Source organism: Sphingobacterium faecium (assembly GCF_003054045.1).
GTDB lineage: Bacteria > Bacteroidota > Bacteroidia > Sphingobacteriales > Sphingobacteriaceae > Sphingobacterium > Sphingobacterium faecium.
The window spans coordinates 749,728-807,398 of record NZ_QBKH01000003.1 but is presented as its reverse complement, the minus strand read 5'-3'; the positions used below and the strand labels follow the sequence as shown (position 1 = coordinate 807,398).

Here is a 57,671-nt window from a genome sequence, read left to right as displayed (position 1 = left end):
TTTCTTCCGTATTCCACTCGCCTACTGGTTTTAAGAATCCTTTTTTAGCCGTTGCAACACCGTATACCGAACCATGGTATTGGTAAGGTTTCAAGTCTTTATAGATATCAGCAGTGTTATCCAATACTTGGATTTCCATACCGGCATAAGCTGCATCACCCTCTAATGGAGCTCTGACACCTACACCATTGTTGGCACCTTCAGTCAATTTGAAATCAAAACGATAGATAAAATCGCCATACTCTTCTTTTGTATAAAGATTACCACCAAATTTAGCATCCGGCACTACCCTAAGATATCCTTCATCACTGATGACATAACCATCATTCTTCGTCCACTTATCTAAGTTTGTACCATCAAACAGCACCTCAAAACCTTCTTTCTTTTCAGCTGCACTCAATTGAAATACATTTTTTCTAGCCAGCTCTTTAACGTAGATATCTCTATACGACACTACCGTACCATGAGCCTGCAACTCAATCTGCTCGGTCGGGAAAATGGATTGATTGCGATCCCAATAATTTTCTAAAGGCACATTATCTGTAACCAATTTACCATTTAAGTAAACTGTAACCTTGTCGTCAACCATCTTAATTTTGAAGGTATTCCATTCTCCTAATGGATTGTCCGCCACCAATAATGGTTTCGATTCTGCTTTTTGGTTATTGTACAGACCTCCAGAACCCACCTGAGCTCCTTCGTGTACTCTGGATATATCCCAAATTTGCACTTGTGGAGTACCGCGAAGATAAATTCCAGCATCACCTTCTTTACCATTTTTATCCAACTTCCAATCCACTAACATCTCAAAATCACCATATTGTTTGATTGTCGCGATATTGTCTCCTTTTCCGGTGAATATCAATTCTCCATTTTTAGCCACCCATCCTTGACGCATGTGCTCATCCGCTTTTACTTGAGCTGAAGCCAATTCTTTTTCTGTCATCTGACTTCTTTTGATGGGATTGGCTACTAAACCTTTCCAGCCTGTCAGATCCTGTCCATTAAACAGACTCACAAAACCTTCAGATTTTGGCATTTCAGCAAGATGCTTAATAACAGCTTCTTTTAAATAAGAGCTTTCGCTTCCACTTAAATTGCCAATAACTTCATTCAGTATCGTGCGGATTTCTGTACCTACAAAAGACTTATTATCCAAAGCAATGTTCATCGCTGTATTTACAGCCGCACCTTTTAACTCTGGGTCTTTCATGTATTTACTCGCAAATACCAATGCTTGGTACGTACCTGTTGCTTGTAAAGAAGCCAAGACCGTTCTTTTTTGATTGCTATTTTGAGCAACTGCAAAGGCATCTTTCAATAAAAGTGTCTTCTGGTCATTTGTTTCACTGGATTTATTAATATTCTTAACCAGTCCTGCGAATACTTTTCCATTTAAATCAGCCGATAGATCGGTTCTGGAAAGTTGAATCAGTTCATTCAATGCTAATGGTGTAGACCAGTCAGCAATAGCAGCAATAGCAGCATTTCGAAGTGCAGGATTGTCCGATTTCAAGTAATTGACAACTGCATTTAATGACTCTTGATCGCCTAATCTTGCAAAAACTGGAAAATATTTGGTTGCACTAGGTGCAGCAGATCTCGAAATATTAGCCGCTAATTTCTGAATATGCTGGTCTCTATTGGGACTTGATTGGATCACATTGGCAATTGCAACTTCCAAGTTCTTACTAGAAGCATCATCCGATTTTGCCAATAAATTGACCAGTACATCTAGGTCCTTTTCCTGTGCCACATTTGGTAAAGCCTTATTAATTGCGGCATTGACATCAGCATTTGCACTATTTAGACCTAATACTGCCTGCGAAGAATTAGCATTAGCTCTTGTGCTCAAAATATCCAATAATTCAATTTTCTTTGCATCATCGACAGTTGCTAATGAATTGTTGATGACGTCCATTGTCTGCTCATTTTTTGAACTTAACAAAAGCGCTTTGATCGATTCATTCAGTTGCGCATCATTAGACAAATTGTCAATTAACGCTTTCGAATCAGCACCTTTAGACAGGAGGTTGATCGCCGATAGACCAGCTAATTTAGCATGCGCATCTGTAGACTTGTCAACTATTTTTTCGATTGCTTTTAATTGGCTTATTGAACCGTTTTGAGCAATATAGTTCAACAACGATTCTTGAACAGCAGGACTTGATTTCGCTGCTAATGCCAACAGTTTTTTAGTGTCATTGGCATCTCCGTATTTGTGCAATAAACTTAAAGCAACATGACGGTAAACATTATTTTCATTTTTTGCCGCTAATAACAATTTTTTCTTTTGTTTCTTAGCATCCAATTGCGTTAATAAGGTTAAAGAGCCTACCTGCCCATTGATTGCTTTTAATTTAGAAGCTTGCGCAAATAAGGTATTTAAGTAGGCAACAGCTTCGGCATTTTTCTTATTTTCAATTAAAGACTCTGCATAATCCAAGCCCAGACCGATGCTATTCAAATTATCATAGCTATAATTTGCGGCCTTAAGTTCCTTTTCAAAGATCGGCAATGCTGCTGTTCCACCGATTTTACTCAATGCGATCAATCCTGTTCGCTTAAAAGTCTCGGATTTAAACTTATCCAATAAAGCGATAATTGGTGTTTCTGTAGATTGATTTTTAACGTCGCCAAGTGCTGTAACGATAGCAATTGCAGATTTTTCATCGCTTACTTTGGCTAATCCCTGTGCAAGTGCATCGCTGGATTCTTTCGTATTGATGGAAACCAAAGTGCGTGCAGCGGCATCAGCCAAATATGGGGTATTTAAATAAGTAGCAACTTTACTAACAGCAGTATTTGTTGCACACTGACGTAAAAGACGCAATACAAAGGCTTTGTTGGTATCCTCTTTTACCGTCCCCAATGCATCTAATAGACCTTGAACGAATACTTCTTTCTGTTTTTCCTTACCTGGTTGATTGACAAAAAAAGAATAGCTATTTGTCGCATACTCCACTTCGGCATTATTTTGTCCTTGTGGCTTTAATTGGTTCAACATGGCCGCAAATTCATTGGATGTAAAGTTTTCCAACTCATTCATCGCGTATAGAAACTTGACCTTTTCATTGGCCGGTTGTTGTCCCAACACATCAGCTATTTTAGTCGCCGTTGTTCTATTTTGGGGCTGTTGTGCATATGCTGCCACTTGAAGTATTAATAAGGCAGATATCGTATTAAAAACTTTTTTCATTTTAGATAGATTAGAAAATTACATGGACCAAGGGCCGCGCATGGGTTGATAAACTAAACGGTTTGCTGCATCGTCATTGATAAACTCGTCTTTGGTAGAGTCAAATTTCAATGATCGATTTAAACGTAAGGCAATTAAACCCATGTTCACCAACGTACAGGAGCGATATCCGTTTTCTTCATTTAATGCAAATTTCTCACGTGTACGTACCGATTCTAAGAAATCTGTAATTTGCGGAGCTGGCTCTGGAAATTGTGATAATTTTCTTTCCATATCTGGGATATCCGAAACAAAGCCTTTATATAGTTTTCCTTTTGGCCCTTCTATATAAGCCATACCTTCATCTTTACCCTCTCCATCTAAAATAATTTGGCAGCCATCCGCATAGGTGTAGGTAATTCTTCTCCAAGTACCAACAGCATCACTATGCTGCTGAGGAGCATCCACTTCTACCGATACTGGGCTTTCGCCATCTTTCCCTAAGAAATATTGAACAGGATCTAAGTAATGTTGTCCCATGTCTCCTAATCCTCCCCCATCGTAATCCCAATAACCTCTAAAAGTCGTATGCACCCGGTGTGTGCTATAAGGCTTGAATGGTGCCGGTCCTAACCACAATTCATAGTCCAACTCGGCTGGCACAGGTTCAACAGGAAGATTTTCTTTTCCCACCCAATAAAATTTCCAATCAAAACCTGTATGCTTGCTGATCGTGACTTTTAATGGCCAGCCTAACATCCCTGTATCTACTAATTTTTTGATCTTTTTTACCGGAACATTCATTCCATAAAAATTATCACTAAAACGAAACCAAGTGTTTAGTCTAAACATATTACCATGCTGTGCAATGGCTTCTTTAACTTTTTTACCTTCACCTATAGTACGTGTCATTGGCTTTTCACACCAGATATCTTTTCCTGCACGAGCTGCTTCTAAAGACATCAGACCATGCCAGTGAGGTGGGGTTGCAATATGTACTATATCTACTTCAGGATTTTTGATTAAATCACGAAAATCATGATGTTCTTTGACTCCTCCGCCTAAAGCTTGTTGAGCAATTGCCAAATGACGGGTGTCCACATCACATATCGCCACTGTCTTGGTTCCTGCGTACCCAAAATGACCACGACCCATTGAACCTACACCAATAATCCCTTTTGTTAAATGGTCACTTGGTGCCAAGTATCCCTGTCCTCCTAATACGAAGCGAGGGACAATAGTAAATGCCGCTGCTCCTGTGACGGATTTCTTTAAGAAATCTCTTCTGGAGCTGTTTTTTTCTTTCATACTGATTTAATAAATGATAGTTTGGTTGTGTTAGATTTAATAATCTGTTAAAATACAACTTTTTAATAAAATGCAAACCAAAAAAAAACCTTGTCGGGTAACAAAGCTCTTACAATTATCAGGATATAAAATTTTAGCAGCTACAGCGTAGGACGCTCGTATAATGTTCTGGTAGCAATTGATCTTCCCAGAGTCAATTCATCGACATATTCCAGTTCTCCTCCAAAAGCAATACCTCGTGCAATGGTGGTGACCTGAACATTAAATTCTTTTAATTTTCGATACAGATAAAATATGGTTGTATCTCCTTCCATCGTGGCACTCAGAGCCAGTATGACTTCTTTGATATCTTGCTTTCGCATTCGTTCTACCAATCCATCAATCTTCAGGTCAGATGGACCTACCCCATCCATTGGAGAAATGAGCCCTCCCAATACATGATAACTTCCTTGATAAGAATTGGTGTTTTCAATAGCCATCACATCGCGAGTATCTTCTACCACACAGATAATGGAATGATCCCGTTTTGATGAGGTGCAGATTTCGCATTCTTGAAAATCTGAAATATTAAAGCAAATACGGCAATATTGAATCTCTTCCTTCAGATGATTTATCGCCGATGTAAATCGTAAAACCTCTGCGTCAGATTGCTTCAACAAATGCAAAACAAGTCGTAATGCAGTTTTTTGACCCACTCCAGGAAGACGTCCAAACTCTGATACAGCGTTTTCTAATAATTTAGAAGAAAAATTCATGCGCAAATTTAATAATATATTAGCTAAAGAAACTGCTCAAATTAAAAATATTCCTTATCTTGTATTCCCTTCAAAAAAATGGGAATAATATTTTTACACTAACATTAGAGCATGGATATCACTAAAGACGATAAAATCGACAAAATAAGGAGTGCCTTTGAAAACAAAACGTGGCAAGAGATAAAAGTAAAAGATTCGTGGCAAATATTTAAGATCATGTCCGAATTTGTGGATGGTTTTGAGAAATTAGCAAAAATTGGACCTTGTGTATCCATATTTGGATCTGCACGGACGCCCCAAGACCATAAATACTATCAAATGGCTGTTGATGTAGCCAGTTTACTAACCGCCCGCGGATATGGTATCATATCTGGAGGGGGACCCGGAATCATGGAGGCTGCCAATAAGGGGGCTTATGAATCAGGAGGTAAATCGGTAGGATTAAACATTGAATTACCGTTTGAACAATTTCACAATAGATATATTGACCGTGATAAACTACTGGAATTTAACTATTTCTTCGTTAGGAAGGTGATGTTTATGAAATATTCTCAGGGCTATATCGTCATGCCTGGAGGATTTGGAACAATGGATGAACTATTTGAAGCTATTACCTTAATCCAAACAGGTAAAATCGCCCGTTTTCCAATCGTGTTGGTAGGTTCGGAATATTGGGGAGGACTGTTTAATTGGATTCAAAATACGATGTTAGGAGATCGTTATATTAGTGAAGAGGATCTAAAACTATATCGAATCGTTGATACAGCTGAAGAAGCTGCGGATCATATTTTCAGGTTCTATGACAAGTATTTATTAAAACCAAACTTTTAGTAGTACAACCTGCAAGCATCAAGTCTACCATACGATCGTATGGTGGACTTTATTTTTTTATAAGGCGCAGCATCAGGAAATTGCTATAAATAAAAAAAGGCCAATCTTTGTGAGATTGACCTGTTGAGCCTCCTATCGGAATCGAACCAATGACCTACTGATTACAAGTCAGTTGCTCTACCAGCTGAGCTAAGGAGGCATCATGTGTGAAAGTTTAAAAAGAGCCTCTTATCGGAATCGAACCAATGACCTACTGATTACAAGTCAGTTGCTCTACCAGCTGAGCTAAAGAGGCTTTTTTAAATAACCCTTTCGAATTATGATGGTGCAAATATCGAAACCTTTGACAACAAAATCAAGCTTTATTGTATTTTTTTTTAATTATTTTAATAATTTTCTGAAAATCAAGCCCTTTATTTTCATTTCAAATTCGATCTGTAGACATGGGATCATGTAAACCTGAAATTTTGTCATTTAACAATAAAAATAAGAGACATTTTTTCCGAAAAAAGAATAAAAACAGATATGGCATTTTGATTGTTACCCATGTATAGAACTAAAAGGAAATATTATGAATTTCAATAACTATACGATTAAAGCGCAAGAGGCGATTCAAAAGGCTTCTGAGATTGCTACTGGCAATCAACAGCAAGCTATTGAGACCGCACATATATTAAAAGCATTACTAACAGTTGATGAACATGTGATCAGTCACCTGTTAAAAAAATTAAATGTCAATATCTCCTACTTAGGTGGCGAGTTGGATAAACAGATCCAAGCATTTCCAAAAGTAAGTGGCACAAATGTTTATTTGAGCAATGCTTCCAATACTGCCTTGCAGAAAGCACAAAGCTACCTGAAGGAATTTAATGATGAATTTGTATCTGTAGAACATCTTCTTCTTGGTATATTAAATGCTGGAGACAAGACCTCCTCCTTATTAAAAGATCAAGGTGTCAATGAGAAAGATCTCAAATTGGCCATTAAAGAATTGCGCGGCAATAGCAGGGTTACGGATCAAAATGCTGAAGCGACTTATAATGCTTTAGGAAAATATGCCCGTAACTTAAATGAGTTTGTAGAATCGGGAAAATTAGACCCAGTGATCGGTCGTGATGAGGAGATCCGGCGCGTGATGCAAATTCTATCCCGTAGAACAAAGAATAATCCGATTTTAGTGGGTGAACCTGGTGTTGGAAAAACGGCAATTGCTGAAGGTATTGCACACCGCATCATCAATGGTGATGTACCCGAAAATTTAAAGTCAAAGATTGTATTCTCGTTGGATATGGGTGCGCTGATAGCTGGAGCTAAATACAAAGGCGAATTCGAAGAAAGATTAAAAGCTGTGGTCAAAGAAGTAGCCGATAGCAATGGTGAAATCATCCTGTTCATCGATGAGATCCATACGCTAGTGGGTGCTGGTGGTGGTGAAGGCGCGATGGATGCCGCCAACATCTTAAAACCGGCTCTAGCACGTGGTGAACTCCGCGCAATAGGTGCAACTACGCTAAACGAGTATCAAAAATATTTTGAAAAGGATAAGGCATTAGAGCGTCGTTTCCAAAAAGTAATGGTTGATGAACCTACTACGCAAGATGCGATCTCCATTTTAAGGGGATTAAAAGAAAGATATGAAACTCACCATAAAGTGCGTATTCTTGATGAAGCGATTATCGCTGCAGTTGAATTATCGACACGGTATATTTCAGATCGCTTTTTACCGGATAAAGCTATCGATTTGATGGACGAAGCAGCATCAAAATTACGTCTTGAAATGGACTCTGTGCCTGAAGCTGTTGATGAGTTGAATCGTCGTATTATGCAGTTAGAGATCGAGCGGGAAGCCATCAAGCGTGAACATGATGACAAGAAGGTGAGTGAACTTTCTGAAACTATTGCAAATTTATCTGCTGAACGGGACTCTTTGCGTGCTTCTTGGCAATCCGAGAAAACATTGGTCGACAGTGTCAACCAAGAAATTGAAAATATTGAACATTACAAACAAGAAGCTGATCAGGCTGAACGCGCTGGAGATTACGGTAAAGTAGCCGAGATACGCTATGGCCGTATCAAAGAGGCACAAGATAAGGTTGAGAAACTTAAGGCTGAACTGGCTGAAAAACAAGATAGCAAACGCATGTTGAAAGAGGAAGTAACTGCTGAAGACATTGCCGATGTAGTATCAAAATGGACAGGGATCCCGGTCAATAAAATGATTCAGTCTGAACGTGAAAAACTACTTTCACTCGAAGAAGAGTTACATAAAAGAGTGGCTGGTCAAGAAGAAGCTATTGAAGCGATATCAGATGCGATTCGTCGATCAAGGGCTGGTCTTAGCGATGCGAAACGCCCAATTGGTTCTTTTATTTTCTTGGGAACAACCGGTGTGGGTAAAACAGAATTAGCGAAAGCATTGGCTGAATTTTTATTTGACGACGAACATGCGTTGGTCAGAATTGATATGTCAGAGTATCAAGAACGCCATGCCGTATCTCGACTGATCGGAGCGCCTCCAGGATACGTGGGTTATGAAGAAGGTGGTCAATTGACGGAGGCCGTACGTAGACGCCCATACTCTGTTGTCCTTTTGGATGAGATTGAGAAAGCACATCCTGATGTATTCAACATATTGCTTCAAGTATTGGATGATGGACATTTGACGGACAATAAAGGTCGAACAGTGAATTTCAAAAACACGATTATCATCATGACTTCAAATACAGGTTCGCATATTATCCAAGAGAACTTCTCGCATTTGAATGACCTAAACAGAGATGAGGTCATTGCCAAAACAAGAGGTGAAGTGTTCGAACTGTTACAAAAATCAATTCGTCCAGAGTTCTTGAATCGTATTGATGAAATCATTATGTTCACACCATTAAGCAGAACAGAAATTGGAAGTATAGTAAGGATGCAATTTAGCAACATCCAAAAACAACTGGCCGAGCAGGATATTATGATCACAGCTTCTGATGAAGCCATGGATTGGTTGGCACAATTGGGCTATGATCCGACCTACGGTGCCAGACCTTTGAAACGCGTGATTCAAAAACGAATTTTGAATGAACTTTCCAAGGAGATTCTAGCAGGAAAGGTCAATAAAGATGCAGTTATTCAATTGGATGTATTCGACGGTCAATTTGTCTTCTTAAATAAAAAGGAGATCGAATAAAATAAAACATCCCTTAACATAAAAATGCGGTTGACAGCAGTCAACCGCATTTTTATGTTAATATATATCCTATATGCTTATTAGTAAAGGCTAACTGCAAAATCACCAATGCTAGAGATGGCATAGATGTCGTTATTAATTATTTCTTCCAGACGATCCTTGTTGTATTTGAGCTTTTATAGATCGTATAAGTAAGATAACCAAATCCTGCAACTAACGCAATTGCCAATACGGCGGATCCAACGACTCCCAATTGACCTGCTATAGATGCCAAAACACTTTTAAAACCAGATCTTCGACCACTCAGATCGAGTGCTTCACCTGCCTCCATTTCTCTGGCCATCATCACCAATGAAAAGCCGAAAAAAGCTGCTGCAAGGGTATATAGCAAATTACGCATCCAACTTTTATTTTTAATAATTTCAACAGTTTCTTGAAGTCCTGAATGCTTTTCAATCTCTTGAATAGCTTCTTTCAATTGGGCTTTATTTTCAAAATCTGCCACTAATGATTGATAATTGTTCGGGTCAATGACATCAATATCAAGCAAGGGAGGTTGATTTTCATAAAGTGGTGCTGCCTGCTTAATCTGACTGAAAGGTATAAAAATGATCTGTTCTTCCGGATCTTCTGATGTATTCAGATAGTGCTCTAATGATGGATCTGGCAATTCTTTCTCTGAAAAATAAAACCCTTCTGTGGTGATCCATCGTGTTTTAAAAACAAGTTCGTTATTCTGATAATGCTGATACATAATGATAAGATGTGAGTGATATGCTAAAATAACAGTTAAATGTTAGACATGGTTATTATTTTTTTATTCATTTATGGGGATGCTAATGATTCAAGTCCCATTCCCAAACGCTATGATAGCTTTCAATAGATTCTACATACTTCATAAAGGCATCATAAAATTCGTGCTTGCCTACTGTAGCACTATCACCGATGACGATGAGTTTCTTTCTAGCTCTAGTCATGGCCACATTCATCCTGCGGACGTCCGATAAAAAGCCAATGGCTTGTTGATCATTGCTTCGGGTTAAGCTTATATAAATAATATCTTTCTCCTGTCCTTGAAAACTATCGATGGTATTGATCTGTATGTTTTTACGATAAGTAGCCATCCGTTCATCATGCAATAGGACCTCATGCAATAAGGTTGCCTGTTTTCGATAAGGAGTAATGACAGCGATACTTGGAAAATTATCTTCAGCATAAGATGTGGAGAGCTTGTTCAGCAATTCGCTCAAATGATTTTTTAAAAACCCCGCTTCTCCCTGATTAAAAGTAGCTGTTCCCTCTTGCTCTTCCTCAAATCCAGCACCTGCCGTATCAATAAATAGCACAGGCTCTTGATCGTCTTTTAGTGTCCAGTGCTGCACCTGTTCTGCTGCTATTAAATGATCACCATACAATTTCAATGAAGGAAATTTCATTATTTTTTCGTTCATCCGGTATTGGACGTTGAGTAGGGCAACATGGCTAGGATAACGACTTACTAACTTCTCAAACAACGTATCGTAGAGTCCCGTGCGCATGTGTGCATGAGACTTTACCGTTGGTGAAAGCTGGCAATGATCTCCGGCAAGGACGACTTTTTCCGCTTTCAAAATAGGAATCCAACATGCGGGTTCCAACGCTTGTGCAGCTTCATCAATAACGACCACTCCATAAGTTCTGTTTCTGATGACATATTGATTTGCTCCTACTAATGTCGCTGTCACCACCTGAGCTTTATCTAAGATGTCTGCCACAATAAAATCTTGAATATCGCCAATTTCTTTTGTTATTTTTCGAGCTTCATCAAAAAGAGCCTTGCGTTGTTCACCCTCTGAGCGACCAAAACTTCGCTTATATTTTTGAGCCATATCTGTATAAGCTCGAGCTTTTTTCTTTAATATCTTGACCTCCTTATTGGCCGGATGTTGATCTACCTGCGCATCCAATGACAATTCTTGAAGATGCTCTGAAATCTTCACCGGATTCCCAATTCTGGTCACCAAAACTCCCACAGCATCCAATCGTTCCGTCAAAACATCTACAGCAGTGTTACTTGGGGCAACAATCAGGATCTGTTTTTTTTCTTTTTTGAGTAAGGCGGCTACGGCTTTGATAAGCGTTGTCGTTTTCCCTGTACCTGGAGGACCATGAATAATTGAAATTGGACTTGAACTTAACACATGTGCAATAGCTTCATTTTGACTTTGATTTAAAGCTGCATCATCATAATACGTTTCCTTTTCATAGTCCTTTACTTGTTCTTCTCCAATTATTTCCCGAATAAGTCTTCCTTTATGTAAATCCGAACGCAAATCTTGAGCCTTTCGGAGCGCATCGTGCATCTCCTTATACGAGTTCTCATCAAACAACAGATCCACGCCCAACTTACCATTTCGACTCCAGTCTGGTAGCTCGTCTACCCGAAATGCAATCTTCATCGTATCTCGGCTGACATAAGAAATCAAACCTTCTTGCCGATCTACCTGTGGATCGTGGTTGGAAAAAAGTGCTACAGGCATGCCAAATCGAAAGCGATGCTCCTCTTCGAGATGATTTGTTTTGTTCAGGGTAATGGTTACATAATCACCTCTACCGATCTCTTCACTTTTTATTTGTATGGGAAACCAGGTTACTCCTTTCAACTTTCTTTCATTCAAGCTTGACTTCAGCAAGAGAAGTTCATATTGCTCACGGTCAAAGTTTTGTTCTATATTAAGGAGCGTTGTCAGCTCATCGAAATAATTCATATTATAAAAATTCTCTTCCACTATTTGAAGCAAAATAACCAATTTTTAATTTGATTCAGGCTGGAATATGATAAATAAAAATTAAATTGGCTTTCATAAACGATCTTGTTATTTTTAAGTTTAATAGATCATATCAAATATGGAAACAGTCATTCTAGCTGGTGGTACAGGAACAATCGGAAGAGATCTCGCAAAATTACTGGTGAGCGAAGGCTTTCATGTCCTGATATTCACTCGAAGTGCCAAGTCACATCAAGACAGCGCTCATATTGAATATTTGGATTGGGATCCCGATAAAAAAAGAATCAATAACCATGCGATTCAACGTGCTGATTATATAATCAATCTTGCGGGAGCTGGTATTGCTGATCAACGTTGGACTAAAAAGCGGCGCCAAGAACTCATTTCGAGTCGGGTGAATAGTGGCAATTTGATAGCTGAAGCCTTGCAGCAAATCCCCAATAAGGTAAAAACAGTTATTTCTACTTCGGCAGTGGGTTGGTATGGAGCGGATAAAAGTGCCAACCATATGTTTAAAGAACATGAGGAACAGGGGACTGATTTCTTGAGTTGGACTTGTAAACTATGGGAAGATAGCATTAAACCTGTTGAGCTTCTCCATAAAAGAATCGTTATCTTGAGATTAGGCGTTGTCTTCAGCAAAGATGGTGGAGCGTTGGAACAATTAATCAAATCATTTAAATACAAAGCTGCTACTTACTTAGGATCAGGGAAACAAAAAATGAGCTGGATTCATATTGATGATCTTTGCCATCTTTATTTAAAGGCCATTCGTGACAATAGCCTATCAGGAATCTTCAATGCTGTATCTTCGGAGGTACTTCCTCAAAAAACAATTATTGACCGTATGGCAAAGCAAAAAATCGGAAACTTTTACCTCCCTATTTATGTGCCTTCATTTGCATTGAAGTTGGCTTTGGGCCAGATGGGTGAAGAAGTTTTATTGACAAGCACAAGTGCCAGTAATCAAAAAATACGGGATGCTGGTTTTACTTTTAAGTATCCAACTTTAAACGAAGCGTGCATCAAAAACCTGTAATTTAAAGATAAGTATTGTGATTTAGGGCTACTTTTGATACATTTGCCCTAATATAGAGCAATTCGTGTTTTTATCATGTGATCAAATTGCTTCATATTCATAAGCCTTTCAGGACATGTTTGAAAGGTTTTTTTTGTAAGATTAGTTTTTACTATACATAAATGATAGAATTAATTAACATTTCCAAGACATTTGCAGTAAAAAATAAGTTTACGAAAGCATTAGATCAGGTCACGCTAGCTATTCCGAAAGGTCAAATATTTGGTGTCATTGGCAGTTCAGGTGCAGGAAAAAGCACGTTGATTCGCTGTGTCAATTTATTGGAAAAACCCGATGAAGGGCAAGTGTTGATCCACGGCGTTGACTTAATGCAATTATCCAATCAGGATTTGGTTCAACAACGCCGAAAAATTGGAATGATCTTTCAGCACTTCAATTTACTCTCTTCTCGCACCGTTTTTGAAAATATTGCTTTTCCATTGGAGTTGACCGGTATTTCAAAAAAAGAAATTCAACTGAAAGTCATGGAGCTTTTGGCATTGGTCGGTCTAGAAGATAAAGTCCATGACTATCCTGCTAGTCTATCGGGAGGCCAGAAACAACGTGTCGCCATCGCCAGGTCACTCGCTAGTGATCCAGAAATACTATTATGCGATGAAGCGACTAGTGCATTGGATCCGGCTACGACCAAATCTATTCTGCAATTGCTCAAGGCGATCAATAAGAAGCTAAATTTGACTATTTTATTGATTACTCATGAGATGGAAGTAATCAAAATTATCTGTGATCAGGTAGCGGTCATCGATGGGGGTAAATTAATTGAAACCGGTACGGTAGAACAAATTTTCACTTCTCCTAGAGAAGCGCTAACAAAACATTTTATTCAATCTTCTCTTCATGCCGAACTGCCGGCTATCTACCAAGAGCGTTTAAAAGAAAGTGGTAATCCTATTGTGCAGATCTATCTGGCGGAACATCATAATCAAATATCAGTCATCAAACATTTGCATGAACAATATCACATTGACGTGGCGATTATCAGTGCACAGATTGATTATGTAGGATCAATTAAATTTGGTATCCTCAATTTGGAACTAATCGGAAATCCCGATCAGATCGCCAATGGAATCAGCTACTTAACATCAAATTATTCACAAACAGAAATCATAGGATATGTCTGATACGATTATCGATTTATTGATCAAGGGTACGATAGAAACTATTGTTATGACTTTCTTATCCGGATTTTTTGGTTTTGCACTCGGGCTTCCTACGGGGATTTTTCTATTTTTAACCCGCAAAAACCAATTGCATGAAAACAAATTTATACATCAGTTACTTGCTGTATTGGTGAATGTATTCCGTTCCATCCCTTTTATTATCCTGATTGTCTGGATGATTCCATTCACCAGACAAATCGTAGGCACTTCGATTGGAGTGACAGCTGCCTTAGTACCCCTAAGCTTGGCTGCGGCGCCCTTTATTGCTAGGTTAGTAGAGAATAGTCTATTGGAAATTCCTCATGGACTGATTGAAGCTGCTCGTGCTATGGGAGCGACTACAACACAGATTATTTACAAAGTATTATTACCAGAGTCGTTACCATCACTCATTAATAATCTGACTATTACATTGATTACCTTAGTTGGTTATTCAGCTATGGGTGGTGCTGTTGGTGCTGGCGGACTTGGTCAAATTGGATATCAGTATGGCTATATTGGTTATGATACTTTTATTATGAATGCTGTATTAATTTTACTAATTTTAATTGTATTTATTCTTCAGTTCACTGGAGATTATATGTCTAAAAAAGCTAATCATCGTTAACATCTATTTTAAAAACTATGAGATTACATTCTAAACTTTGCGTGATAGCACTGACCTTAGTTGGCCTTATTGCTTGTAACGGAAAAAAAACAGATTCAAAAGTCCTTAAAGTAGGAATCGTCGCCGGTCCGGAACAAGAAATTGCTGAAACAGCGAAAAAAGTCGCTAAAGAAAAATTCAACCTTGATGTTGAATTGGTTTCTTTCAACGATTATGTAGTCCCCAATGAAGCTTTAAACCAAGGCGATATTGACGTCAACTCGTTTCAGCATTTACCCTATCTTCAAGAACAATCTCGACAACGTGGTTATAAATTAGCCGCAGTTGCCAACACTTTTGTGTTTCCCATAGTTGCTTATTCTAAAAAAATAAAATCGATCAGCGAATTGCAACCAGGTGCAACTATCGTTATTCCAAATGATCCAACAAATGGAGGAAGATCGCTGCTATTGCTTCAAAAAGAAGGATTGATAAAGCTGAAAGATAACGTTGGTCTTTTACCCAAAAAAACAGATATCATCGATAATCCTAAGAAATTAAATATTATGGAGCTTGAGGCCCCTCAGTTACCTCGTGTTTTGGACGATAAAGAAGTTGTCATTGCGATTATTAACAATACTTTTGCAGCTCAAGCAGGTTTAGATCCAGAAAAAGAGGGTCTATTTTCTGAAGATAGTGACTCCCCATATGTCAATTTAATTGTATCTAGGGAGGACAACCGGAATGATGAGCGGATCAAACAATTTATTGAGGCTTATCAATCACCAGAAGTAGAAGCTACTGCCAAAAGGGTATTTAAAGGTGGTGCCATAAAAGGTTGGTAATCCTATTATAATTAATTTGTAATAAAGGCGATATTCTGAAAGAGAATATCGCCTTTTATTTTTTTATCCCCGCTAGGTTTGCTTCCTTTGCAGCATGTTATCCAAATCTTTGCAAAAGACGGCTCTTGATTACCGTTTTCAGATTGCTAGCTATGTGATTTTAACCTTCTACGGATATTTCACGATTGGTCTTTCGCTAGCTGTTCTTCCTATTTTCATCCATGAAATATTAGGATTCAATACCATTATCGCAGGTGCAGTAATTGGTTCTCAATACATCATGACATTTTTTATGCGTGCTTATGCTGGGACGATCGTCGATAAAAAAGGTCCTAAGCCTGCTATTATCGTCAGTATGATCTGTTTTATGCTAACCGGAATCCTCCTTTGGGCTGCATTCTATACCAGTGCTTCCCCATTGCTTTCCATAAGCTTGCTGGCTGCTTCTCGATTATTAACGGGATGTGGAGAAGGTATGGTGGGTGCAAGTCCGGTCAACTGGGCTATTTTACGTGTGGGTGATCAGCACACGAGTACCGCAATTTCTTACAATGGCATATCCAATTATAGCTCTATGGCCATTGGCGCTCCTCTAGGCGTTATTTTATCGCAGCACCTAGGCAATTGGTCAATTGCAGCATTTACTATCCTAGTGGGGCTTATTGGCCTTATTTCGACCATAAATAAAAAAGCACTGTATTCGTTATCTACAGAAGTTCGAAATTCATTTTTCTCCGTTCTTAAAATCGTATCTCCATTCGGAATAGGTCTTGCATTAGCCGGTATTGGTTTTGGTACGATTTCAACTTTTATCACCCTATACTACAATTACAAGGGATGGGAGAATGCCGCCATTTGCATTACCTGCTTTAGTACCATGTTTGTTTTAGGCAGATTTTTACTTACCGGTAGTATTAATAAAATTGGAGGCGTCAAAATAGCCTTATACTCGATGATCATTGAAAGTGTGGGACTATTGATGATCTCCTTTGCACCATCACCGCTATTGACGATCATTGGAGCTTCGATTACTGGTTTAGGATTTTCCATGGTATTTCCGGCATTGGGAGTTGAGGCAGTTAAACGGGCATCTAGTGCAAACAAAGGTGCAGCATTGGGAGCTTATGGGTTATTCATTGATATTTCACTGGGTGTATCTGGTCCGCTGGTTGGCTTAGTCGCAAAACAATTTGGCATGAACTTCATATTTCCGTTCAGTCTATTTTTGGTATTATTAGGCGTTATGGTCTGTTTTATATTAATCAGGTCTAAGGCAAAATCTTGATAAAAAAAAAAGCCATCTATTTAATTTTAATATTTAAATAGATGGCGATAATAAATTGACTTACAATAATCAATAGATATCACGAACAGTTAATTGTCCATCAAAATACTGTTTTAATATCCGACCGTCACCGTGCAGCGTCCATACTTCCTGAGGCTTCACCTCTTTGATAAAAAATAGGATATCATTCCAATCCACATGATCGGAAATAAAGAGGGAAAGATCATTATGCTGCTGAAGTCTCTTCCAGCCAGAAGCAAAAGCTCGAACCACTTTAGTTGCACGAATATAACTATTGAATGTCATTGGAGGAACCATATAGACTTTATTAGGTTCTCCCACCTTCATCTCTCTTCTATTATATTGTTCATAAGTAAGCTTTTTAAGCCCCATGTCATCATAAATACGGTGGAGTGGCAATATACCATGATGCACCAACACCCTTCTATCTGGGCAATGCTTATTGATCAAATCTGTTAGTCGTTGTGCCTTTCCTAGTGAATAGGTTCCCAATAAAATATTAAACGGTTGATCGTTCAATTTTTTGATTTCATCAATGGGATCTGGATGAATAACTTCTGGATCTGCAAACGTACATTCTGTAATCAGTACATCTGCCTGAATGATCTCAATAGGTTCGCAGGTTTCGTCCTCCTGCAATTTATAATCACCTGTGTAGAGATACCGAACACCTTTATATTCCATCAAGATTTGGGCTGATCCCAATATGTGTCCGGCAGGAATAAAAGTCAATTGCACTGGACCAATCTGAAATGTATGCTGAAAATCTATTGTTCTATAGCTGGACTGCGGTTGTTGGGAATATCGGTATCGCATGATCGCGGCAGTAACGGCTGTACAATAAATCGTTGTATGCCCAGGTCTTGCATGATCACCATGCCCATGCGATACAACATCGACGGAAACGGGGAGTAATGCATCAATATAGAAGTCTCCATATTGACAATAGTAACCTTCTGGTTTTCTAACCAAAAAGTCCGATAATATATGTAACATAAAAAATTATTTCTGAAATTGACGGTGTAATGCCATCACTTGTGGAATTAATGCTTTGATTCCATCGTTAATAATCACAAAATCGGCTAATTTAGCCTTTTCTTCATCAGGCAGCTGATTGTTCATTCTGGCCAGCACCTGTTCTCTTGTGACTTGGTCTCTTTGCATGACTCGGGCTATACGTATTTCGACAGGAGCTGTCACCAAAATCGTATAATCCAGTTTTTTATATGATCCGCTTTCAAACAGTATGGAAGCCTCTTTTAATGAATAAGGAGCCGTTTGGGCATCAGCCCAATCTTCTGCAGCCTGTATCACTGCGGGATGAACAATGGCATTTAGCTTTGCTAATTGATCAGCATTATTAAATACTTGAGCAGAAAGAAATTCCCGATTCAATAGACCATCTTGATAGGCTTGATCACCAAATGCCGCTATGATTGCTTTTCGAACCTGATCACTCTTATTCATGATCAACTTTGCTTCTAGATCCGCATTATAAATTGGGATGCCTAAAACTTTAAAAACATCACATACGATTGTTTTTCCAGATCCGATACCGCCTGCTATTCCTACTTTAATTCCCATATTATTTACGAACGAAAAAATCAACATTTTGAGGTTCTATTCTTAAAATAGAACAAAAATCTGGCACCTTGGTCAAGATAACAGGTAAATATTTCACCTTAGCCCCTTCCCAGTCATTGATATCGACCACAGCTTCAAAATCTCTTGCTGTATAATTATTATAATCTTTAACAGACATGAGTACCGTAATAGCAACTTTACTTGGCATTGTTCTTACGGATTTAAAATGTGTATTATTTTCAACCTTCAAAGGTAATTCAATAATTTTTTCGGTCAATTCGCCAACAGGCATCAATACCTCGACTGAGGTTGGATAGACATTAATATTTGCCTTTTGGTTTTTATTGAGATAAGCTACTGTTCTTAGATCAGTAGCTACATCTTTACCTCTGATCGTATCGGTCTCCCAATATTCAATATTAGCAACATCTTCATAGGGACCTGATATCGTGACATATTTGGGATTGACCAGGGTTTCACCAATAAAGCCATATTGTTTTCTAAATTGAATATCTGCCATCGCTTTTACGGGAACCTTACGCTGTGTCTGCTTGGAAAAATCAAAGTATAAAGTATCAGGACTTACGGAAACGACTAGTTGTTCATGGGGGAACTGGCGATTGATAAAACCAATCTGATTGGAGAAAACTATCCAGTTTTTATTTTTCAGTCCACTGATATCCACATGGACCGTTGGTACTTCAGATTTTACTTTAGAAAACAGCACCTGCCAGCCCGTCATCTTTAACTTGATGCTTACCGTATCGGATTGCTGTGGATGAAAGGCACGTTTCTCAGGCAAGTTTACGTATTCTATCCCTGCTTTTACAGTAATCGTATATTCATTTGAAATGGAAAATAATAGCCAGGCAAATAAAGAAATAAGAACACATCGTGTAAATGTGATCAATTTCCTTTTCTGTGATTTACTGATACGAATAATACTTGCCATATACAAACTTAATCATTTTGCCTTTCATATCCTGACGAAATCAATAGCAAATTGAAGGTCCTTAAATAAGGAAGCCGATCCTATTTTAATAAGATCGGCTTCCTTTAATTTCTATTGTATTATGATTTAGCGTTCAATGCTTTTGAAGCATCTAATGCAACTGCTGACTTGTCAAAACGAATTTTAACACCAGAGCCCACATCTACTAAAAACGTTGTTTCCGAAACTTCAACAATACGACCATGAATACCCGCATTTGTTACGATTTGAGAATTAACACCTAATTCTTCAATGTATTTCTTGTGATCTTTTTGTTTCTTCATTTGAGGTCTAATCATAAAGAAATAAAAAACAACCACGATAAGAATCATCGGTAAGAAACTCATTAAACTACTTCCTGAGCCCGCTGCCTGTAAAAAAACTGTGTTCATATGTTATCTGTTTTATATTTAATTATTTAGCTGCCAACACTTCGCCTTTTAATTGAACTGTTGTCAATCCATTTGAAGCATTAGAGTGAATGGTTATAATTTTCTGCTGCTTCCCAACCTGACCTTCACTTTTAAAAGTGACTTTAATGTCAGATGTTTTGCCCGGAAGAACAGGGTTTTTCGAAAACTCAGGTTGCGTACATCCACATGAAGCTCTTACTTCTGAAATGATCAAGGGTGCATTACCTGTATTAGTCAACGTAAAAATATGCGTTACCTCTGCTCCTTCTTTGATTTGTCCAAACTCATGTACAGGTTCTGTAAACTCAATTGTTCCAATTGCGGTTGCTGCAGCCTCACGATTTGCGGCAGTATCCTCCGTAACAACAGCTTGCTCTGAAGTTGTCTTATCATTTTTAGTATTAGATCCACATGAACTCAATGTCCATATACCTAATGCTAAAAGAAGTGAATAGTTCAATTTTTTCATAAATATCTTTTTAATTATTCAATCCACGACCTTGCTTTTGAATACGGCCATCTTGATTTAAATCACTTAAAATTTTATCTAAAATACCATTAATAAAGGTATTACTCTTAAGTGTACTGAAAACTTTTGAAATTTCAATATACTCATTAATCGTAACCTTTACTGGAATAGAAGGGAAATTCACCAATTCGCAAATAGCCATGCGCATCAATAACGTATCAATTAAGGCTATACGGTCTGATTCCCAGTTTTTTGTTTTCTCGGTAATCATTTTTTGATATTCATTTGTATTTCGGATTGTTTTTGCAATCAGATTCAAGATGAAATCTTTATCATCATACCAATTTTGAGTCAGTTCCGCTAGCTTATTTTGTCTCGGTTCTTCAGAACTAAAATTTTTGAATGTTTTGGCAATCAACGCTTGCAAAACTTCTTTATCGACTGTCCAGTTGATAAATTTTTCTTCAAAAACCTGTTCTATAACCGGAGATTTCAAAATAATTTTTTTGAAAATAAATTTAATGATATCCTTTTCAACAGCTATTGAACGATCTGACGACTGCATATAGTAAGCATAGTCTTCAGAATGTTTCAACTGAGCAAATACTGTACGAACAATTTCAGGATCAAAGTTCCAAGAAACACCGTATTTCTTTACTCCTTCTGCGTACTGTGGATTTTGTCTTAAAGATTCGATAAACGTATTGCTACTTAGTTTTGTGTTATGCGATAAATCTTTTTCCGTTGGCAAAAATTTATTTGCACGACCTTCTGCATCTATCAATGCGTAATCAGCCACTTCATCCAGGAGATTCAACGTCCAAATGTACATTTCGTACACTTCATCCACATTTTGCAATAATGCCTTTTCAAAGGCTTTGATATCTTTATCTTCAGATAAACTGTACGCATAAAGCGTTTGCACTACTTTGACCCTTAGGTGTCTTCTATTTAACATAGTATTTTAAAGAACGATTTGTATATAAGAACGATTGTTTTTTGTTTTTTTCTCTATCTTTTGAGTTTTCGAATGTCAAAGATACGTTTTTCTGCGATTTGATTAGCAGCTTGGAATGAAGAAATATTTTCTTGCTTCGATTTTTGGAATACTTCGCGCGTTGCGTTGTAAATATTTTTGATGACAAACTCAGTATGATCAGCCCCATAGCCCTGTATTTCGGAATAACAGCTAACCAATGCTCCAGCATTGATTAAATAATCTGGCGCATACAAAATGCCTCTTTCATGCAGTATATTACTGGTGATCAATTCTTCTTTCAATTGGTTATTAGCCGCACCCGCAATAATTTTGCATTGCATTTTAGCTGCTGTCTCTGGATTGACAGTGCCTCCAAGTGCACAAGGTGCATATACGTCACAATCAAAATCAAAAACTTTATCAAATGCGATGGTTTCAACTTTATACTTAGCAGCAGTTTTTAACATTCGATCTTCGGTAATATCACTGACATAGACACGTGAATTTTCGTCACGCAACATCTCGATCAAACGCTCACCTACACTTCCAATGCCATGTACGATTACTTTGCGCCCAGCTAAACTATCCGAACCATACAATTCTTTTAAAGAAGCTTTGATACCATAGAGAACACCTTGAGCTGCAAAAACTGAAGTATCACCGCCGCCATTAATGGCTTTAGGAAGACCTGCGACGTGTGAAGTCTCTGCAAAGATATGCTCCAAATCACGTTGTCCAATACCAACATCGATAGAAGCAATAAAATTGCCATTAAGACCCTCAATAAATTGACCAAGACGTCTTAATAATACTTCTGATTTATCGATACGATGATTTCCCAAGATAACTGCACTTCCTCCACCCAGGTTAAGACCTGTGATTGCTGATTTGTAAGTGATCGCTTTAGAAAGACGAAGAGCATCTTCGATCGCTTCTTCGGTACTGGAATACGGCAGCATGCGGACTCCGCCTATTGCTGGACCTAATGTGGTATCATGAATCGCAACAATTGCTTTCAAACCAACTACTTCATCATTACAAAAAAACAAATTCTGGTGTCCAAATTGACCCAGTAATTCGAAAATTGGAGTTTGAGATGCTGACATAAAATTCTGCTTCAAGTTTTATTTATGGTAATTTGGAAACAAAAGTAGAAAATATATTTCACACTAAATTTTTCTTTCAAAATAAATACAAAACTTATGAATTGTTTGTGACAGTATAAGTTTGTAAAATACAAAATTTAATGCTGAATAAGTTTTACATTTGTATTATTATATGAAAGAGTTAGCTTATTTAAATAAATATTTTTACAAATACCGCTGGAAATTAGTTCCGGGTGTTATTTTCGTTATCATCTCTAATTATTTCGGTATTCTTCCTGCCAAGGTAATACGAGAGGCCTTTGATTTAGTACAAGAGAACATTTATTTATATAAACTCTACAGTGGATTTGAAAGGCAGGAGCTTATATACCAAGTTTTTGGGTCCAGTTTACTTTTCTTCGGCGGTGTGGTCTTACTCCTATCCTTATTGCGCGGGATTTTCCTCTTTATGATGCGTCAAACCATTATCTTGACTTCGAGACATATTGAATATGATTTAAAAAATGAAATCTACCGTCACTACCAGAAACTAGATTTTGCTTTTTTTAGAAGAAATAATACGGGCGACCTCATGAGTAGGGCGACAGAGGATGTCAATCAGGTACGCAATTACTTAGGGCCTGCAATTATGTACGCCATCAATACGATTGTACTGTCTATCATGGTCATCTATGCCATGTACGATGTCAATGCTCGATTAGCAACATATGCCCTCATTCCTATTCCTATTCTCTCGGTCGTGATTTTGTTTGTCAATAAAATTATTAACAAAAGAAGTGAAAAAATTCAAAAACAACTAGCTCGTCTAGCGTCGTTTGTACAAGAAAACTTTGCCGGTATTAGGGTCATCAAGACTTATAATAGAGAAAAATATAAAATGAATGCTTTTGAAGATGAGAGTACCATCTATCGCAATACAGCTCTTTCACTTGTCAAAGTACAAGCTGTTTTCTTCCCTCTGATCTTATTGCTCATTGGTTTAAGTACCATTATCACCATCTATGTTGGGGGTTTGGAAGTCGCAAAAGGCACCATCACCGCTGGAAATATTGCAGAGTTTATTATATACGTCAATCAATTGACTTTTCCTGCCATGTCTTTAGCTTGGGTCACTTCACTGGTACAACGTGCTTCAGCTTCGCAAAAGCGAATTAATGAATTTTTGAATACCAACTCGCCCATCATCAATGGAACTACTAAAAAGACACTTAGTGGAGACCTCAAAGTCGAGCATATATCATTCACCTATCCTGAAACAGGTATTCAGGCTATCGAAGACTTATCGTTCCATATCCCTGCAGGTCAAACTCTCGCCATTATCGGTAAGACTGGATCAGGTAAATCGACCTTAGCCAATCTGCTGCTCAGAATGTTTGATATCGACAAGGGCGCTATCAAATATGATGATATATCCATCACAGATTTAGATTATCAAGATCTGAGACAGCAAACAGGTTTTGTACCTCAAGAGGTATTTCTGTTTTCAGATACGATCAGCAATAATATCGCATTTGGATTGGATCATTTTACACAGCAACAGGTAGAACAAGCGGCAAAAGATGCTGCTGTTTATGATAATATAATGGGATTTGATCAGGGTTTCGAAACTTCAGTTGGAGAACGCGGTATTACCTTATCTGGTGGTCAAAAGCAACGGGTATCCATTGCACGCGCTTTAATTAAAGAACCCAAAATTTTAATATTTGACGATTGTCTATCTGCCGTAGATACCAAAACAGAAGAGCAGATATTAACATCACTAAGCCGCATCATGAAAGGCAAGACATGTGTTTTCATTGCACATCGTGTATCTACCATTAAGAATGCGGATAAAATCATCGTTTTAGATCAGGGAAGAATTGCGGAAGAAGGGTCACATGAAGAACTCATGAACCTGAAGGGTCAGTATTTTGAATTGCATGAAAAGCAACTTCTCGAAGCGATTTAGCTGCTTCAGCTCCTAGCACACTAGGGATCATAACAACGCCCTTCTATGTCATGTAGAAGGGCGTTGTTATAGGCACTATTTTGTTCTAACCTAAATTTAAAACACTTTAAAAATCAGGATTTGAAAAAATGTTGTCGTGCAGAGCTATGGCATGGACATGATGAGCATTGTTAGGTTCAGCAGTTACCATACATTAAGCGAAACTTAAGTCCTGTTTAAAAATAGTGCTTAAAGCCTTATAAAGCTCCGGATGATGGCTTTTTAGTCGATCTGGGTTTTCAAAAAAATACTCCGAAACAACAGCAAAAAATTCTGCCCGATTGGTAATACCATAAGGGTTAATATCCGATTTACCTTCTTGAATTTTGAAAATTTCCTTTCGTATCATTTCCAACCAAGCTAACGTGTAGGTATGGTCAATTAAAAATTCGGGTAACCCATCTACTTCACCATCGGTCTTATCCAATAAATGAACAAATTCATGGATAGCGGTATTTTGACCATCTTTTGTATTTAAAAAGCCTGCCTCTAATGCTGCCTTGGATAAAATCATTTGGCCATTCATGGATCCCTCTCCCACCATACCTAAAATTCTTCTGTCCTCATTTCCTTCAAACTGATAATCTTGATTAAAGGTATTTGGATAAAGCAGCACGGTCGTCAGATTGGCATACTCCCATTTTTTAAATGCAAAAACAGGTATGATCGCACTCGCTGCAACTAACATATAATCTTTTAAAGAAACTTCAACGCCAACACCTTCAACAGTTACCTGATCTAAAAAATGTAAACAGCGTTCTTCAAATTCAATTTTATCCGCATCAGGAAGATGTTGATAATATTGTACTTCTTTCCATAAAATATCTTTCCCCTCTTTACTTAAAACTCGTCTGATGGCTTTACTATTTTTTTGTGTTTTATTTAACAAATAATACACTAAATAAATAACAGCTGGGACCAAAATGATGATAAACAATTTCTCCATATATTTTTATTTTACAATTTTCCAATTCAGATCACGCTCTTGTAAATGCTTCCGGAAACCTTTATAATGCGCAGCCCCAAACATAATCAGAATTTTCTTTTGTCCAGCATCTGCAACCAATGCCGCTAAATTTTCTTCTCTTCTTTTCATAATAAAATCCCGATCAAAAATTCCTTTCAACTTACCTTTTATAGCTTTGCAACCATAAGGCTCATTTAGAGGAGTATTCCAATCACATGGCTCTAAAACAATATCTCCATAGGTATATTCAAATTCGTCGAGGAGCACGTTTTTTGGTATATCAGCTACCACCGCGGTATTATAGTCAACTTTGAAAAACGAATACTCAGGTTGTGCAATGATTCTACTACCCAAGTTTTTATAAATAGGTGCCATCAATACTTTTGTTGTATCGGAGGTCTTTTCATAGGTCTTAGTACTCCCCACGGTATGACCAACTAATTTTCGGAACTTACGATCATAAAGGTCGCGTTGCTGTGCACTATCAACTTGATAAGCAATACTTTCATAGAAAACAATAAAACCTTCCTGTTGAAGAGAATCAACTTTACGCTGGATATAATCGTAATAATTACGCTTACCTAAATGGCGCATGGGAATATAAATCATCTCCCGATCACCATTTTTCAAATGGTGTACCCGCGCTGCATTCTGTAAGACTCCGGTTGATTGCACCACTAAAGATTCGGCACAAGATGAAAAAAGAAGTAAAAAAGCAATGAAAAAAAAATAGTAACGCATACTGATAATGACAACAAATTTAAATGATGCAACTACTCGAACAATTATCATGCAGTCTTTTTTATTATTTACAAAAAAAGCAGTAACCAAGTTGATTACTGCTTCATTAACAATATGTCGGAAACTACGCTACATGGGCACGTAACATCCAAGCTAATTTTTCATGTTGCGCCAACAGACCGACCAAGAAATCCTCAGTTGCCTGATCACCAGCTTTTTCAACGGCATCCAAATTTCCTCTTATGCTCATAATAATAGACTCATGGTCTGACAACAATTCCTTAAAAAATCCTTTGCTATCTGTATGCTCATATTTCGTTTCGGTCAAATGCGTTAATTCCAGATATTTAGCATATGATCCTACAGCATAGTGCCCGATTTGACGGATACGCTCTGCGACTTCATCAATAATTTCAGCTAACTGATCGTATTGCGACTCTAAAAATAAATGCGCTGCATGAAAATCCGGTCCTTCGACATTCCAATGTGCATTTCTTGTTTTTTGATACACGATACTCTCATCAGCCAATAGATTATTCAAAATAGCGGATACTTTAGCTAAGTCTGCTTCTTTAATACCAATTTTTGCTTTCATAATGAATTATTTTACAATCTACTTTAATCATTAAAATTATCGTTATTTCTTATACAATATTAATAAAATACACGCTTAAAGGTGATTAATTAACCATTAATATTGTCATAAAAATAACATCATTTTTGTACTTTTGCCTTTATAATGACAACAACAATAATAATGGATAATTGTTTGAGCAAGGATATATACTTTCACGAATTTGAAGAAGAAATCAATCCCTTATCCTTACCTACTCATTTTACCTTCCCTTTTTGCTACGAGCCTCATGAGTTAGCAAAAAAGGCAAGTGAGTATGTTCAACACTATATTCTTACACAGCAGGAATGGATCCATAACTTTGGCTTGGAACCTAAAATGGAAGGACAAGCTATTGGAAAAATGTTTGGCGTTTTAGTGGTTCAGGATCGAAATAAAAAAATCGGCTTTTTAGCGGGATTTTCTGGCAAATTAGCCGGAAAAAATGACCATCGTTATTTTGTTCCGCCCGTATTTGATATGCTCACTGAAAACTCCTTTTTCCTGTTAGAAGAAGAACATTTAAATGACCTCAATAAGCAAATTGCGCTATTGGAAGAGCGTGAAATAGGCACCGAACTTAGACGTAAACTTGAGCAAACTAAAATCAAACTCGACCATCAATTCATACAATTTAAAGAAAATCTAAAAATTCAAAAGAAAGAAAGAAAACTGCTTAGAGATCAATCAAAATCAGTACTTTCTCCATCTTCCTACGAATTACTGGAACAAGATCTGATTAAACAGAGTTTAAGAGACAAGCACGAGCTCCGTGTCTTCCAAAAGCAGTATGAACAGGATATGGCCGCTGCGGAGCAGCCTTTAAACGATTATGTGAATACCATAGCAAATCTAAAGGAAGAACGTCGAAAACGTTCCTCCCAACTCCAGAATAAATTATTTGCACAGTATAATTTTCAAAATGCACAGGGCGAAAGTAAAAATGTCATGGACATATTTAACGACTTGAATAAGCCCCAACCCCCTGCAGGATCAGGTGAATGTGCCGCACCTAAATTACTGCAATACGCTTATTTAAATCAGTATAAGCCCATCGCCCTGGCTGAATTCTGGTGGGGCCAATCTCCTTCAGCGGAGGTACGTAGGCATTTACACTATTACCCTGCTTGTCGAAATAAATGTGAACCCATACTTGGATATATGCTACAGGGCTTGCTGGTGGATAAAAATCCAATGCTTGAAAATCCGGATGAAAATATCAAGCTTCCTATTATTTATGAAGATGAAAGTTTGGTGATCATCAACAAACCTGAAGAATTCTTATCCGTCCCAGGGATCCATGTCCAAGATTCGGTCTATACCCGAATGCTCCAGAAGTATCCAGATGCTGGACCGTTAATCGTGCATCGATTGGATATGTCCACATCGGGAATTCTTGTTTTAGCAAAAAATAAAGAGGCGCATAAAATCATTCAAAGCCAGTTTATCAACCATACGATTGTCAAACAATATATTGCCTTATTAGACGGCTTAGTCACCGAAGATTCAGGTATGATATCATTGCCAATTCGGGTAGATTTAGACGACAGACCCCGTCAGTTGGTCTGCTACGAATATGGAAAAAAGGCGATTACAAGATGGGAAAAAATTGGGGTTGTAGCGGGTAAAACAAAAGTTCGTTTCTTCCCGCTTACAGGACGTACCCATCAACTCCGTCTACATGCTGCTCACCCTGATGGTATGAACTGCCCTATCGTAGGTGATGATCTATATGGCCAAAAATCCAATCGATTGCACTTGCATGCCGCATACATCGCATTCAACCATCCCGTCACTAATGAACGCATGCATTTTTCCGTAGAACCAAATTTTTAAAATATCAAACAATTCAACTGACCTTTTTGTTACAATAGTCAATTAAAAAAGATTAATTCACGTATAAATTCATCACAGAGAAGTAAAATTACGGTCAACTTATTCTGACAATATAATACAATAATTGAATATCAGCACTTTACCAAGTTACCTCAGAAAAATAAAGCTGTTAAAAAATTGTAAATGTTTTATTAATTCTTAATTTTTTATTTCTTTTGCATACAACTTATTAGAACATTTAAGTTAAAAAGTCAGAAATTAAGATTGTGTTACAACACATATCCATAATTTGTGATATCATTAATGTAAAATTATGGAATACCAACGTAGTACCAGCGCAATTACAAAAACATTATTTTTACTTGCAACAGTTATGTTTCTGAGTATCACTGTGGCATTAGGTCAACTAAAAACTGTACAAGGTATTGTCAAGGATAGTAAAACGAAAGAACCTATTGCTTATGCCACAGTTGCCGTTGTGGGAGCACCTTCTTCTCCGGGTAGCGCGATGTCGACCCAGGAATCTGGTCGCTTTACACTAAAATTCCCAATGACTTACACAAAAATCCGTGTATCCAGCATTGGTTATGACTATAAAGATGTATTTGTGACAAACGATGAAACGCAGCAAATCGAAATATTGATGGACGCGCAAGATAACACCCTTGATGAGGTTGTGGTAAGAGCGAAAAAAAGAAAATATACGAATAAAGAAAACCCTGCAGTCGCTTTAATTCGAAAAGTAATCGAAAATAAAAGTAAAAACAGATTGACCGGGCAGCAGTTTGCACAGTATGATCAATATGAGAAAATTTCTTTAGGTCTAAGTAATTTGTCTGAAAAATTTGTAAATAAAAAAATATTTAAAAATTATCAATTCCTTTTCGAACTGGATGATTCCGCAAAAACGGCAAATAAATACTTGTTGCCGGCCTTTATGGAAGAAAAACTTTCAAAGGTTTACTACCGAAAAGATCCAAAAAAGACAAAACAATATATAGTTGGGGAACAGCGTGCTCAATTTGACCCCAAATTTATTGACAATGATGGTCTGAGTGCTTATTTCAATAAATTATATGAATCGGTAGATATTTACGATAACAATATCACGTTGGTGACCAATCAATTTTTAAGTCCTATTGCCAATTCTTCGCCGACCTTCTATAAGTTCTTTATCACGGATACGATCAAAACTCAACAGCCTTGGTTGGTCGAGCTTAGTTTTTTCCCTAGAAATAAAGCTGATATGCTTTTCAAAGGTCAGTTGTATATCACTTTAGATGGTAATTATGCTGTTCAAGGTGCTAATATGACTGTCGCAGATGATATCAACTTAAACTTTGTTCGAGATATGAATATTGAGCTTAAATTTGATCAAGATGAAAGCAAAAGATTCTATTTGAGTCAGAGTACACTGGGGATTGATTTTTCGTTAACAGATAAGGGTACAGGTATCCGCGGTAACCGGACGGTAAATTATAAAAATTACAAAACAGGAGTCGTTCAGCCCGATAGTATCTACAGTGGCCCTGAAACGGTAATTGCCTATAATATATCGGATGGAAAAGGTACCCGCAAATTATTTGACGCACAACGCCAGATACCTTTGACTAAAAATGAGTTGAATATCTATCACAATATTGATACGCTGCAACAGATTCCTTCATTCAAAACCTTTATGGATATTGCCGCTTTAGTATTTTCAGGATACAAACAGGCTGGTCCGGTTGAGATAGGACCTGTGAATACATTTTATAGTTTCAACCCTGTTGAGGGATTTAGGCTACGTGTGGGTGGTAGAACGACAGAGTCTTTCAGTAAACGATTCTATGCTGAATCTTATGCTGCTTATGGCTTTAAAGATGAGAAATGGAAATATTTTCTAAGCGGCACTTATGCATTCAATAATAAATCTGTATACTCGTTTCCTCAACATTATATCAGAGCATCTTTCCAGCGGGACACCAAGATTCCGGGTCAGGCATTGGAATTTATTCAAGAAGATAACTTTTTACTATCCTTCAAAAGAGGTGATAATGAAAATTATATCTACAATGATGTATATCGTATTGATTATAGGAAAGAATTTGAAAATCGTCTAAGCATTGGACTAGGTTTTAATGCGACCAAACAATCTCCAGCAGGAACATTACGCTATCAGATCATCGATCAAGATGGTCAGACAAGGGTTTTCAATGAAATCAACTCCACAGAGTTATCTGTTAACGTACGTTATGCTCCTCATGAACAATTTTATCAAGGCAAGTTATACCGTACACCTATTTTCAATAAGTACCCGATCTTTAACTTCAATTATACAGCAGGACTTAAAGATGTGTTCAAAGGCGAATATAGCTACCACAACTTTAACGTTAGTGCTTTCAAAAGATTTTATTTAAGTCAATTTGGTTATGCCGATGTGGACGTAGCAGGTACTTATATTGCAGGTAAGGGGATTCCATTTCCATTCTTAACGATACACCGGGCCAACCAGACGTATGCTTATCAATTGAATTCTTATAACTTAATGAACTTTTTAGAATTTGTGAGTGATCACCACGTTTCGGCAAATGTTCAATACTATATGAACGGCTTTTTATTGAATAAAATTCCAGTTATTAAACAGTTGAAACTTCGTGAAGTATTTAGTTTCAAGGCTGTTTACGGTGGATTACGCGACGAGAATAATCCGGATCATTCGAATCAGGTATTCGACTTCCAAAAGAATGCAAACAATGAGCAGTCTTCTTATACCTTTGCATCTGAGCCTTATATGGAAGCAAGTGTTGGATTGTCCAATATTTTCAAAATATTGCGTGTAGATTATGTACGAAGATTAAATTATCTGAATCATCCTGGAGCTCCTAAGTCAGGTATTAGAGCGCGAGTCAAATTTGATTTTTAAAAAACAATACACATAAAAAAAAGGCTTTCTAAATTTAGAAAGCCTTTTTTTTATAAAACTCACTCTACTTACCTTGCAAAGCTGCAATAAATGGAGCGCGGAATTTAGGATCTTTTTCCTGAAACTCCACCGATTTCTTATACGTATCTATATTAAAAAACATCTCAGCTGGCTCTCCAGACTTCTGATCCAAAAAGAGCTTAAAACTATAAGTCGCTGTTTTATCTAGATCAACATTTACTTTATTGGAAGAGAATACAGTGGGTAGTATTGTCGTGTTTGAAAACGAACCGGAGGCAGGTATTTCATAGATTGTACCTAAAGCTTTAATAAAATTATCACTTTCTGCACCTATGGAAGAAATTTTAATTTTTCCTTTTGTAAAGCCCATATCATCATTTGCCTGATCATCTATAATTCCCGCTGGAATCATATTAACGACTTCGACCTTTAATCCAACAGTATCTCCCTTAAAGACACTTCGAGCTGTATAAACATGACTAGAGTCAGTTTTTACATCATCAACAATACGTAAGAAAAGGTGTTTATTATTGGTTACAGGACCATCTATAGTAAGGTCTACAATAGGGGCATTACTCTTTTTTGATTGATCTCCTCCCTGTTGATTTTGGTTCGTGTTACCACATGCCGTTGCAAATGCTAAAGCAGATAGAACAGCAATTTGATTTATTTTTCTCATCGTTTTCAATAATTATGTTTATCAGTAAAAATCGTTTACTAAAATTAACGATTTTTACTGATAAACATATAAAATAGCACGTTTGTTTTTACTTAATTAAAGCATCATACAAAATTTCTACCGGGTGATAAGAATGGCGCCCTACCCCATCTTTTATCTGATGTCGGCAAGATGTGCCTGCTGCCGCGATCCATGTCGTCGTATCGGTCTTGCGTATGGTGGGCAATAAGACCAATTCCGCTACTTTCATGGAGATTTCATAATGTTCTTTTTCGTATCCAAACGAACCTGCCATCCCACAACAGCCTGAGGGAATCACTTCAACTTTATAATTCATCGGAAATGACAAGACCTTTTCGGTTGTTTCAACCAAATGAAATGCCTTTTGATAGCAATGACCATGAAGCTTGATGGTCTTATTTTCTGCACTGAACTGTTCTTTATGAATACGTCCAGCCTGAATCTCTTTTAATAAGAACTCATCAAACATTAGTGCATTTTTTGCAAGTTTTGCTGCGTCTTCATATAATTCAGGATCAACTAAAGCAAGATATTCATCTCTAAAGGTAATAATACCCGAAGGTTCTATTCCCAATAAAGGGGTCTCTTCAGTAATCAGATCTTTCAAAAAATTAACGTTTTTATTGGCTATTTTCTTTGCCTCTTTGACCAATCCTTTCGAAAGATATGTCCGACCGCTTTGAATATGTTTAGGGATGATCACTTCATATCCCAATGCGGTGAGCAATTTATAAGCTGTCATACCAATTTCAGCATCATTATATTCCGTAAATTCATCGGCAAATAAGTAGACCTTACGCTTTAAATTGGTATGATCGGGCTGTTTTTTTACCCATTGAGTCAAGGTCGTACCAGCGACCTTTGGTAATGATCTTTTCGGAGCAAACCCGATCGTTTTTTTAACAAGACCGGATAGCCATTCATTTTCAACAATGAAGTTGTACACGGGAGCAACGAATGATCCTAATTTCTGTGATTCTGTAAAATTGGCAATCACTCTTGCTCGAAAAGGTACACCGTGCTCATCGTAATAGTGCTGTAAAAATTCTGCTTTCATCTTGGCCACATCAACACTAGAAGGACATTCGGTTTTGCAACCTTTACATGATAGGCACAAGTCCATCACTTCTTTTAGTTCTTCATGATCAAAACGGTTGTCTTTCGCTGAGTTTGTCAAAAATTGACGTAACATATTGGCACGTGCACGTGTCGTATCTTTTTCATCACGTGTCGCCATAAAAGAAGGACACATCGTCCCTCCCGTGATCTCTGTTTTACGACAGTCACCCGAACCAGAACATTTTTCAGCAAGGCGCAGGATACTCTCTTCTTTTGAAAAATCAAAATAAGTCTTAATCGGCGTCGTATTTTTATTATTATCGTAGCGAAGAAAAGTATCCATTGGTGGCGTATTCACAATTTTATTAGCGTTGAATACCCCTTTGGGATCAAAAATTTCCTTCACTTCCTCGAGGAGTCTGTAGACTTTTTTTCCTAAAACTTTCTCAATAAATTCACCTCTTAGTCGACCATCACCATGCTCACCACTTAAAGAACCATTATATTTTAAAACTAAATCTGTTGTTTTCTCTAAGATCGAACGAAAAGTCTTAATACCTGCTTCTGTCTTTAAATTGACAAAAGGCTCAATATGAAGCTCTCCCGCTCCAGCATGGGCATAGTAAGAAGCATGAACTCCTTCTGCAATCAATAAATCTTGAATATCGGCTACATATGCCGGTAAGTCTTCGGGAGAAACGGCACAATCTTCAATCAGATTGACTGGCTGACTATCTCCTGGAAGATTACGGATCAAGCCCAATCCAGCTTTGCGTACATCCCAAACCAAATTTGTTTGGTCTCCGGTGATGTAAGGATATGCATAACCTAAATGGTTGTCGATCAACTCCGCCTTTAATGCCATCGCCTTAGCTTGCACTTCATCTGGAGTATTGCCCCTAAACTCGACAATAAGTAAAGCTTTGGGATCACCTTCAATAAAAAAGCGATTGTATTGATAAGTTGGGTGCCCAACTGTAAAATCCATGATATACTTATCGACGAGTTCCGAAGCTTCTGGATGATGCGACAAAGCGATCACATTTCCTTTCATACACGCGATCATATCGTCAAAATGAATACACAGCAGACCTAATTCTTGAGGAGGTAGCGGCAGTAATTGCAACTTAGCCTCTGTAACAATAGCTAGCGTTCCTTCCGAACCGGCCAACAACCGGCACATATTAAAAGGAACCGTTTTATCAGAGACCATATCCAGTGCATATCCGGTATTGCGTCTTGTAATCGATCGTTTAGGATATCCTGTCGCTATCGCCTGAATATTTTCTTCTTCCGTCAATAAGGCATTCAGTTTGCGATAGATTGATCCTTCTCTATCTTTTTGAATTAATTTTTTAAAATAAGAGGCTTCATCCAAGGCTTCAAAAACGACCTCAGACTGGTCGTCCAATATGACATCTGCCGATAATAAATTTTGTCGCGTATCGCCCCAAACAATGGAATGTAAACCAGAAGAGTTATTCCCAATCATCCCGCCAATCATCGCTCTACTTGCCGTTGAAGTCTCCGGGCCAAACATGAAGCCAAAAGGTTTGAGGTAATGGTTGAGATCGTCACGGATGACACCTGGCTGGACCCTAACCCAACGTTCTGCTACATTAAGTTCAAGAATCTGATTAAAGTGCTTGGAGATATCCATGACAATACCATTTCCAACCACTTGACCAGCCAATGAGGTACCAGCTGTCCTTGGAATAATCGTAATGCTATTTGCTGATGCAAACTGCAGTAAAATTTTAATGTCTTCGGTATTTTTCGGTATTGCGACAGCCAATGGCAATTCCTGATATACGGACGCGTCCGTAGAATAGGCTATTCGGATCGTATGGTGATATGCTGAATCATCATAATACAAATCTCCTGTCAAAGATTGCGATAATTGATCTAAAGAAATATTTTCCTTCACAGTTGGTATATTTTATATAAACAAAGCTAACTATTTTAAATAATCAAAAGAATTGATCTTGCAAGAAAATGAAAAAACTACATGAAACATGCATAAAAACGCATTAATAATGATTTTAGGTTCTCCAAATAAGCTGTACTTTTGCAAAAAAATATAGTAAGATGCGTAAAACCCTGATGCGATATAGCCTACACTCCGACTTCATCATCTATTTGATCCGTATTTTGATTGGTTTTTCAATTGGTTACTTTTTGTATATCAGCTTTCCTGAATATTCGGCTATATGGACCTTAATCTCCATTGTCTTAGTGATTTCTCCGGATGATACCGAAGCAACAAAGATTGCTTTTGACAGAACAAAATCTAACTTTATAGGCTCAGCTACGGGGATACTCTTTTACTTCACCAACCTTCCGCAGATGTGGTCTATGCTCTTGGGGGTGATTACATCCGTCGCTATCTGTCGTTTATTTAACATTTTGAGTGTGGCACGTACGGCGATGGTAGCGATGATCATCGTCGTGGTTCATGAGCATCAGTTAAAATCATACGTGGCAGCACTCGATCGCTTTGCTTGTGTGACTATTGGTTGTGTTATTGGTTTGATTGTCACCTTGAGCACCAGCTATATTATTAAGATATTACGGGAAAAATATTCCATGGAAACCTTTGGCGAATAATATTCGATGAGAAGCCAAAATTGCCAAAGATAATTCAAATAAAAACAAAACGTTAATATTCAACAAGTTGAATATATAAAATAGTACTCAAGCTATTAAATAGGCGTCTTAGCAAGTCAATAAATAAGAATCGAGATAGAATTATATTCTGAATTTTATTAAATTATTTGAATATTATTCGAAATATACTTACCTTTGCACTCGATATGACAAAAGTAGAATATAATTTAGATCATGTAGATTACAAAATCTTGCGTTTAATGCAAGATAATGCACGGATTAACAACGCCGATATTGCAAGAGAACTGAGCATGGCTCCCTCTGCAATTTTAGAACGTGTTAAAAAATTAGAGCAGAAAAATGTAATCTTACAATACAATGCTAAAATAAATCCAGCGGCAATCGATCAAAAGTTATTATCGTTTATATTCATCAAAGCAAACGATATTATTGGGGAACAGAAAGTTGGGATTCTTTTAGCAGAGATACCTGAGGTGCAGGAGGTCCATGATATCGCTGGAGATGATGGTTACCTGATCAAAGTTAGAACAGCTGATTCTACAGCTTTAGTCGATCTGATGCGTAACACGCTAGGTAAAATTGAAGGAATCATTTCAACGCGAACCACTATTGTGTTACAAACAGTAAAAGAAGAACAACAGTTAGTTATACCAGAATAATTTAGGAAAGGAATTTAGAGATGTTAAATAATAAAGTACAACAAGCAAGCCCTTTAATGGTCATACTCGCATATGCTGTCGTGTATATTGTATGGGGGTCAACTTTTTTCTTTATTGAGAAGGCGCTTCACAGTTTTCCACCATTCATTTTAGGCTCGTTTAGGTTTATTACAGCAAGTATATTGCTGATGGGGTATTGTGTATTAAAAGGTTACAAAATATTCAATAAAAGAGCGATTCGCGATTCTATCGTTGTCGGATTTTTACTCTTATTTATTGATATGGGTGGACTTATCTGGGCTGAGCAATATGTTTCGGGTGGTGTTGCAGCAATTATTGCTGCGGCAGCGGCAATTTGGTTTGTTATACTTGATAAACCAAAGTGGAAAGAAAATTTTAGCAGTCAATCGACCATTGCAGGGTTGATTCTAGGATTTTGTGGTGTTATTTTACTGTTTGTAGAGCAAATCATTGCGAGCAAATCATCTGCCAATAAGGAGATAACTGTTATTGCCTTAGTGATTATGGTCCTTGGGTCTATTGCTTGGACAGCAGGTTCTTTATATTCTAAATACCAAAAGAAAAGCCACCAAGAAGAGAAGGAAGATTTACATGTGTCGGTAAAGACAGCATGGCAAATGATCACAGCCGGTATTTTATTTACAACCGTTGCCAGTTTAAATGGCGAATTTGCCCGTTTCAGCTTTCAGCAGGTTACTCCTATCGATTGGTTTAATATCTCGTACTTAATTGTTTTTGGATCTATCTTGGCATTTAGTTCTTACATCTGGTTGCTATCGGTAAGACCTGCGACCGAAGTGAGTACATATGCATATGTAAATCCTATTGTTGCATTAGTATTAAGTTACTTTTTCAGTAGCCATGCCGTGACTTCTACACAGGTAATAGGTTTAGTGATTATATTGGTTTCCGTATTGTTGATGAACTGGAAATTATATAAGAACAATAAAATGGTTGCTAAAATCACAAAAACGACAATTGCAGATCGTAGAAAATCGATACGATTGAGAAATCAAAGAGATGCAGTGGTCAGAAAAGATATTAAAAAAACAGAAGTTGCAAATTAAAAATAACGCCTTCTTTTGTATACAGATAATAAAAGCTTAACAAAATGTTAGGCTTTTATTATCTACATTTGTACCGAAAACACTTATTACATGATGAAACTAACTATACATCAACTTCAATATGTAGCCCTCGGGTTTTTAGCTATTCTACTGAGCACATCTTGTAGCAAAAAATTAAGTCCTACCCAAAAGGACTTTAAGCAATATGAGATTAATAAAAACACTATTGAAGACAGCGCGATCGTAGCGATTTATAGTCCCTACAAAAAGCAAATGCAAGCAGAAATGAATCGCGTTATTGGCTACTCTGAAGTGGCATTGACAAAAGAAAAAGCACCTGAAACTTTAATGGGTAATTTCTTTACCCAAGCATTATTAGAGGCTAGTGCAAAAGTGAACAATAAGGCGGACTTCGCATTTGCTACTAAGGGCGGTATTCGCAATGAAATAAAGGCTGGAGATATCACCATTGAAAGTGTATTTGAAGTCATGCCTTTTGAGAATCAATTGACTGTGATGGAGCTGAATGGAGATCAAATTCAACAACTTGCTACGTTCATTGCTGAAACAGGTGGACAACCTATTACCGGTTTAACATTATCGATACAGGATAAAAAACCAGTGAACATTCAGATACAAGGCAAAGATCTTGATCTTCAGAAAATCTACAAGGTCGTTACCTATGATTATTTAGCCAATGGAGGTGATAACTTAGATCTATTTACTCATGCGCTAAAAAGAACAGACTATCCACAAAAAGTGAGAGAAAGTTTAATGGAATATATCGCCAACTTTACTAAAAAAGGTCAAAAAATTAATATGCAACTAGATGGAAGAGTTAAAATCATTAAATAGAAGAAGCTTTCTGAAAACAGCAGCTGGCCTTTCCGCTGTTGCCACCTTGGGTAGTTTACCACTGACCTCGTTTGCAGGTTCTAAAAAAATAAAATTAACCATTCTCCATACCAATGATGTCCATAGTAGAATTGAACCGTTTCCAATGGATGGCGGAAGATATCAGGGATTAGCTGGAGTTGCCCGCAGAAGTACCCTCATTAAAAAAGTAAGAGCTGAGGAGGCTCACGTCTTATTGCTGGATGCTGGCGATATGTTTCAAGGCACCCCCTATTTCAACCTATTTGGTGGAAAATTAGAACTTGACCTCATGACCAAATTAGGGTATGATGCTGGTACATTTGGTAATCATGAATTTGATAATGGTTTAAACGGACTGGTCAAATATTTGGACCATGCTAAATTTCCTTTCTTAACGGCTAACTATGACTTCACAGGAACAGTGCTGGAAGGAAAAACACAAGATTATACCATCTTCAAAAAAGCAGGAGTCAAAATTGGTGTATTTGGTCTTGGGGTAGATATTGAAGGGCTGGTGGATCCCAATAACTTCAAAGGGATGAAATACCTAGATCCAATAGCTGTGGCAAATCGTGTCGTAAAAGAGCTTAAGGAAAAGCACAAGTGCGATCTGGTTATTTGTTTATCGCATTTGGGTTACCAATACGATAGTAACAAAGTATCGGATCTTGTACTAGCAGCTCAAACAAGTGATATTGATTTGATCATTGGTGGACATACGCATACCTTCTTGAAAGAACCCACTTTTGTGACCAACTTAAAAGGAACAAGAACAGCGGTCAATCAAGTGGGTTTCGCAGGTATCAACTTAGGACGGATCGATATTATTTTTGAGCCTTCGACGGGTAAAAAGAACCTCATCGCTTCAACGTATGAAATCAATGATGCGATAGCAGCATCCCAGTTGGTGTAACATAACTATTTTTTTAACTAGCCAAAGGGATATCTTATATTCTTTTGGCTTTTTACATATTCACTTGAAAAAACTTTTATCCATTTACATCGGATCCTTCAAAGGATTATCCCGCTCCGCCTGGTTGCTCGCCATCGTAATGTTGATCAACAGAATGGGAAGTATGGTGATCCCATTTTTAGGGATCTACATGACTCAAGCTCTTGATTTTAATATCAAACAAGTAGGCCTTGTATTGATGTGTTTTGGCTTTGGATCTGTATGTGGCTCCTATGTGGGCGGGTGGCTGACAGATCGATTTGGAAGTTTCAAAGTTCAGCTATTCAGTTTAATCTTAGCAGCTCCTTTATTTCTCATCACACCATACTTTAGAACGGTAGAGTCTTTGGGTATGATGATTTTTGTATTGAGCGCTGTATTTGATGCATTTAGGCCTGCCAACTCGGTTTCTGTAGCCAGTTATGCTAAACCTGAAAATATAACGCGAGCGTTCTCTTTAAATCGTTTGGCCGTGAACCTTGGCTTTTCAATCGGACCGGCAGTAGGTGGTTTTTTGGCTGGCATATCTTTTAATTGGATCTTCTACGGAAATGCCATGGCGGCAGCAGCGGCTGCAATTGTATTTTTTCTCTTCTTCTATAAGAAGGAAAAAAACAATCTAAAAGCTTTAAAAGCTGCACCAATCACGACTACATCCCACAATAAAAAAGAACGAAACCCCTATAAAGATGGACCATTCATTGTCTTTAATATCCTATGCTGTATATTTTCGCTATGCTTTTTCCAGCTGATATCAACCCTTCCTATTTTCTATCGCGAAGTCCATCACCTCAATGAACATGAGATCGGATTTCTAATGGGATGGAGTGGCTTGATTATCGTTTTATTGGAGATGTTTATCGTACATATTGCCGAAAACAAATTAACGATTACAAAAACATTGGTCATTGGAACATTATTCTGCTCCATCTCTTATGCAATGTTCAACATACATGCAGGCTTATTCATGCTATATGTCACATTCTTTGTATTTGGTATAGGTGAAATGCTCACCTTACCTTTTATGGCGACAGCGACCATCAATCGATCGGCACCCAAAACACAGGGTGCTTATATGGGGTTCAATTCTTTGGCCTTTTCTGCTGCGAATATCTTTTCGCCTCTGTTAGGAACCAATATCGTTGGATCTTTTGGATTTACGACCCTCTGGTGGGCTACCTCGGCAGTGCTAGCCTGTACTGCAGCGGGATTCTATTTTATTTTAAAACGTATGTAAAAAAAATAGTTCTAATAAAAATAAAAGGCTGATACCATCTGATATCAGCCTTTTATTTTTAGAGATTAAGCTTATTAATTACTAAAGTAAGCTCTTACATTTTTACCTTCAACCCAGTTCATAAAAGCTTTGTTGACGACTTTATTTCCTCCAGGTGTTGGATAATTACCGGAGAAGTACCAATCTCCTTTATGATCAGGACATGCAATATGCAAATTGTCTAATGTCTGGAAAATGACCTTAACTTCTGCTTTCAAATGATGAGGGGTAATGATTCTCGCGATCTCATTGGAAATCTCATCATCTGTAAAAGGTTCGTAAATTTCTTTAACGTAATTGTCGATATCATCAATATCAGCTGTTATGGAAACCAAACATTTCTGATATACTTCGTCAATAATATGGGCTAATCCACGTTTTCTTAATAAAGAAACTGCAGCTTCAAATGCAACAAACTCGCCCATTCTGGACATATCGATACCATAACAATCTGGATAACGGATCTGTGGAGCCGACGATACGATAACAATCTTTTTAGGATTCAAACGATCCAAAATTGTTAAGATACTTTGCTTTAGAGTCGTACCTCTCACGATCGAGTCGTCAATGGCTACAATAGTATCTTCATGATCTTTCACGATACCGTAGGTCGTATCATACACATGCTGTACCATATCTGTACGATCGGCATCTTGTGTAATGAAAGTACGCAGTTTAGCATCTTTAACATTCAATTTCTCGAAACGAGGATGAATGCTTAAAATATCTTCTAACTCACCATCATCAATCTTATCCGCTCGATTTAAGAGTGCATCCTTTTGAAAGTCTCTTACGTAAGTATTAATTCCATCCATCAAACCATAGTAGGAAACTTCAGCTGTATTAGGGATGAAAGAAAATACGGTGTTTTTAATATTATTATCAATAGCGTTTAACACCTGTGGACATAACAAACGTCCCAATTGCTTACGCTCTTTATAAATATCTGCATCTGAGCCTCTAGAGAAATAAATACGTTCAAAAGAACATGATTTTTGTTCCACAGGCTCTCTAAACATTTCCTCCGTTACTGTACCATCTTTTTTAGCGATTAAAGCATGACCAGGTTTAATTTCCTGAACTTTATCGATAGAAATATTAAATGCAGTCTGAATAACCGGTCTTTCCGAAGCGACTACAAGTACCTCATCGTCTTTATAATAGAAAGCTGGACGGATACCTGCTGGATCACGCATCACAAATGCATCTCCATGACCAAATATACCTGCAATCGTGTAACCACCATCCCAAGTTTTTGCCGAACGAGTTAAGATTTTCGGAACATCTAAATTCTGAGCAATTAATGAGCTGATTTCAATATTAGAATATCCTTCTTGTTTAAACTTATCAAATAAGTCTTGATTTTCATCATCTAAGAAATGTCCGATTTTTTCTAAAACAGTAACTGTATCTGCCTTTTCCTTTGGGTGCTGACCCAATTCATACAATTGTTGCAATAGCTCGTCAACATTGGTCATATTGAAATTTCCAGCAACAACCAAATTGCGAGACATCCAGTTATTTTGTCTTAAAAAAGGATGACAGCTTTCAATGCTATTTTTTCCATGAGTACCATAACGCAAGTGTCCTAGCAATACCTCTCCGGTAAAACTAACATTATCTTTTAACCATTGCGTATCTTTAGATTGCTCCGGATAAGCCTTTTGCACCGAAGCAAACTTCTTTTGTACGTATTCAAAGATATCAGCTACAGCACTAGATCCCATCGCTCTATAACGAGAAATGTATCTATTTCCTGGCTTGACATCGAATTTAATGGTCGCAATACCCGCACCATCTTGGCCACGGTTGTGTTGCTTTTCCATCAATAAGTACAATTTGTTTATGCCGTAGTAAGGCGTACCGTATTTTTCCTGGTAATAAGAAAGGGGCTTTAACAGTCGAATAAGTGCTATACCGCACTCGTGTTTAATTGAGTCGCTCATATCTTGATTTGATGTCGCAAAAATAGCAAATAATTATAATTAGTTGTATCAAAAAAAGACTCCTGTTTCTAAAAATTACAACTAGACGACAAGCAAAACTATCTGGCTAGCTGTTGCAAAGCAACTTGCAAGACTTTAACATCATCTACTCCATCTAAATGTTTCAATAATTTTCTTGTTTTGGCATCATAGATATAGATCGATGGTGTCTGTGTAGGCTTAAACAAGGTGATAAACTGACCATTGGGATCCCAGATAAAAGATACTTTGGGCTCTGGTTTCAACTTTTTCGCAAACATGTTGATAAATCCATCGACATATTCGAGGTCATTCATCGCTACAAAATAAAATTTAACACGTCTGAATGTGCTCATCTGTTCTGCAATGCCTGCTCCCATTTTTTGACAATGACCGCAACCGGTATCATAATAATTAAAAACAATAAGTCCGTCCTTAGGTAGATCTGCAGGCTTAAAATCATTTCTTGTAAACAAGTCCTGTAAAGAAAAATTAGGGATTTGATTCGGTGCTTGCGCATGGACGTGCTTCACAGATATAAATAAAAAAGCAAGGAATAGGAATGTAAATGTTCTCATGAGATCAAAAAAATAAAATGCTACTGAATAAGGTTAAATATACGAGACAAATTGTACACATGACACCAATATGTTAGTTTATTTACAAAAAATAACGTAAGTTTGGTTGATTAAATTTTTTAAGAACGTCACTTAACACAATTAAACTGTGAAAAAACGTATTGCCATATTCGCTTCAGGTTCTGGTTCCAACGCTCAAAAAATAATGGAATATTTTAAATATTCTGAAGATGCCGAAATCGCTATTGTATTGAGCAATAATGCCGATGCTTACGTGATCCAAAGGGCTGATAATTTTGAAATACCTGTACATGTATTTGACCGTGAAGAGTTTTTCAAATCGGACGAAATTGTTAAAATGCTAAAAAATTTAAATATTGATTTAATTGTGCTTGCCGGATTCCTCTGGTTAGTTCCCACCAATTTATTACAAGCTTTCCCCAATAAGATCATCAATATACACCCGGCACTATTACCTAAATATGGTGGAAAAGGGATGTATGGTGACCATGTGCATCAAGCTGTATTGGCAAATAAGGAAACAGAACATGGGATCACGATTCATTTTGCTAATGAGCATTTTGATGAAGGTGAAGTCATTTATCAAGGAAGATTTAAAGTTGAGCCTCAAGACACCTTAGAGGTGATCAAATTCAAAGGACAGCAATTGGAGCATCAGCAATATCCTAAGGTAATTGACAACTTACTTAAAAAAATGTAATTTAACATTTTTTTTATTTAGACTGTTTATAAATAATGTGTATCTTTGCACTATGGAGACTTTAGAATTGCAAGGAATAGGATTTCAAGATACTTTTTCAAAGGAGAAAATGGATTTTTGTGCTGACACAAAAGCATCAAGTCCATTTTCTCCTTTTTCATGTGCATGTTTTAAAAAATGTTGCAAGAAATATAAAAAAGGGAATCGATGCAGTAAGTGTCCAAAGCGTTAAAAAAACGCTACTCTTCCAGATAGTTTAAATCTTTATCAAAACTTTCTTCCAATTGTGTTAGGGCATAAATGGCAATTCCTGATAATAAAAATATCATGACAAAAGCCGCAATGATGATCCCCCATTGATTCGCTAGAATCCCATATAACATCGTTGATGGTATCAGCGCGCCACGGACAAAATTGGGTGCGGTAGTCGCCACTGTAGCTCTTAAATTGGTACCAAACTGCTCTGCGGAAATCGTCACAAAAGTAGCCCAATATCCGATGCCCAGCCCCATAAAAAAACATAACCAGATAAATTTGGTTTCCGACAAACCATCGCTTAGCAAATACCAAGATGCACTGATCAGAATAACCATTTGACATAGAAATACGACCTTTTTCCGAGATTTTAACACTTGTGCCAACAAACCCGCCAATAGATCCCCCAACGAAATACCAAGATAGGTGAACAATACGCCCTTTCCAGCACTCAGTGTTTCGGGGGCATGCAACGCTTTTCCTATTTCCGGAGCTTGGGTGACTAATACACCTACGACAAACCAAATGGGCAATCCGATACATAAGCAGTACAGATACCTTTTGAATCTGCTCCTATCGGTGAAAAGCATACTAAATTTTCCTTTAACCACTGCTTTACTTTCTGCTGTTTTAAATAAACCCGATTCCAAAGCTCCTACCCGCATTAATAATAGCAATAATCCCATTCCTCCACCTACAAAGTAGGCTGTACGCCAATCATACTGCTCAGAGATAACATATCCCAACACGGCACCCAAGACTCCTACTGTAGCCACCAACATCGTTCCATATCCACGTTTAGACTTGTGCATACTTTCACTGACCAAGGTAATTCCAGCCCCCAATTCACCCGCCAAACCAATACCTGCAATAAATCGAATAATACCATAAGTCATCACATCATGAACAAAACCATTGTAAATATTGGCCAAGGAGTATAATAAAATAGATCCGAACAAGACTTTCAGTCTACCAAACTTATCTCCAATAATGCCCCATATCACGCCACCGATCAATAATCCTCCCATCTGCATATTCAAGACAAATTCACCTTCGGCACGCATATCTTGGGGAGAAACACCTATTTCTTCAAATGATTTGACCCGCACTATCGAGAAAATAATCAGATCGTAGATATCGACAAAATATCCCAACGAGGCAACAAGAATAATAATCCAAACATTCCTGTTTGTGTGCGAATTTGATTGGTTAGTCATAATTCAATTTTTTATAAAAGTATCATTGTACAACCATTTTTACAAGTTAAATAGGAAACGATTTTAATTTATTGTATTACCTTTGCGCGATGTTGTATAGTCCGAAATCTCTGAAGTGGTTATTAAGAATCTACCCCCCTTTTTTATTCCAAAGGATATGGGTTCAACGAATCTATTCTGATTTTCAAGGTGTAGACGTTAAAATCATTAAAAGCATTTTCAATAAGAACACCAATAACACCATCTTCGGTGGAACGATATTTTCAGCTGTAGATCCTTTCTATGCCATACTTATTGATCAGCGACTGCAGGCTCATGGATTTAAAAAAACAGTAGCCTGGCTGAAATCGGCTTCTATTGAATATAAAAAACCGGGATTAACCAACTTAAAATTTTCCATCAAGATCAATGACTCCGATTTCAATGAATGTATGGATACCCTAAAAAGCAGGGGGCGGATGATTAAAACGTTTTTGGTCGAGATTGTCAACGATCAAAATGAGGTATGCGCGGTCGCAAAGAATGAGATCTATATTCGTGACTTGAATTTTACATACACAAGGGCATAATTAGCTATTATCTTCCTGATCTATTTGGTATCTTTGTCAGTATTAGACAAAATAGTTCAATATGAAAAAATTAGCTTTCTTAATTGCATCAGCTTTTGCGATTACTTCCTGTAACAATAGCTCAAATACAAATAATCAAAATGATTTAGCTAAAACGCAAGAAGAAACCATGAAAATTCATGATGAGATCATGCCACAAGTAAGTGTATTTGACAAAGACGCTGTTACTATCGATTCCATCCTAACGAATCTTCATGCGATCAAAACAGCTAAACCAGCGCTAGATACGACTCAAACACGCCAAGAGTTAACCCAGTTAAAAAAGAATCTTGAAGAAGCGACAGATCACATGATGGACTGGATGAAAGGATACAGTGCAGATTCTACAACAGTAGATTATGCAAATCGCGAATTAACTAAAGTAAAAGATATGAAAGCTGTTTTTGATCGTGTATCTAAAGAGAAACAAGAAATCTTAAATAAGTATTAGTATGGTCAACTTATTTCATATTCGTGCTTCCGTGGTCTTAGCACTAGCGGCATTGGGAATTTCAAGTTGTCAATCCAATACAGCGACTCTTCCTATCTATGGTCAACGTGAACCTGTAGAGAAAATTGTTGATGGTAAAACCATTACGGATACCCTTTATCATACCATACCTGCATTTAAATTTTTAAATCAAGATAGTATCTATATCACGGACAAGAATTACGATAATAAAGTATATATCGCTAATTTCTTTTTCACACATTGTCCAAGTATCTGCCCAACCATGAATAGAAATCTATTAAAGGTATATGAGCAATATAAAGACAGCGACCAAGTTTATTTCCTTTCCCACAGCATTGATTTTAAATATGACCAACCTCATGTATTAAAAGAATACGCTCATAAATTGGGGGTTAGCAATGATCACTGGAATTTTGTTACCGGTTCAAAAGCGGACATCTATGGAATCGCAAATCAGTATTTAGTTTATACAGCAGAGGACAAAAATGCTCCAGGTGGTTATGATCATCAAGGCTATCTGGTGTTAATCGATAAACAAAAACGAATTCGTGGAGCATATGATGGAACAAATGATGAGCAAGTGGCAAAATTACAAAAAGAGCTTGCTATCCTGCTACAAGAAAAGTAAGATGACTAAAATATATTTTTTAGCAATATTGGTTTCTATCTATTTCTTGAGTGCTATGAGCAGTTGTCAGTCTGGTGAAGATATCAAAACTGCACAATATGCCGTAAATGGGCAGAAAATATATATCAATCACTGTAAAAATTGTCATGGAGAGAAGGGTGAAGGTCTAGGTCTTTTATATCCACCTTTAACTGATGTCGATTTTTTAACAAAAAACAGAGAACGTCTATCTTGTATTATTAGAAACGGTTTAAATGAAGAAATCACCGTTGCAGGAAAAACATTTCATACCATCATGCCCGCAAACGAAACGTTAACGGATATTGATATTGCCTATGTTTTGACTTACATAACCACTAATTTTGGAAAACAAGATAAAATATTCAGTCTGGAGGAAGTACAGCAGGATTTGATCAATTGTAAGTAAGTACATTAATAACATCTATAAAAAAGCTTAGTTTTTATGAACTAGGCTTTTTTTATGGCTAAAAATATAAAAAGAAAGGTTTTCAAACGGGGAGAATGAAAACCTTTACTAACCAATTATAAACCTAAATTATGATGTGCAAATATAGGTTCTGTAAATGGATTAGCAAACTAACCCATGTTAAATTTACGTTAACCTTTACTACATCATGGTGGAGATGGCTGTAATGAATAAAATTCATGTTTTCATTACATTATTTTGACAGATAGATTTAATTAAAATTTCTACATTTGGAACCGAATGAACGTTCAATACACACAAAATAATCCAAAAGTGATTTCCATATTCGAGACTACCCTGAGGTTGATCAAAGATCATGGTTTTCATGGCACGGCAATGAGTAAGATCGCTCAAGATGCTGATGTCGCAATCGGTACCATATACCATTACTTTCCTTCAAAAGATGATTTGATCGTGAGCTTATTTCAATATTGCGGAGACGCGCTCAACGAATCTATTTTTGAATCCATACACGAGGAGTTAACGTATAAGGAAACTTTTTTTCACATATGGAAGGGGTTTGTCAAATTTTATCGAGAAAACGTAGAAATGTTTAGTTTTTTTGAACAATTTTACTCATCTCCATATTATAAAGTGAACAGTTACGAAACGAATGAATCCATTAGTGGTCAGAGCAGTATACTCAAATTCTTAACGGAAGGTATTCAACGAGGTGAACTGAAAAACACCAATGTTGAAGTACTCGCTTGCATATTCTTTGGAACTGCTGTATCAGCGATTAAAGGAGTAAAACACAATAAATTAAAATCAAATGAAAGCATCGAAGATGTTGTGAAAATCATTTGGGATGGAGTTAAAAATAAATAATTATATGAAGTTTAGACAAATAGCCTTCTCTTTGGCAGCCCTAACAACCGTATGGAATGTTAGTTATGCCCAACAAACAGGCAATGAGGCATTACCTGCTAGAGCAAATTTGCAGCAACTCATTGACTATGCCCTGAATAATAAGATTAGTCTTAAGCAGGCTGCAATTGATGAGGAAATTGGCGAAAAAGATATTGACATTGCCTTATCTGGCTGGTTGCCACAGGTAAATGCAAATGGATCTTACAACTATAATGTAAAGGTTCCTACTTCTTTTATAGGGGGTCAGAACATTGCTTTAGGACAAAAGAATGCGAGTGCCCTAACCATTCAGGCTGATCAACAGATTTTGAATCCGGCATTGATGCAAGCTTCAAAGGCTGCGACACTTATCCGTCAATCGAATAAACAAAATACAGAAAATCAAAAAATCACGACCGTAGTTGAAGTGAGCAAGGCATATTATGATATCTTGACGAGTGAAGAGCAAATCAAAATCGTACGTGAAAATATAACCAGACTTCAAAAGCAATATAATGATGCCAAAGTACGCTATGAAGTTGGGATGGTTGATAAAACGGACTTCAAGAGAGCACAAATTGCATTAAGTAATGCTCATGCAGACGAGAAACGTACCATTGAAATGCGTCGCTATAAATATGATTATTTGAAAAATTTGTTAGCAGTAGACCATCAAGCGGACGTTACCTTATCTTTCGAAAATGCGAATATGGAAAACCAGATTTTGATTGACACCACTTCATCCGCAAGTGTAACAAACAGAATTGAATTCCAACAATTGCAAACGTCTAAAAAAATGCAGGAATTGGAAACTCAATATTATAAATGGACTTACTTACCTAATGTAAGTGCATTTTACAATTATGCTTTCAATTATAGAGACAACAAATTTAAAGATCTGTATAAAGACAATTTTCCGAGTTCTGTAGCTGGGTTATCGGTCTCGATCCCAATCTTTCAAGGCTTTAAAAGAAAACATCAAATCAATCAGTCCAAACTTCGTGAAAGTAGAATTGATCTAAGCATGGAGGATTTGAAAAACCAAATCAATACGGAGTATGCGCTTGCTACAGCATCCTATAATGCCAATTTAATCGACTGGAAAACGTCAAAAGATAACGTTGATCTATCTAAGGAAGTATATGACACCATTAAGTTGCAATATGACGAAGGTATTAAAACTTATTTGGACTTAATGACAGCAGAAACTGATCTGAAGACCAGTCAATTGAATTATTTAAATGCGCTTTATGCACTTCTTTCAAGCAAGTTAGATGTTCAAAAAGCTTTAGGAACTGTAGACACAAAATAAACAACATTTAGAAACCAAGAATATCATGAATAAAAAACATTTATTAGCAGCTTTTTTTATTGGAACTACGCTAATTTGGCAGTCATGTGGCAATAAAGATGCGCAGAAACAACAGGCTGCTGCACAGCAAGCAGAACGTGTTGTCCCTGTATCCCTTGCAACAGCTACAGAAGAAATCGTAACAGGCAACCAAACTTATCCAGCTACAGTAAAACCTTTGAATGAAGCCGAATTATTTGCTGAAGTTTCTGGTTATGTAACACAAATATTTGTCACTGATGGAGCATCTGTTTCCAAAGGTCAAAAATTATATGAAATTGACGGTACACGGTATACCGCCGCTTTAGATCAAGCGAGAGCTAATCTTAGAATTGCACAATCCAATTTGGATCGTGTACAGACAGATTTAAACCGTTACCAAGCATTAGCAGATAAAGATGCGATTGCAAAACAAACGTTAGATTACGCAAAAACAGATGTAGCCAATCAAAAAGCTCAAATCTTGTCAGCTCAAGCAGCGGTCACTACAGCTCAAACAAACTTAAATCGTTCGACCATCCGTGCTCCTTTTGCTGGTATTGTCGGTATATCCGAAGTTCGTCTTGGAGCTTTAGTTAACCCAGGAACTACACGTTTAAATACATTATCTTCTGTCAATCCGGTTGCCGTAGAAATTCAAGTGAGCGAACGTGATATTCCTCAATTTGTGAGTTTACAAAAATCAGGTTCCGCAGCGCAGATCAATGCGATATTGCCTGATGGTACTGAATATGCTTCTGCCGGTAGAATCACCACCATTGACCGTGCTGTAGATCCACAAACAGGAACCCTTAAAGTTCGTGCTAATTTTGACAATGCCAGCAATGTCTTGAGAGCCGGCATGAACCTTTCATTAAACGTTAAAACGAATTCTGCGACAGAAGAAGTAGTCATTCCATATAAAGCTATTCAAGATCAATTGGGTGTATTTAATGTATATGTAGTTGGCGATAGCAGCAAAGCTGAACAACGTAAAGTGGAGTTAGGGATAAAACTAGGTGATAAAGTAGTAGTAAAATCAGGACTTAAAGTCGGTGAAAAAATTGTTGTAGATGGTATTATGAATGTGCAAACAGGAGTAAAAGTTGCTGAAGCTCCTGCTGCAGCGCCCGATGCAAACGCTGCAAAAAAATAATTTTCACAGATTTTATAAGATATACAAAAACATATGATTTCAGAAGTTTTTATAAAAAGACCCGTCACAGCCATTGTCATTTCCCTATTGATTTTGATCGTAGGTGGAATTTCAATTGTGTCTTTGCCGATCAGTCAGTATCCATCCGTAGCGCCGCCAACCGTATCGGTAACAGCGAACTATACGGGAGCGGATGCCCAAACTGTCGAACAGACAGTAACGACTCCTATTGAGAGTCAAATTAATGGTACTCCAGGCATGCTTTACATGTCTTCTAATAGTACATCAAATGGTCAGTCACAGATCACCGTCACGTTTGAAGTAGGTACTGATATTGATATTGCGACACTGGATGTACAAAACCGTGTGGGTATTGCCGAACCGGCATTACCAGAGGCTGTTAAACGTTTGGGAGTAACAACACGTAAAGCAAATACCGATATCTTGATGTTGGTTTCCCTGGTATCTCCAAAGGGTACACGTGATGCAAAATTCTTAGATAACTATGCCAATTTATACATTAAAGATGCATTATTACGTGTCAGTGGTGTTGGTGAGGTTACCGCATTTGGACAACCATTCTCCATGCGTGTGTGGTTAGATGCAAATAAATTAACCAGTTTAAGACTAACTCCTGCTGATGTATCTGCAGCTATTGGTGAGCAAAACTTAAGAATCCCGGGAGGATCAGTAGGTTCATCTCCTCAAAAATCGGATCAGGTATTTGAATATCCGGTGATCACGGATTCCGATTTATCTTCAGTAGAAGATTTTGAAGAAATTATTGTTAAATCAAATACGGATGGATCGATTGTCTTATTAAAAGATGTAGCTAAAGTTGAATTAGGTCAATTTAGTTATGCGACCAGTACACGTGTAAATGGGATGACTTCTTCTGGTATGATGGTTTCTCAAACTCCAGGAGGTAATGCTGTTCAATCGGCAGAGGGTATCTATTCTGCATTGGAACGATTGAAAAAATCATTTCCTGATGATGTTGATTACGTCGTGGGTTATGAAACTATTTCCGTTGTAAATGCTTCTATTGAATCTGTTATCCATACCTTGATCGAAGCCTTACTATTGGTGACATTAGTGGTATTTTTCTTCCTACAATCTTGGAGAGCAACTTTAATTCCAGTATTGGCGATCCCAGTATCTATTGTTGGTACTTTTATTTTCTTCTTATTGTTTGGTTTCTCCATCAATAACTTGACTTTACTGGCATTCGTACTTGCGATTGGAATCGTGGTGGATGATGCGATTGTGGTCGTCGAGGCGGTACAGCATTATATTGACCATTATAAAATGTCAGCAGCAGATGCAACACGTCGCGCCATGAAAGACATTACTGCTCCCGTTATTGCGATTGCTTTGATTCTTTCGGCTGTATTCGTACCCGTAGGGTTTATCCCGGGTATGGTAGGACAATTGTACCAACAATTCTCCATTACCATTGCCGTTTCGGTTATGCTATCTGCATTTATTGCCTTGTCTTTGACTCCAGCTTTATGTTCGATCATGTTAAGACCAACAGCAGTTCACTCGGAAGCGAAAGGTCTCAACAAATTCTTTTACAAGTTTAACATCTGGTTTGAAAGGGTAACGAACAAATATTCACGCGGTGTCCGATATTGTATCAAAAAAGCACCTATGGCGCTGATTATTTTACTTTGTATCTTCATTGGTACGGGCTATATGTTTAACAAAAAACCAACTGGATTTATCCCTGGTGAAGATAATGGTATGTTCTTCGCTGGTATAACTCTTCCAGAGGGATCATCTTCAAATCGTACAAAAGAAATCTTACATGAAGTAGAACAAGAGTTACGTAAGGATTATCCAGAGATTAAAGATATTACTGCTATTGCAGGTATTAATATTTTGAACCGCGCTTTCCAACCAAACGTAGCAACTGTTTTCGTTTCGTTAAAACCTTGGGGTGAAAGAGCACGTACAGCGAATCAAATTACAGGTGGTATCATGGGTAAATATGCTGGTTATACGAAAGCTCGCGTTCTTGCTGTAACTCCTCCTGCAATTCCAGGTTTAGGTACATCTGGTGGTTTCAGTTTGATGATTCAGGATCAACAAACCGTGGATATCAAAGTTTTTGAAGGCGTTGTTGGTAAATTTTTAGCAGCAGCTAATCAAAGACCAGAGATTGGAATGGCTTATACCCTATTTAATACTAAAACTCCAAATTACAAGTTATCTGTTAATAGAGAGCAAGCTAAAAAAATGGGCGTTCCGGTTTCGACCATCTATTCCACCATATCGGCCTACTTGGGATCATCCTACATCAATGATTTTACAAGATACGGACGTAACTTTAGGGTAGTGTCGCAAGCGGATCAAGACTACCGCATGAATATTGAAGATATCAACAAATTATATGTCAACAATAGTCGAGGCGAATCTGTTCCTTTAGGTTCATTGGTGACTTGGAATTTGGTGCAAAACCCAGCTATTATCAATCACTACAATATCTTCAGAAGTATTGAGGTGAGTGGTAGTGCAGCTCCAGGTTACTCCTCTGGGGATGCCATTAGAGCTCTTCAGGAAGTTGCTGCCGAAACATTGCCAAATGGATATTCGTATGATTTCTCGGGATTGGCTTTACAAGAGACAAAATCTGGAAATATGACGATTATGATCTTTGGTCTCTGTATTTTGTTTGTATTCTTATTATTGGCTGCACTTTATGAAAGTTGGTCAGTTCCATTCTCGATTTTACTATCAGTACCTCTTGGGGTTTTTGGAGCGATTTTAACATTAACCTTGATTCCAGCGTTAGATAACAATATCTATGCTCAAATTGGTTTAGTTGCTATCATCGGTTTGGCCGCTAAAAACGCCATTTTGATCGTGGAGTTTGCGAAGGAACGTGTTGATATTGGTATGAACTTGTACGATGCAACGCTTGATGCGGTTAAACTTCGTCTTCGTCCGATTATCATGACATCATTTGCATTTATATTAGGTATCATTCCATTGATGCTCTCAAAAGGTGCAGGAGCGATTTCACGTCAAACGATTGGATGGACCGTATTTGGTGGTATGACTGCCGCTACTGTATTAGCGATCTTTATTGTTCCCGTATTGTTCGTCGTGATCACACGATTAGCTTATGGTAAGAAAAAATTAGCAGAATTAGAGGCTAATTTTGATGAAGAAAAAGCGAAAAACTTGTCTGCTCACTAGACATTAAAACAAACTCAACAGGATAAGAAAGCCTTTCAATTCAATTTGAAAGGCTTTCTTTTTTATTTCACGTATCCAAAACTCTACATTACTCTACCATCACAACATTCTTACATTGTAATCTTGAAATTGATACTAACAAATCTGTAATTTAGCTCATTAACCTAATCAAAATCATGAAATTAAAATTTCTCACGTTGCTATTGCTTACAAGTGCAATAACAACACTGCATGCACAATCTGCTAAAGATTATGCAGATGCGTATCAAGATTTACAAGTATTTGAAAGTCCTTTAGCTATTAAGCTCAAAAAAGGAATGAAACAATCCGATCTCAATAAAATCAAAAATCCGCAAGTCAAAGAGGTCGCAATCGCCATACTTAAAAATCAATACGATCAAACCTATCGGTTTGCAGAATACAAAGCCATCCTAAGCCCCGCAACATTGGGACATAGCTTAATGATTGGTGATGGTTATAGCAAATATGAAAACATGACAGGAATTTATCTTCCTGTAGGTCGTCATATTATATCGGCAGACCATATTTCTGCTGATCATGATATTAAATTGATCATTCCTAATTGGAACCGCAGAGCTCCTGAAGGAATGGATCCGACCAAAGATCCCAAAGGATGGGGCATTGTTAAGCAAGAATTCAAACTCAAGAATGGTATCAACATCATTGATGTCAAAGATTTTGACGGTCTCGCTTATATCGACTATTTCTCTGAAGATCCTAAAAAAGAAAAAGCAATCCAAGTACATTTTATTGGTAGTGCAGTTAATGGTTACTTTGATATTACGAAAAACAATGATGAAGATTGGAACAAATTAGTAGATCAAGCTGTATATCCGATTATAGATGCCAAAGGTCGCCACATTCAGATTGCCTACCCTACTGCCGATATTAAAAAGTATGCTTATGGAAAAGGTGTCGAGCTGATCAGTAATTATGATTCTCTTATTTACAGACAGCACCGTATTATGGGACTTATTAAATATAATAAAGTCCCTGAAAACAAGATTCTCTCACGCGTCAACTACAACTATTATATGTTCCGTGATGGTGATGGAGTTGCTTATATGGGTACAGACCCAGGCAATGCGATGCCCCTGGTTGTAGATCCCGCGCGAGTGATCAAAGGAGATCCATGCTGGGGTTTTTCTCATGAAGTAGGTCATGTACATCAATTAAGACCTTACTTGAATTGGGGTGGATTGGGCGAAGTAAGCAACAATATTTTCTCTCTTTATGTCACCACTTCTTATGGCAATAAAAGCCGTCTTTCTGAACAAGGAAATTACAAAAAATCAAGGGAAAGTATTATTAATGGCAAGATCTGTTATCTGCAGGATCCAGACGTATTCAATCGTTTAGTACCTTTCTGGCAACTTCAATTGTACTTCGCAAATCAAGGTCATAATCCTAATTTTTATCCCGATCTATTTGAAGCCTTTCGCAAACAGAATCCAGAACGCAGAAGCAGACGTGGTGGTGGTCAAGTCATGGGCGATCGCGGAAACAACCCTGCTGTACACCAGTTGAATTTTGTAAAAACGGCTTCACAAGTAGCTAAGCTTGATCTAACAGATTTCTTCGATCTATATGGCTTCTTCTACGTAGGCAAATTTACCTATGATGATTATGGTCAATATACATACGAAATGACCCAAGAAATGGTTGATAAATGTAAGGAGGAGATTAAACAGCTGAATCTTCCAAAGCCAAATATGGATATTTCTACGTTGACAGATTAACTTATTCAACAAACAACTTGTTTATAAAACTATTTGTAAGTTATATATCATAGCGTAGTATACATATATACTTCTATACGCAATCATTAAATCAATAATTTGGCGTTAACGTCAAATTATTGATTTAAGTAGCTAAATATTAAGAATAAAAAAACGAATATGTGATAACTGTTATTCCTACTGTAAAGCAATAAATAGCAAAATAGGTTAGTTTAGCTTTTTTCACAATATTAATCATCCATGTACATGCAATCAAACCGGAAACAAATGCTGCAATAAATCCTAATAACAAGGAAGATGGTTTAATCGTTAAAGATGCTAAAGACTGATATTCAACATTTAAATCTAATACCATCTTAGCTGAAGCTCCAAGTATCAAGGGCAAAACCATGAGGAAAGAAAAACGTGCGGCTGCAGATTTATCAACTCCCAATAAGATGGATGTTGAAATAGTAGATCCAGACCTAGATAAACCAGGAAGTAATGCAGCGCAAGATTGAGCAAGTCCTATGATGATGGCCTCTTTAGTACCTATCGACTTACTCGTATTTTTAGCTCTATTTGCAAAAAACAGGAGACAACTCGTAACTAAAAGCATCATGCCCACAATTAATAAATTGGAAAACAGTTCTTCTAGCGTATCTTTTAGAAAAAAACCTACAAACGTCGCAGGAATCATTGAAAGTAGGATATACCAAGAATATTTTGTTTCCTCATTCCATTTAAACTGAAATATTCCTTTGATTATTTTCAAAATGTCCTTCCTAAAAATTACAATAGTACTCAAAGCTGTAGCTAAATGTAAAACAATAGCAAACAATAAATTTTCCTCCGGATCGAATTGAAGACCTAGTAACTGTTGGGCAATAACGATATGCCCAGAAGATGAAACGGGTAAAAATTCTGTTAATCCTTGTACAATTCCAACAATAATAGCTTTGATCGATTCACTCATTATGTAATTCTTTTTAAATTAAGGTTCAAAACTAATCATATTTTTTCACTCATACTTACATTTTCGAATGGTCATGTTATACATGAAAGCATTTTAATTTTAAGAAAAGGTAAAAGTAGGTTATTATCTGAATTATGGATCTGTTTGCGGAAACAGAAATTTCTTTGTCATAGCATCATTTCTTGATATAAAATATTAAAATAATCCAAAACCAAAGCTAACAAAGTATAATAGGAAGGTGCAAGAGCAATTTTGACAAGAGACAGCAACATGTAAGCATCAGAAATATTGCTTTTAAAGCTACGACTTGAAGTTGTAAATAGGAGTTTGAAAACGCTCCTATTTATTTTTTGTATATTTGTTTGTTAATATGGAAAAAACAAACATCATTAACATCGCGCAAGACAATACCAGTTCCATTTATCAGTGGACATTTAACCTAGCAGAAACATTAGGTGCTCACGACAAGACAGCACATATCCTAAGTACTACCTTTCTCATTATTTCGGCTTTTATCCTCTTAACATGCGTAGACTATCTCTTACGTTTCTTCTTTAATTCAATCGTTTCAGCCTTTATAAAAAAGAGTAAAAACAATTGGGACAATAAATTATTAGAGAATAAAG

The 57,671-nt window shown here is 37.3% G+C and carries 48 protein-coding genes and 2 tRNA genes (2 of these 50 only partly in view); 27 read left to right on the top strand and 23 right to left on the bottom strand.

All coding sequences use genetic code 11. From position 1 onward, the window contains the following. From C8N37_RS11560 to recR, 3 genes are all read right to left on the bottom strand, one after another. Positions 1–3,199 carry the 5' portion of a DUF1080 domain-containing protein gene (locus C8N37_RS11560; RefSeq protein WP_108159020.1) on the bottom strand. 200 nt of this gene lie to the left of the window's left edge, so 3,199 of the gene's 3,399 nt are visible here — the first part of the coding sequence; the start codon lies at positions 3,197–3,199; the stop codon falls past the left edge of the window. 18 nt (positions 3,200–3,217) lie between these two features. Continuing rightward, positions 3,218–4,486 (bottom strand): Gfo/Idh/MocA family oxidoreductase, encoded by a 1,269-nt coding sequence (locus tag C8N37_RS11555; RefSeq protein ID WP_045756326.1) that lies wholly within the window; start codon positions 4,484–4,486, stop codon positions 3,218–3,220. Positions 4,487–4,626: 140 nt separating this feature from the next. After that, positions 4,627–5,241: a recombination mediator RecR gene (recR, locus tag C8N37_RS11550; RefSeq protein ID WP_108159019.1), complete on the bottom strand. Its 615-nt coding sequence runs from the start codon at positions 5,239–5,241 to the stop codon at positions 4,627–4,629. A gap of 111 nt (positions 5,242–5,352) precedes the next feature. On the opposite strand from recR, the gene C8N37_RS11545 reads away from it, so the two are divergent. After that, positions 5,353–6,072 carry an LOG family protein gene (locus C8N37_RS11545; RefSeq protein WP_108159018.1) on the top strand — a complete coding sequence of 240 codons (720 nt, stop codon included), beginning with the start codon at positions 5,353–5,355 and terminating at the stop codon, positions 6,070–6,072. A gap of 126 nt (positions 6,073–6,198) precedes the next feature. Here C8N37_RS11545 and C8N37_RS11540 read toward each other — a convergent pair. Both C8N37_RS11540 and C8N37_RS11535 read right to left on the bottom strand, forming a co-directional pair. After that, a tRNA-Thr gene (locus C8N37_RS11540) sits at positions 6,199–6,271 on the bottom strand. A gap of 23 nt (positions 6,272–6,294) precedes the next feature. Continuing rightward, a tRNA-Thr gene (locus C8N37_RS11535) sits at positions 6,295–6,367 on the bottom strand. Between the two features lie 276 nt (positions 6,368–6,643). On the opposite strand from C8N37_RS11535, the gene clpB reads away from it, so the two are divergent. Further along, entirely contained in the window at positions 6,644–9,247 is a 2,604-nt protein-coding gene (gene clpB / locus C8N37_RS11530) for an ATP-dependent chaperone ClpB (protein WP_108159017.1), read from the top strand. 139 nt (positions 9,248–9,386) lie between these two features. Here the strand turns inward: clpB and C8N37_RS11525 are convergent, their stop codons facing one another. After that, positions 9,387–10,001, bottom strand: a complete 615-nt coding sequence (locus C8N37_RS11525) for a hypothetical protein (RefSeq protein ID WP_108159016.1) — start codon at positions 9,999–10,001, stop codon at positions 9,387–9,389. Between the two features lie 82 nt (positions 10,002–10,083). Continuing rightward, positions 10,084–11,994 carry an AAA domain-containing protein gene (locus C8N37_RS11520; RefSeq protein ID WP_108159015.1) on the bottom strand — a complete coding sequence of 637 codons (1,911 nt, stop codon included), beginning with the start codon at positions 11,992–11,994 and terminating at the stop codon, positions 10,084–10,086. Between the two features lie 139 nt (positions 11,995–12,133). Here C8N37_RS11520 and C8N37_RS11515 point away from each other — a divergent pair, with 139 nt between their 5' ends. From C8N37_RS11515 to C8N37_RS11495, 5 genes are all read left to right on the top strand, one after another. Then, positions 12,134–13,054 carry a TIGR01777 family oxidoreductase gene (locus tag C8N37_RS11515; protein WP_108159014.1) on the top strand — a complete coding sequence of 307 codons (921 nt, stop codon included), beginning with the start codon at positions 12,134–12,136 and terminating at the stop codon, positions 13,052–13,054. A 161-nt stretch (positions 13,055–13,215) separates the two neighbouring features. Continuing rightward, entirely contained in the window at positions 13,216–14,235 is a 1,020-nt protein-coding gene (locus C8N37_RS11510; protein ID WP_108159013.1) for a methionine ABC transporter ATP-binding protein, read from the top strand. Then, on the top strand, positions 14,228–14,881 hold the full coding sequence (metI, locus tag C8N37_RS11505; protein WP_108159012.1) for a methionine ABC transporter permease MetI: 654 nt from the start codon (positions 14,228–14,230) through the stop codon (positions 14,879–14,881). The genes C8N37_RS11510 and metI overlap by 8 nt, the downstream gene beginning before the upstream one ends. Before the next feature lie 17 nt (positions 14,882–14,898). Continuing rightward, positions 14,899–15,705, top strand: a complete 807-nt coding sequence (gene metQ, locus C8N37_RS11500; RefSeq protein ID WP_108159011.1) for a methionine ABC transporter substrate-binding lipoprotein MetQ — start codon at positions 14,899–14,901, stop codon at positions 15,703–15,705. Positions 15,706–15,799: 94 nt separating this feature from the next. Further along, positions 15,800–16,990 carry an MFS transporter gene (locus tag C8N37_RS11495; protein ID WP_108159010.1) on the top strand — a complete coding sequence of 397 codons (1,191 nt, stop codon included), beginning with the start codon at positions 15,800–15,802 and terminating at the stop codon, positions 16,988–16,990. Between the two features lie 69 nt (positions 16,991–17,059). Here C8N37_RS11495 and C8N37_RS11490 read toward each other — a convergent pair whose 3' ends face one another. The 7 genes from C8N37_RS11490 to C8N37_RS11460 form a co-directional block, all read right to left on the bottom strand. After that, complete coding sequence (locus tag C8N37_RS11490; RefSeq protein ID WP_108159009.1) at positions 17,060–18,007, bottom strand: MBL fold metallo-hydrolase; 948 nt, start codon at positions 18,005–18,007, stop codon at positions 17,060–17,062. Between the two features lie 6 nt (positions 18,008–18,013). Next, positions 18,014–18,595: a dephospho-CoA kinase gene (gene coaE / locus C8N37_RS11485; RefSeq protein WP_108159083.1), complete on the bottom strand. Its 582-nt coding sequence runs from the start codon at positions 18,593–18,595 to the stop codon at positions 18,014–18,016. Position 18,596: 1 nt separating this feature from the next. Next, complete coding sequence (locus C8N37_RS11480) at positions 18,597–19,547, bottom strand: YbbR-like domain-containing protein (protein WP_108159008.1); 951 nt, start codon at positions 19,545–19,547, stop codon at positions 18,597–18,599. Between the two features lie 119 nt (positions 19,548–19,666). Beyond that, positions 19,667–19,978, bottom strand: coding sequence for a preprotein translocase subunit YajC (gene yajC / locus C8N37_RS11475; RefSeq protein ID WP_108159007.1), 312 nt, complete (start codon positions 19,976–19,978; stop codon positions 19,667–19,669). A 22-nt stretch (positions 19,979–20,000) separates the two neighbouring features. Further along, entirely contained in the window at positions 20,001–20,468 is a 468-nt protein-coding gene (locus C8N37_RS11470; RefSeq protein WP_244914403.1) for a DUF1573 domain-containing protein, read from the bottom strand. A 10-nt stretch (positions 20,469–20,478) separates the two neighbouring features. Next, positions 20,479–21,426: a transcription antitermination factor NusB gene (gene nusB, locus C8N37_RS11465; protein ID WP_045755835.1), complete on the bottom strand. Its 948-nt coding sequence runs from the start codon at positions 21,424–21,426 to the stop codon at positions 20,479–20,481. A gap of 53 nt (positions 21,427–21,479) precedes the next feature. After that, entirely contained in the window at positions 21,480–22,553 is a 1,074-nt protein-coding gene (locus C8N37_RS11460) for a Glu/Leu/Phe/Val family dehydrogenase (protein ID WP_108159005.1), read from the bottom strand. A gap of 172 nt (positions 22,554–22,725) precedes the next feature. Here C8N37_RS11460 and C8N37_RS11455 point away from each other — a divergent pair, with 172 nt between their 5' ends. After that, positions 22,726–24,501, top strand: coding sequence for an ABC transporter ATP-binding protein (locus C8N37_RS11455; RefSeq protein ID WP_108159004.1), 1,776 nt, complete (start codon positions 22,726–22,728; stop codon positions 24,499–24,501). Between the two features lie 193 nt (positions 24,502–24,694). Here the strand turns inward: C8N37_RS11455 and C8N37_RS11450 are convergent, their stop codons facing one another. The 3 genes from C8N37_RS11450 to C8N37_RS11440 all read right to left on the bottom strand — a co-directional run bounded on the left by C8N37_RS11450 (position 24,695) and on the right by C8N37_RS11440 (position 26,843). Further along, complete coding sequence (locus C8N37_RS11450; protein WP_108159003.1) at positions 24,695–25,486, bottom strand: M90 family metallopeptidase; 792 nt, start codon at positions 25,484–25,486, stop codon at positions 24,695–24,697. Positions 25,487–25,492: 6 nt separating this feature from the next. Then, a complete protein-coding gene (locus C8N37_RS11445) occupies positions 25,493–26,299 on the bottom strand; it encodes a hypothetical protein (RefSeq protein ID WP_108159002.1) in 807 nt (268 codons plus the stop codon). A gap of 73 nt (positions 26,300–26,372) precedes the next feature. Continuing rightward, on the bottom strand, positions 26,373–26,843 hold the full coding sequence (locus C8N37_RS11440; RefSeq protein ID WP_108159001.1) for a Dps family protein: 471 nt from the start codon (positions 26,841–26,843) through the stop codon (positions 26,373–26,375). 174 nt (positions 26,844–27,017) lie between these two features. Here C8N37_RS11440 and C8N37_RS11435 point away from each other — a divergent pair, with 174 nt between their 5' ends. Then, positions 27,018–28,697 carry an RluA family pseudouridine synthase gene (locus tag C8N37_RS11435; RefSeq protein ID WP_244914402.1) on the top strand — a complete coding sequence of 560 codons (1,680 nt, stop codon included), beginning with the start codon at positions 27,018–27,020 and terminating at the stop codon, positions 28,695–28,697. 313 nt (positions 28,698–29,010) lie between these two features. Continuing rightward, positions 29,011–31,602 (top strand): DUF5686 family protein, encoded by a 2,592-nt coding sequence (locus C8N37_RS11430; RefSeq protein ID WP_108158999.1) that lies wholly within the window; start codon positions 29,011–29,013, stop codon positions 31,600–31,602. 64 nt (positions 31,603–31,666) lie between these two features. On the opposite strand, the gene C8N37_RS11425 is transcribed toward C8N37_RS11430, so the two are convergent. Both C8N37_RS11425 and C8N37_RS11420 read right to left on the bottom strand, forming a co-directional pair. Continuing rightward, positions 31,667–32,302, bottom strand: coding sequence for a hypothetical protein (locus tag C8N37_RS11425; protein ID WP_108158998.1), 636 nt, complete (start codon positions 32,300–32,302; stop codon positions 31,667–31,669). Between the two features lie 88 nt (positions 32,303–32,390). Continuing rightward, on the bottom strand, positions 32,391–35,309 hold the full coding sequence (locus tag C8N37_RS11420; protein ID WP_108158997.1) for an FAD-binding and (Fe-S)-binding domain-containing protein: 2,919 nt from the start codon (positions 35,307–35,309) through the stop codon (positions 32,391–32,393). A gap of 161 nt (positions 35,310–35,470) precedes the next feature. Here C8N37_RS11420 and C8N37_RS11415 point away from each other — a divergent pair, with 161 nt between their 5' ends. The 6 genes from C8N37_RS11415 to C8N37_RS11390 all read left to right on the top strand — a co-directional run bounded on the left by C8N37_RS11415 (position 35,471) and on the right by C8N37_RS11390 (position 40,822). Further along, a complete protein-coding gene (locus C8N37_RS11415) occupies positions 35,471–35,989 on the top strand; it encodes an FUSC family protein (protein WP_108158996.1) in 519 nt (172 codons plus the stop codon). A gap of 206 nt (positions 35,990–36,195) precedes the next feature. Continuing rightward, positions 36,196–36,669 carry an Lrp/AsnC family transcriptional regulator gene (locus C8N37_RS11410; protein WP_045755826.1) on the top strand — a complete coding sequence of 158 codons (474 nt, stop codon included), beginning with the start codon at positions 36,196–36,198 and terminating at the stop codon, positions 36,667–36,669. Positions 36,670–36,689: 20 nt separating this feature from the next. After that, a complete protein-coding gene (locus C8N37_RS11405) occupies positions 36,690–37,757 on the top strand; it encodes an EamA family transporter (RefSeq protein ID WP_108158995.1) in 1,068 nt (355 codons plus the stop codon). Between the two features lie 90 nt (positions 37,758–37,847). Beyond that, on the top strand, positions 37,848–38,612 hold the full coding sequence (locus C8N37_RS11400) for a 5'-nucleotidase C-terminal domain-containing protein (RefSeq protein ID WP_244914401.1): 765 nt from the start codon (positions 37,848–37,850) through the stop codon (positions 38,610–38,612). Further along, a complete protein-coding gene (locus tag C8N37_RS11395) occupies positions 38,587–39,546 on the top strand; it encodes a metallophosphoesterase (protein ID WP_108158994.1) in 960 nt (319 codons plus the stop codon). Before C8N37_RS11400 ends, C8N37_RS11395 begins: the two co-directional genes overlap by 26 nt. 64 nt (positions 39,547–39,610) lie before the next feature. After that, entirely contained in the window at positions 39,611–40,822 is a 1,212-nt protein-coding gene (locus C8N37_RS11390; RefSeq protein ID WP_108158993.1) for an MFS transporter, read from the top strand. Positions 40,823–40,896: 74 nt separating this feature from the next. Here C8N37_RS11390 and C8N37_RS11385 read toward each other — a convergent pair whose 3' ends face one another. Both C8N37_RS11385 and C8N37_RS11380 read right to left on the bottom strand, forming a co-directional pair. Next, the gene (locus C8N37_RS11385; RefSeq protein ID WP_108158992.1) at positions 40,897–42,807 is read right to left on the bottom strand and encodes an amidophosphoribosyltransferase; all 1,911 of its coding nucleotides are present in this window, start codon (positions 42,805–42,807) and stop codon (positions 40,897–40,899) included. 98 nt (positions 42,808–42,905) lie between these two features. Then, positions 42,906–43,403, bottom strand: a complete 498-nt coding sequence (locus C8N37_RS11380; protein WP_108158991.1) for a TlpA family protein disulfide reductase — start codon at positions 43,401–43,403, stop codon at positions 42,906–42,908. Positions 43,404–43,551: 148 nt separating this feature from the next. On the opposite strand from C8N37_RS11380, the gene purN reads away from it, so the two are divergent. Then, positions 43,552–44,124 (top strand): phosphoribosylglycinamide formyltransferase, encoded by a 573-nt coding sequence (gene purN / locus C8N37_RS11375; protein ID WP_108158990.1) that lies wholly within the window; start codon positions 43,552–43,554, stop codon positions 44,122–44,124. A gap of 239 nt (positions 44,125–44,363) precedes the next feature. Here the strand turns inward: purN and C8N37_RS11365 are convergent, their stop codons facing one another. Beyond that, positions 44,364–45,596, bottom strand: a complete 1,233-nt coding sequence (locus tag C8N37_RS11365; RefSeq protein WP_108158988.1) for an MFS transporter — start codon at positions 45,594–45,596, stop codon at positions 44,364–44,366. Between the two features lie 89 nt (positions 45,597–45,685). Between C8N37_RS11365 and C8N37_RS11360 the strand changes: the two genes are divergently transcribed. From C8N37_RS11360 to C8N37_RS11315, 9 genes are all read left to right on the top strand, one after another. After that, positions 45,686–46,165: a DUF4442 domain-containing protein gene (locus tag C8N37_RS11360; protein WP_108158987.1), complete on the top strand. Its 480-nt coding sequence runs from the start codon at positions 45,686–45,688 to the stop codon at positions 46,163–46,165. 61 nt (positions 46,166–46,226) lie between these two features. Next, a complete protein-coding gene (locus tag C8N37_RS11355; RefSeq protein ID WP_108158986.1) occupies positions 46,227–46,655 on the top strand; it encodes a transposase in 429 nt (142 codons plus the stop codon). Between the two features lies 1 nt (position 46,656). Further along, a complete protein-coding gene (locus tag C8N37_RS11350; RefSeq protein WP_108158985.1) occupies positions 46,657–47,304 on the top strand; it encodes an SCO family protein in 648 nt (215 codons plus the stop codon). Between the two features lies 1 nt (position 47,305). Further along, on the top strand, positions 47,306–47,731 hold the full coding sequence (locus tag C8N37_RS11345; protein WP_108158984.1) for a c-type cytochrome: 426 nt from the start codon (positions 47,306–47,308) through the stop codon (positions 47,729–47,731). 300 nt (positions 47,732–48,031) lie between these two features. Further along, positions 48,032–48,619 carry a TetR/AcrR family transcriptional regulator gene (locus tag C8N37_RS11340; RefSeq protein WP_108158983.1) on the top strand — a complete coding sequence of 196 codons (588 nt, stop codon included), beginning with the start codon at positions 48,032–48,034 and terminating at the stop codon, positions 48,617–48,619. Positions 48,620–48,623: 4 nt separating this feature from the next. After that, the gene (locus tag C8N37_RS11335) at positions 48,624–49,952 is read left to right on the top strand and encodes a TolC family protein (RefSeq protein ID WP_108159081.1); all 1,329 of its coding nucleotides are present in this window, start codon (positions 48,624–48,626) and stop codon (positions 49,950–49,952) included. A 25-nt stretch (positions 49,953–49,977) separates the two neighbouring features. Then, positions 49,978–51,126 carry an efflux RND transporter periplasmic adaptor subunit gene (locus tag C8N37_RS11330; protein ID WP_108158982.1) on the top strand — a complete coding sequence of 383 codons (1,149 nt, stop codon included), beginning with the start codon at positions 49,978–49,980 and terminating at the stop codon, positions 51,124–51,126. Positions 51,127–51,159: 33 nt separating this feature from the next. Next, the gene (locus C8N37_RS11320; RefSeq protein ID WP_108158981.1) at positions 51,160–54,330 is read left to right on the top strand and encodes an efflux RND transporter permease subunit; all 3,171 of its coding nucleotides are present in this window, start codon (positions 51,160–51,162) and stop codon (positions 54,328–54,330) included. 176 nt (positions 54,331–54,506) lie between these two features. Beyond that, the gene (locus C8N37_RS11315; protein WP_108158980.1) at positions 54,507–56,090 is read left to right on the top strand and encodes a M60 family metallopeptidase; all 1,584 of its coding nucleotides are present in this window, start codon (positions 54,507–54,509) and stop codon (positions 56,088–56,090) included. A 139-nt stretch (positions 56,091–56,229) separates the two neighbouring features. On the opposite strand, the gene C8N37_RS11310 is transcribed toward C8N37_RS11315, so the two are convergent. Further along, positions 56,230–57,045 carry an undecaprenyl-diphosphate phosphatase gene (locus C8N37_RS11310; RefSeq protein WP_108158979.1) on the bottom strand — a complete coding sequence of 272 codons (816 nt, stop codon included), beginning with the start codon at positions 57,043–57,045 and terminating at the stop codon, positions 56,230–56,232. Between the two features lie 370 nt (positions 57,046–57,415). Between C8N37_RS11310 and C8N37_RS11305 the strand changes: the two genes are divergently transcribed. Then, a protein-coding gene (locus tag C8N37_RS11305; protein ID WP_108158978.1) for a mechanosensitive ion channel family protein crosses the window boundary here: on the top strand, positions 57,416–57,671 show its 5' end (the start). It continues 1,067 nt past the right edge of the window; the window shows 256 of its 1,323 coding nt (coding positions 1–256); it begins with the start codon at positions 57,416–57,418; its stop codon lies beyond the right edge, outside the window.

Bases quoted from the DNA above. Each gene is read 5' to 3' on its own strand.
- C8N37_RS11555 (WP_045756326.1), bottom strand. From the start codon at position 4,486: ATGAAAGAAAAAAACAGCTCCAGAAGAGATTTCTTAAAGAAATCCGTC.
- recR (WP_108159019.1), bottom strand. From the start codon at position 5,241: ATGAATTTTTCTTCTAAATTATTAGAAAACGCTGTATCAGAGTTTGGA.
- C8N37_RS11545 (WP_108159018.1), top strand. From the start codon at position 5,353: ATGGATATCACTAAAGACGATAAAATCGACAAAATAAGGAGTGCCTTT.
- clpB (WP_108159017.1), top strand. From the start codon at position 6,644: ATGAATTTCAATAACTATACGATTAAAGCGCAAGAGGCGATTCAAAAG.
- C8N37_RS11525 (WP_108159016.1), bottom strand. From the start codon at position 10,001: ATGTATCAGCATTATCAGAATAACGAACTTGTTTTTAAAACACGATGG.
- C8N37_RS11520 (WP_108159015.1), bottom strand. From the start codon at position 11,994: ATGAATTATTTCGATGAGCTGACAACGCTCCTTAATATAGAACAAAAC.
- C8N37_RS11515 (WP_108159014.1), top strand. From the start codon at position 12,134: ATGGAAACAGTCATTCTAGCTGGTGGTACAGGAACAATCGGAAGAGAT.
- C8N37_RS11510 (WP_108159013.1), top strand. From the start codon at position 13,216: ATGATAGAATTAATTAACATTTCCAAGACATTTGCAGTAAAAAATAAG.
- metI (WP_108159012.1), top strand. From the start codon at position 14,228: ATGTCTGATACGATTATCGATTTATTGATCAAGGGTACGATAGAAACT.
- metQ (WP_108159011.1), top strand. From the start codon at position 14,899: ATGAGATTACATTCTAAACTTTGCGTGATAGCACTGACCTTAGTTGGC.
- C8N37_RS11495 (WP_108159010.1), top strand. From the start codon at position 15,800: ATGTTATCCAAATCTTTGCAAAAGACGGCTCTTGATTACCGTTTTCAG.
- C8N37_RS11490 (WP_108159009.1), bottom strand. From the start codon at position 18,007: ATGTTACATATATTATCGGACTTTTTGGTTAGAAAACCAGAAGGTTAC.
- coaE (WP_108159083.1), bottom strand. From the start codon at position 18,595: ATGGGAATTAAAGTAGGAATAGCAGGCGGTATCGGATCTGGAAAAACA.
- C8N37_RS11480 (WP_108159008.1), bottom strand. From the start codon at position 19,547: ATGGCAAGTATTATTCGTATCAGTAAATCACAGAAAAGGAAATTGATC.
- yajC (WP_108159007.1), bottom strand. From the start codon at position 19,978: ATGAACACAGTTTTTTTACAGGCAGCGGGCTCAGGAAGTAGTTTAATG.
- C8N37_RS11470 (WP_244914403.1), bottom strand. From the start codon at position 20,468: ATGAAAAAATTGAACTATTCACTTCTTTTAGCATTAGGTATATGGACA.
- nusB (WP_045755835.1), bottom strand. From the start codon at position 21,426: ATGTTAAATAGAAGACACCTAAGGGTCAAAGTAGTGCAAACGCTTTAT.
- C8N37_RS11460 (WP_108159005.1), bottom strand. From the start codon at position 22,553: ATGTCAGCATCTCAAACTCCAATTTTCGAATTACTGGGTCAATTTGGA.
- C8N37_RS11455 (WP_108159004.1), top strand. From the start codon at position 22,726: ATGAAAGAGTTAGCTTATTTAAATAAATATTTTTACAAATACCGCTGG.
- C8N37_RS11450 (WP_108159003.1), bottom strand. From the start codon at position 25,486: ATGGAGAAATTGTTTATCATCATTTTGGTCCCAGCTGTTATTTATTTA.
- C8N37_RS11445 (WP_108159002.1), bottom strand. From the start codon at position 26,299: ATGATAATTGTTCGAGTAGTTGCATCATTTAAATTTGTTGTCATTATC.
- C8N37_RS11440 (WP_108159001.1), bottom strand. From the start codon at position 26,843: ATGAAAGCAAAAATTGGTATTAAAGAAGCAGACTTAGCTAAAGTATCC.
- C8N37_RS11430 (WP_108158999.1), top strand. From the start codon at position 29,011: ATGGAATACCAACGTAGTACCAGCGCAATTACAAAAACATTATTTTTA.
- C8N37_RS11425 (WP_108158998.1), bottom strand. From the start codon at position 32,302: ATGAGAAAAATAAATCAAATTGCTGTTCTATCTGCTTTAGCATTTGCA.
- C8N37_RS11415 (WP_108158996.1), top strand. From the start codon at position 35,471: ATGCGTAAAACCCTGATGCGATATAGCCTACACTCCGACTTCATCATC.
- C8N37_RS11410 (WP_045755826.1), top strand. From the start codon at position 36,196: ATGACAAAAGTAGAATATAATTTAGATCATGTAGATTACAAAATCTTG.
- C8N37_RS11405 (WP_108158995.1), top strand. From the start codon at position 36,690: ATGTTAAATAATAAAGTACAACAAGCAAGCCCTTTAATGGTCATACTC.
- C8N37_RS11400 (WP_244914401.1), top strand. From the start codon at position 37,848: ATGATGAAACTAACTATACATCAACTTCAATATGTAGCCCTCGGGTTT.
- C8N37_RS11395 (WP_108158994.1), top strand. From the start codon at position 38,587: ATGGAAGAGTTAAAATCATTAAATAGAAGAAGCTTTCTGAAAACAGCA.
- C8N37_RS11385 (WP_108158992.1), bottom strand. From the start codon at position 42,807: ATGAGCGACTCAATTAAACACGAGTGCGGTATAGCACTTATTCGACTG.
- C8N37_RS11380 (WP_108158991.1), bottom strand. From the start codon at position 43,403: ATGAGAACATTTACATTCCTATTCCTTGCTTTTTTATTTATATCTGTG.
- C8N37_RS11365 (WP_108158988.1), bottom strand. From the start codon at position 45,596: ATGACTAACCAATCAAATTCGCACACAAACAGGAATGTTTGGATTATT.
- C8N37_RS11360 (WP_108158987.1), top strand. From the start codon at position 45,686: ATGTTGTATAGTCCGAAATCTCTGAAGTGGTTATTAAGAATCTACCCC.
- C8N37_RS11355 (WP_108158986.1), top strand. From the start codon at position 46,227: ATGAAAAAATTAGCTTTCTTAATTGCATCAGCTTTTGCGATTACTTCC.
- C8N37_RS11350 (WP_108158985.1), top strand. From the start codon at position 46,657: ATGGTCAACTTATTTCATATTCGTGCTTCCGTGGTCTTAGCACTAGCG.
- C8N37_RS11345 (WP_108158984.1), top strand. From the start codon at position 47,306: ATGACTAAAATATATTTTTTAGCAATATTGGTTTCTATCTATTTCTTG.
- C8N37_RS11340 (WP_108158983.1), top strand. From the start codon at position 48,032: ATGAACGTTCAATACACACAAAATAATCCAAAAGTGATTTCCATATTC.
- C8N37_RS11335 (WP_108159081.1), top strand. From the start codon at position 48,624: ATGAAGTTTAGACAAATAGCCTTCTCTTTGGCAGCCCTAACAACCGTA.
- C8N37_RS11330 (WP_108158982.1), top strand. From the start codon at position 49,978: ATGAATAAAAAACATTTATTAGCAGCTTTTTTTATTGGAACTACGCTA.
- C8N37_RS11320 (WP_108158981.1), top strand. From the start codon at position 51,160: ATGATTTCAGAAGTTTTTATAAAAAGACCCGTCACAGCCATTGTCATT.
- C8N37_RS11315 (WP_108158980.1), top strand. From the start codon at position 54,507: ATGAAATTAAAATTTCTCACGTTGCTATTGCTTACAAGTGCAATAACA.
- C8N37_RS11310 (WP_108158979.1), bottom strand. From the start codon at position 57,045: ATGAGTGAATCGATCAAAGCTATTATTGTTGGAATTGTACAAGGATTA.